The sequence below is a fragment of the Waltera intestinalis genome (assembly GCF_009695995.1).
Classification (GTDB): Bacteria; Bacillota; Clostridia; order Lachnospirales; family Lachnospiraceae; genus Acetatifactor; species Acetatifactor intestinalis.
The window spans coordinates 115344-172446 of the sequence record NZ_VUMU01000001.1 but is presented as its reverse complement, the minus strand read 5'-3'; the positions used below and the strand labels follow the sequence as shown (position 1 = coordinate 172446).

Sequence of the window (57103 nt, the reverse complement as noted above, 5' to 3'; positions counted from 1 at the left end):
TGCAGTGCTCCAAAAGTTCCAGCAGATATTCCCTGCCCAGCAACTGCCCTGTGGGATTGTTGGGATTTGCAAGAAACAGTAGATCTGTGTCTGCCGTCAGCGCCTGTAACAATTCCTTCCCCGGGCAAAATGCGGTCTCCTCCCACAGATATGCATATTTTATATGGCTGTCTGCCGCCTTCGCCGCATACTCATATCCGTAAAAGGACGGCACCGGGATCACAATATTTTTCGGCTTAAGTGCATGTACGATCGCCAGAAAAAGTTCTGATGCCCCGTTGCCAAACAGCAGATACTCCTTTGGAATTTCCCTGCCGCTTTGCACCGACAGCATATGACTTACTGTCTCTGTCAGTTCGCCTGCTGCGGCATCGGGATATTCCCCCACATGATTGATAGCCGCTAAAAGTGAAAGCCTTGCCTCCGCCGGCATTCCCAAGGGATTGCCGTTTACCGAAAAATCCAGCCGTACCGGTCTGCTGTATATGTCACCACCATGTATGTTCTGCTGCATCTGTTGTTTCCTCATTTCTTGTCTTGAATCTGTTTCCTTTTTAGAGCTTTCCTTCACAGATTGCCAGCCGCCGTGTTATAACCATCCACAGCCCGCTGCCACCCAGGTCAGGATTCCCAGGCACAACAGCTCACAGATCCATGCCGTCCGGTTCATCAGACGATTGGCTCTCCGGATATCCTCATATTCCACCTGCCGTTTTGGATCCCCGATATATGGTTTCTTCACGACTTTGCCAAAGTAACTGGCATCTCCTGCCAACTGTATTCCCAGTGCGCCGGCACATACGGATTCCGTCTGTGCGGAATTGGGACTGGCGTGCTTTCTGCTGTCTCTGCGCCAGATACGCCATGCCTGCCTGCCGTTATAGCTTTTTCCGCTGAGAAATGCCGCCCCGATCATCAAAAGTGCGCTGATCCTCGCCGGGAAAAAATTCACCACATCATCCAGCTTCGCCGCTGCCCTTCCAAAGTGCAGATATCTGTCATTTTTATAGCCGACCATAGAGTCCATGGTATTGACTGCCTTATATAAAAATCCAAGCACCGGCCCTCCCAGTGCCGTATACAGCATCGGCGCGATCACACCGTCGGAAGTGTTCTCCGCCACAGTCTCGATGGCAGCCTTCGCCACTCCTTCTTCCGTAAGATTCTGGGTATCTCTTCCCACGATCATGGATACCGACTCTCTGGCAGCTTCCGGATTCCCCGCCTTTAATTGTTTCCATACTTTTCCGCTCTCCACCTGCAGACACCTTGCCGCCAGGATCTGATAGGTCATGACCGCCTCCACCACCATGCCGATCCTCGGATAAAGTGCATATGCTCCCACCAGGATCAATGCCGTAAGCATTCCCGTAAGCAGCAAAACAATTACCACCAAAAGCTTCCCCTGTCTGCGCTCCGCTGCCTCTCTCTCCGGGGAATCTTCCTGTGGGTTGCCACTGCGCAGTGCTTTTTCTGTCTTCGCGATCAACCAGCCGATTCCCCGGATGGGATGTGGCAGAAAATAGGGATCGCTAAAGATCTGATCCAGTAAAAATCCCGCTCCAAATGCCAGGATATGATATTTCATCTGTTCGTTTCTCCTTTTGTAAGTTCCGATACTGCAGCTTCCGATACTGTAGCTTCCGACAGCGGGCGAAATTCCTTCCACTGAGGGGCTCCTCCGCCTGCCTTAAATGCCAGCCTGCCACTGTAACCCTGTCCGCATTTTACCTGATAGTCAAAGTATTCTCCACCGAGGAAATGACCAAGCAGCGCCATGATCGTTCCGCCGTGAACCACCGCGGATACATTTTGTATCTTGCGATCCCTCTGCTCCGATGCAGCACTTCTCTCCCAGATCCTTTTCATGTGATATACCATTTTTTCGTATCCGGCAACACTTCGGCGGATAAGCTCTTCCCTGCTCTCTCCTTCCGGAAACGGCAGGGTACCTCCGCTGTCGATCCATCTCTGATATGCCGGATTCCCGGAAAGTTCCTGATAATTATGTCCCTCAAACGCACCGAAATCCATCTCTGTCCACTCCGGGATACAGATAGGAGTCTGCCCCGGATACAGGATCTGTGCGGTCTCAAGACACCGCTTCATGGGACCGGAAAACAGGACGTCGGCAATTGGGTAGATCCTGTCTGCCACGGATTTTTCCAGTGCGCCGATGCCGTCCGGACTTAAAGCTTCGTCCGTTTTCCCAAGATACCGGCCCTCTTTATTAGAAAGCGTCGCTCCGTGCCGGATGAGGGTAAGATGAATCTCTATTTGATCTTCTGTCCGATTCCGCATACGACTCTCACCACCTCATCTGCCTGCGCTGCCAGCTGTTCCAGTATTCTTCCGGTGCGCTCTCTGTAAATTCTCTCCTCCGCTTCCATGGGAACGATGCCGTTGCCGATCTCATCACAGATCAGAATGCAGTCCGGATGTTCCTTGCAGAAATTCTCTATCATCACCTCCGGAGCGGTTCCCTGTCGCAGCTGCTCCCGGATATAGTGGTGCAGATGATTGACGATCACCTGCAAAGCGCCTGTCTCTGCGGGCAGTTCCAGTGTTCCATCCAAAACAGCCACTTTCCGTCCATCCTCACAGCGTACATAACTCTGCTTCACATAATGCAGTTTTCCCTGGGCAAATCCACCAATGATCAATATCATTACATCAGCCTTTCCGCGATTGCCACGACAACCACCACGCATCCTTCACAAAGCGTCACAAAATATCCCGCAGTGTCCCCGGTGATACCGCCAAACTCTTTTTTACTGCGATAGTAATAATACGCAAAGCTAAGCAGAGCTGCTGCCACGGCGATTCCTCCCGCTACAAAAGATATCCACAGCATAAATAAAGCACAAAGGATCCCCTGTCCGTATAAAGCACTTTTTACCACACTTTTGTGGGCTTTATCCGCAAACAGATACAATGTTCCCTCCTGCTTTGCCGAAGGGAAGCTCACCACTGCGATACCGCTTAATACTCTGGACAGGAAGCATCCGGCGCCCGTCACAGTAATCATGCGCAGTGTCGTGATCTCCGAGAATCCTCCCAGGAAAATCAGTCCGTACAGTGCAAGCATGATCACTGCAAATGCCCCGATATGAGAGTCCTTCAATATCTCCAGTTTCCGGTCTCTTGACTGGTAGGAATGCAGTGCATCACAGGTATCTAAAAAACCGTCCACATGAAATCCCCCGGTGACCAAAAGCGGTATTGCCGTCCCCACCGCAGCATAGCACAGGGTTCCCACCGCGAACCGCTCACAGAACCATTTCCACAGATACCACAAAGCACCGATCACCGCACCCACCCATGGAAAAAAGCAGAGGGCGTACCGCATGTCCTCGTCCTTCCACTGAAACTGTGGCATGGGGATCTTGGAATACATGGAAAACGCTATGAAAAACGATTTGATAATTCGCATGTCTGTTTCCTTTCTATCCCCGGCTGTCCTGCCGGTTCTGTGCTTTTGCTCCTGGTGAGCCGGATTTGATCTGCTGTGGGATCCCCGCTATAACTTCCACAACTTCGTCTGCCTCCGCCGCCAGCCTCTCATTGATTCTGCCCAATGCTTCGATGTATTCCATGGTGGCACTGTCGTAGACAATGCCGTCTTCGAATACATTGTTGGTCACGATGACCAGTGGATCTGCCTGCTTTCTCAAGCCTTCCATTCCTTGCAGAATCTTTGCGATCACCGTCTGACGATCCACAGGCTGTTCCCCGGAAAACATTTCGTTAGCGGTGAGATTTGACATACATTCCAACAGTACAGCTCCTGTCGGTTCCATTTGTAAGACCGCCTGCTCCAACTCCGTAGGCTGTTCGATGGTAGTGAAGCCTTTCCCCTGTCGCAGCCTGTGATGCCTGTCCACCTTTGCCTGCATCTCCGCATCCCGGATCTGCATGGTGGCGATATAATATTTGTTCTTATCACCGACAGCCCGCAGCAGATAATCTTCCGCATAAGCGGATTTTCCGCTGCCACTACCGCCCAGGATCAGTGTCATCATGTTGCTTCTCCATTCGTTTGGATGTTCAGCTCGCGCCATTCGCTCAAAAAACCATGCAAGCATGATTTTTGCGCCCGGATACGTTCATGGCTGAACTGTTAACGTCTATATTGTTCTACTTCGATTTCTGAGAAGGTAGCGCTCTGTCCATAAATGCTCATTGCCATATCCAGCAGTGTGAACATCATAACGGCTCCGGTTCCTTCTCCCAGTGCCATTCCCGCATGGATCACCGGAGACAGCTGCAAAGCATCTGCCAGCTTCACTGCCGCCGGTTCTTTCCCTAGATGGGAAGGGATCAGATATTCCCTCACACCGGGGAACAGCCGCTCCGCCACCAGGGCCGCTGCCATGCTGATCACGCCATCCAGCACGATGGGCACATGCCACAAAGCTCCGCCGATACACATACCGGTCAGTCCGGCAATATCCAGCCCTCCGACTGTCTGCAATACCGTGAAGGCATCCGCATGCCACAGATCATAGGTTTCCAAGGCGGTGCGCACCACCTGTTGCTTCCGAGCCAGTCCCTGATCTGTCAGTCCCGCGCCTCTGCCGGTGACTTCCTCTGCCCCACACTGTAATAGGGCGGCTGTCACTGCACTGCTGGTGGTGGTGTTGCCGATTCCCATTTCCCCGGTGGCAAGGATACCGTATCCTTTTTCCTTACACTCCCGTACCAGTCTGGTTCCTGTGGCAATGGCACGGACGGTCTCTTCTTCCGTCATAGCCGGTTCTTTTAAGAAATTTCTTGTTCCGGAGCACACTTTGCAGTTCCATACTCCGGGGATGGATTCCTCACTATTTATCCCGATGTCCACGGGAATGGTCTCGGCACCGATGCTCTGTGCCATCCTGCAGACGGAGGAACCCTTCCTGGCCATGGACTTTGCCACCGCCAGCGTAACCTCCTGTCCGGACTGGGTCACCCCCTCCTCTACAATGCCGTTATCGGCGCAGAAGAGCAGCACACCCTTTTTACGAATATCGATCACTTCCGTACCTAAGATGGCTCCGATCTGTGCCGTGATGGTTTCAAAGCTGCCCATGCCGTCCAGCGGCTTTGCCAGAGTGTCCCAATGCTTTTTCACAAGCTTTCTCACTGCTTCGTCCGGCGGCGTGATCCGGATCTGCGCCAATTCCCGTCCGGTATAGTTATGAAATACGGGCTTCTCTGAGCATTCCATAGATTTCCTCCATACGCAGATATCCCCGCAGGGTATCTGCCAGCTTATCGTATTGTCTTTCCTTAATAGTGCGGTAATCCTCCCAGACGCCGTCCTCCAGAGAGATGCCTTTTTCCCGGGCCAGGGTCTGTATCATACGCCCGGCGATCTCCCCCTTGTCGAACAGACCGTGAATATAGGAACCATAGATTCTGCCGGTGGAGTCACTGACTACATTTTCTGCACCATTTGCCGGTCCGGCTACCTTGTCCACTGTCCCCTTCGCACCGCTGCCGTACCCGTTGCAATACACTGTCTGTCCCATATGGATCTCATACCCCGTGAACTCGCATCCCGTAAGTCCGGAGAAAATACCCTCCACCGCATCCAGAGTTCCATCTGTCTGGCAGCGATGTTTCTCCTTCTGCAGCACTGTCCGTACCGGAAGCAGTTCCATGCCGCGGATCTGTCCGCCTTCCTCTACACTGTCCGGATCCGCGATCTCACAACCTAACATCTGATAGCCTCCGCAGATTCCGAAAATGGGAACTTTTCCCGCAGCCCGTTTTACCGCTGCCTCCAGTCCGTTCTGCCGCATCCATTTCAGATCTCCCATGGTATTTTTACTGCCGGGGAGAAATATCAGATCCGGTGTCCCCAGCTCTCTTACATTCGTCACATACCGGACACTGACCTCCGGCATCTGCTCAAACACATCAAAATCCGTAAAATTTGAAATTCTGGGATAGTGGATCACAGCCAGATCGATCTTCCCCACATGTTTTGCATCGAAACGGTCCGTCAGACTGTCCTCATCTTCCAGCGTAAGTTCCATATAAGGTACCGTTCCCAGCACCGGCACCTGCCCCCGTTCTGTTAACATCTGAATGCCGGGGTCTAAAATCGTGCTGTCTCCACGGAATTTGTTGATGATCAATCCCTTTACCCGTTCCCGTTCCTCTTCGGTCAGCAGCATCAGGGTTCCCAAAAGCTGTGCGAACACGCCGCCTCTGTCAATGTCTCCCACTAAAAGTACCGGTGCATCCACCATTGCCGCCATTCCCATATTTACGATGTCATTCTGTTTCAGATTGATCTCCGCCGGACTTCCGGCGCCCTCGATGACAATGATATCCGCATAAGTCTCCAGCTTGCGGAAGGCTGCCTTGATATCCGGGATCAGTTCTGTCTTATGGGCAAAATAGTCTCTGGCGGACAGATTTCCCCGTACCTCCCCGTTCACGATGACCTGGGAGCCGGTATGACTAGTGGGCTTTAATAAAATAGGATTCATGCACACCAGCGGTTCGATCCCTGCCGCTTCCGCCTGCATCACCTGTGCCCTGCCCATTTCCAGTCCTTCTTTCGTGATATAGGAATTGAGTGCCATATTCTGTGATTTAAAAGGGGCGACCCGATAACCGTCCTGCCGGAAGATCCGGCATAGGCCCGCCACCAGGAGACTTTTCCCGGCACCGGACATGGTGCCCTGTATCATAATAACTTTTGCCATCGTTTTCTCCATCCCACAGATGCCACCGACATCCCGGGAATTTCGTTTCTCTGTTTTCTAACACCCACGCTGTTGCTCCGGGCTTTCTGACTTTTCTATCTGCTTCCCCAGCTGTTCTGCGTACTCTAAAAGCTCTCTCTGATAAGTCTCCAGACTGCCGAAATTCTCCCGACAGCAGATAATGCGGTTACACTTTTCCAACTGTTTCTTCGCTGCCTGTATTTTTTCCTGTGCCACCGGCTCAAAAGGATGCTCTGCGATCACCTCCGCCGCCAGTGCCTTCGCCACGGGATAATCCAGATCATTTTCATGCAGGATCCCGGTGACAAATGGGATCCCCGCTCTCTGCAGACGCCGGTAAATTTTCCGTCCGCTTCCGGCTCCGGCGATCACGAAGACCTGCGGTGTTCCTTCCGGCGCCGCCAGCTCCATATCACTGCTGCCCTCATCATAGCTTCCCATCCGGATGCCATAGAGTTCGGTGATATAGCCGGCTGTCATGACTTCCTCCGGCGTTCCGATCCGGTCCACCGCCCTGCCGTTCACACACAGGATTCTATCGGAGATCTTCTCCGCCAGTTCCAGCTCATGCAAGGACAGGATCACCGTAAGTTCTCTCTCCCTGCAAAGTTTTTGCAGGATCGATAAAAATTCCAGTTTATGCCGCACATCCAGGTAGGAAGTCGGCTCGTCCAGGATCAGTATCTCCGGCTCCTGGCAGATGGCTCTGGCTAACATCACCCGCTGTCTCTGTCCGTCACTGATCCGGTCAAACAAAGAATCCCCAATCTCTGCCACCTGCACCAGTTCCATGGCGTTTTGCACCGCTGCATGATCTTCTGCCCGCAGCACGCCGAAACGCCCTGTGTAGGGGTATCTTCCGGTGGCCACCACATCCTCGCAGGTCATCAGTTCTCCCTGCAGACGTTTCGTCATTACCACTGCCATTTTTTTCGACAGTTCTGCCCCGGTGAGTGTCCGCATATCTTCTCCGTCCAGCCGCACCGTTCCCGCGATCAGGGACAGCTGCCTTGCAATACTTTTTAAGATCGTCGATTTTCCGGCACCGTTAGGTCCCAGTAACGTCAGGATCTCTCCCTTTCTGAGTGCGATCTCCACTTCTTCGATCAGAGGCTTTCCATCGTAACCCACGCTTATTTTTTCCGTTGTAATATAATAAGGCTTCTGCGTCTTCATAGGTAAGTTATCCACGCTCCCGTCTGCTTTTGGATACCATGATCCACAATACCACCGGTGCTCCGAAGATTGCCGTCACTGTGCTGATACCAAGCTCTGTGGGTGCCATCCAGGTTCTCGCCAACAGATCACAGAACAGGCAGAACACACTGCCTCCTAAGAAACATGCCGGTATCATGAGTAACGGTTTTGTGGTACCGAATAATTTCCGGATCAGCTGCGGCACGGCGATCCCCACAAAAGAGATGGGTCCGGCAAATGCCACGATGCATGCCGAAAGTACGCTGGACAACACCACCAGCAGGATCCGCAATGTCCGGATGTTCACTCCCAGATTCTGTGCATACGTCTCACCCAGCTGGTAGGCTTCCAGCGGCTTTGCTAACAGGATCACCATAAGTAAAGTCACTGCCACCACGATACTCATCACTTTCACATTGTCCCAGGTCATTCCGGAAAAGCTTCCTCGCGACCAGTTGTGGAGATTCACGATATCCGCATCCTCCGCAAAAGTCACCACCAGTTCCGTAATGGCAGAACAGATGTAACCGATCATCACGCCGCTGACCACCAACATGGACATGCTGTCTACCTTTCTTGCCATGAGAAGTACGAATCCCATGGACAACATAGCTCCTAAAAATGCCGCCAGGATCAACAGTCCGGAGCTGACACGGACTGTATTCCCCAGCAGCAATACCATCACCAGTGCCACTACCATCTTCGCCCCGGAAGAAATTCCCAGCACGAAGGGTCCGGCTATGGGGTTGTGGAAAAAGGTCTGAAGCAGATACCCGGCAAGTGCCAGCGCTCCGCCCAGGATCCCCGCCGCCAGTGTCCGGGGAAAGCGGATCTCCCACAGAATCCTCGCATTCATGCCTTCTTTGGTTCTTCCCGTAGTCAGTATTTCTGTCAACGGGATCTTCACTGTTCCGATTCCTATATTGCAAAGCAGCAGCACGAGAATGCCCGCCGTCAATAGAACAAACGCTATGAGATATCTGATTTTCCTGCGCTGCTGCATGTTTTTCTCCTTCTTTTCCTATTCGTATTCCAATCGTATTCCAATCGTATTCTAATCTCATTCCAACGCTCTTATGCTTACGCTGTGTTTCTAGGTCCTCCATCTTACTGTAAGAGAAACAGATAACGCAGCTTAGCGGTATCATCGTCCGTCAACACCGTATGCATATCCTGCAATAAATACCCGATCGCCATGGACTGCTGGTACATATCGTTGGTGGTGCAATAGACCTGCCCCTCCTGTACCGCCTTGAAGTCTTTTAGAATATTGCATTTGCCGATCAGTTCGTCCAACGTGGTCACGCCACCGTCGATCGAGCTGTTGTAGATCAGAATGTCTGCGTCCTTAGCCCCGGCATAGAAATCTTCGACCTGCATGTTCAGTGTGGAGCGTCCGCTTCCGCTGTCCTCGAGATCCTCAAAAATGTATCTTCCTCCTGCCAGTTCGATCAGCTTCGGAATATAATCCGTACTCTGCCGTACCTGGATCAGTCCGTTGGAAGTCACATAGAAAAATGCTATGGTCTTCCCTGTTTTTTCCCCGCTTTCTACCTCTTCCAGAATCTCTGTCTGCTCCGCAAAGGCTTCTTCTGCCTCCGCTTCCTTTCCGGTCAGAGCTCCGAAAAATTTGACCCATTCCACTTTTCCCAAAGGATGCTGTTCATAGCTGGAATATTCGATCATCACCGGAATATCAAAGCTTTGAAGCATTTCCACCACCTCCGGCGAGTGCGTGATCATCCGGTTCTCGATCGCCAGATCACAGCCTTCAGACACCAGTAATTCATAATCCGGTTTACTGTATTTTCCGGCATAGATCATATCCCCTGCCGCCATGGCATCCTTTGCTGTCTGAATGTACCAGTTCTCCTGCTTCTGTCCGGAGAACCGGATCTGATCCACAGCGTCCAGCGAGGCGAACATGTCCATCGCGCCGGAAGCCACCAGATATATATTTTGAAGTGGTTCCTGCAAGATACTGACGTCCTCATCCAGTCCCCGTGGCACCGGCTGTCCCTCCGGCACTAACAGATACCGTTTACTATCGGGAAGCGTTGTCAGCATCTTATAACCATCTTCGTAGTAATCCACCGCAAAATTTTCCGCATATTGCAGCTCCATGCTGCCTGTTTTTACTAATTCTGTCTGCGAAGACATCTCCACAGAAGCAGAAGAAGGACTGCCGCAGCCACTTAGCCCCAGCAGTCCCATAAGAAGCAGAACATAGATCCATTTTCTTCTATTTCTTCCTGACCTCAAAGTTTTCATGCCTTTCATAGCCTGCAATATTTGTGCCTGCGGATTGCTCCGTGCTACGCACTCCCACGTCTCCGCTCCGCTTCGGTCCGTGCTAAACATGTGCCACTGGCACATAGCACCCTGGCATCATATGTATTACTTGCCGCTCTCTGCACTCTCAAGTGTCTCAGAGTGGAAAGTTACGGTGTATTCCACCTCATGAGGTGTGCTCATTGCCACAGTATCACCGATCATGGTAAGGGGTGCATCCAGTGCTTCCACCGGCACTTCAAATACGGAATTGCCTTCCGTATTTACCGGCAGATATTTTTCACCGTTTACCAGCATATAATCATAGTTCGGGCTGCTCCATTCCAGAATCGCCGTTGCCGCTCCGTCAGCTATTGCAAGCTGTGCGGGGGACTGGATGCTTGCTCTGCCGCTTCCGCCCTCCATGGTCAGTTCGATGGTGTAGCTGCCGTCTTCTACGGCGCTCAGATCAAAAGTATCTGCGGCACCCTCTGCCACCGGATCGGATACCTTTACTTTATGATCGTACCATTTTCCCTTGGTACCGATCAGTGCCAGATTGAATTCCTCTCCGATCACGGGTACAGGAACATCGAAGCCGTAGACTTCTTCCGTCATGCCGTCACTGTAAGTCACGGTATCCGTGGTGGGCTCAAGCAGTACTGCACCATCTTTGGCTGCATCTTCCGCCAGACCCGGATAGAGATTCAGGATCTTCTTGGAACCTAAGGAAATGTGAATGGTCATAACGCCATCCTTTACCGTCAGAGTTTCCTTGCCGTCACAGGCTTCACTGACATGGAACATGGAGCTGTCCGTGGAAAATTCAGCGGTGTAGACACCATCAGGAAGCTGTGCTTCGTTCTGTGCAGTCTCTGTAGCCGCTGCTTCTGTTGTTCCCGCTATAGCTTCTGCGCTTTCTGCCTGCGCTGCGGTGCTTTCCTGTGCGACAACCGTGCTTTCTGCGGATGTCGCATCCGCTGCCTGACCTGCTCCACAGCCGCCAAGCAGCAGACAGGCACTCAGTCCGCCCACGATTATGATTTTATTCATTAATGTCTTTGCTTTCATTACTGATTTTAATCCTTATTTTAATCCTTATTTCATTTGTAATTTTGATTCTTATTTATTTCTCAGCCATTGCTGCTGCGGTATGTGCCACATACAGATCCTGGATAGCCTTGATCCCGCCGAGACCTGCGATCTGGGTATCCACGCTGTCAAACTTACCGGAAGCATTGAACTGGCTTAACCAGGAATCCTCATCCTCGCCTGCCATATCGTTGTTGGCATGGTCACCTGCTACTACCATCAGGGGACGAAGAACCACTTTGGTGTAACCTGCTTCCGCAACAGCCTTGATGACTTCTTCGCAGGCGGTCTCTTCCGGCTCACCTTCTACAGTTCCGATGAATACGTTAGCATAACCGAGGTCGTTCATCTGGGTCTGCATCTGGCTGTAAGACACCTTTGCGGTGTGAGAAGTTCCGTGACCCATGAATACGAATGCCACGCCATCTTCCTTTGCAGCATCCAGGCTGTCATACCCAGCGGTCTTCACTGCTTCTGCGGTCAGATCTTCTGCTACTGCTTTCTTATCTGCATTGACAACGGTTGCATCGTCTCCCACTTCACCTAACAGGGGCTCAGCGACTTTTACGGATGCGAACTGATCCTTGTAGGCTTCTACTGCCTGCATCAGCTCGTCATACTCTGCCCCGTGCATCAGATGGGTAGGCTGTACTACCAGGTTCTTAACACCGTTTGCCACAGCGCGGTCCAATGCCTGATCCATGTTGTCGATATGCTCATCATCTCTTGCCTGTATATGGTTGATGATGATCTGTGCGGTAAATGCTCTTCTTACAGACCAGTCGGGATTGGCTGCTGCGATCGCATCCTCGATACCCTTGATATCAGCCACACGGCTGTCGTTAAAGGAAGTGCCGAAGCTTACTACCAGAATCTCGTTCTCACCGATCTCATCCTGATTACGGGGATCATCCTTGGAAGCATCTCCGGTATCTCTGCCGAAATAATCGGGATCTGCATTTTCTCCCTCTACCAGTTCCCTCTGTGCGTCGGTCAGTGCATCCCATGCTGCCTTGGCATCTGCACACTGTTTATCGGTATTCTCAGTTCTCTCCTGCACATAGATGGCATCGATCATTGCTGCTACTTCATCGGCTGCTGCCTGATCTGCATCTTCGGTGCTTTCGGTAGCTGCTGTTTCCGCTGCCTGGGTGGTCTGAGCCTCAGTGCTTACCTGTACAGTGCTCTCTACGGTCTCCTGGGTATTGCCGCATCCGGTGATGCATACAGCGCCCAGTACGGTTGCCAGTACTACTGCTACGATTCTTCTTTTCATGTTTCCTCCTCTGACAGTTTTTCTGTCTCTTTTCATTTCGGGGGTGCCCCGGTATTCTTAAATATGTAAGTCAGAAACATGTTTTTCGCAACAAAAACAAAAACCCTTTCCTGTATCAGGTAAAGGGTTTGTACACATAAGAAACGAATGCAAAAAAGCTTCTGTCGCTTCTGCATTCCACACGTACAACCAGTTACTCGTGGCTTTGAAACAAATGTTTCTGTACAGCATTCAGGCAGGTCTCCCGGCTTGAAGATCATTGCATCCGCCATCTTCCCGGTCTCCCAGTGATCTATCGGCTTCAGCTCCCTAATTACGGTGACGAGTTCGTGCAGGACTTACACCTGCTTCCCTTTTCACCGGAGCCAGCTACTTACGTGGCTGCTCCGGCACCTGAATACTCCATATTCAATTGTGGCTACTATATCACAGATTTTCTGAAATTGCAATGTCAATCAGAGATTGGTGCCATTCTGGGCATAATTCAGGATCATTTCCTTTAAAAGCAGCAGATCACCTGTATAATCCTTGTTGTCCGTTGCTCCCCAGATAAAACCACCTGCGTAATGGGTACACGCTGCCATCATGGTATGCACCGTCACACGCATGAACTGTTCCTCCGGAATATCCGTGCGGAAGGTCTTGTCCTCTTTTGCCTTCGCATACATCATATGAAGTCTTGTGTTGACGGAATTCAGGGATGCGTGGAAATTCGCCAGTTCCTCTTCCTGCACAGTCTGATGCGTCACATAATTATTGAAATTATCATTATACTGCAGAATATCCTTATGGTTCTGGTACATTCCGATATAACTGTCCAGCGTAAAAATAAATCTTCCGATGGCCGGAATATCGTGTATCGAAGAGATTGGTCTTGCCTCATCCAGCTTGTCCAGATAAGCCTTCCATTTCGATGCGCAGACCGAAATAGCCAGCTCCGTCTTATTGTTGTAACAGCGGAACAATGTGGCACGTCCCACACCGGCTTCTTTTGCGATCTCATCCATACTGACCGCTTCTATTTTCTTTTCCACAAAAAGCCGGAACGCCGTATCGATGATCCGCTGGTTGCGCTCATGCTCTTTATCCATCTGTTTCTCAGATTTTCCCATTTTTCTCTTCCTTTTTCATACATTCTTACTGTTCATTTTATGGTAAAAGGCTGTGACTGTCAACGACTGTAAAAAGCTAATGTAAAAGTGCCTTGCAGATTCCTACGAATTTTCTTGTATTTAAAACGCCAATATCGGCGAAAAAAATACAAAAGCAGGTAATTTTGTATTATAAAAATGCTTTATTTTCGCCAAGTACGCAAATAAAAGAAATTCCGTACAAAAATTCCTGATTTCGGAACTTTTTTGTACGGAATCCAATGTTTTTATACTATTTACACCAAACTGACTTTTCAGTTACTTCTTCTGTCGTGTCAGGAGCGTAACTGCTTCGCAGTGCTCGGTGAACGGAAACATATCCACGCCCACGCCCTTCGCCACACGGTAACCCTTCTTCTTAAAGTACTTCAGGTCCCTGACCAGTGTCTCGGGATTGCAGGAGACGTAAACGATTCGCTCAGGGCCGATCCGGACTACGGAGCTCATGAATTCTTCTGTGCTGCCGCTTCTGGGAGGATCCATCAGGACGACATCTACTTTCGCGCCCTGTCCAGCCATCTCCACGAGGAATTTCCCGGCATCGTTCTGGTAGAACTGGATGTTGCGGATCTGGTTCGCCTTGGCATTGTTGCGGGCATCCCGTACAGCATCGGCATTTAACTCCACACCGATGACCTTGTCAGCCTTGTCGCTGGCGATCATGCCGATCGTTCCGGTTCCGCAGTAGGCATCCACCACAGTCTCTTTGCCGGTGAGTCCGGCATACTCCAAAGCTTTCCCATAGAGTATCTCGGTCTGTACCGGATTCACCTGATAGAAGGATTGGGGAGAAATGCGGAACCTCTTTCCGCACAGTTCATCCTCAATGTATCCCTTGCCATAGATCACATGCTCCTTGTCGCCAAGTACCATGCTGGTATTTCGATTGTTGACATTGATGACCACAGTGGTGATCTCCGGGTGCAGTTTCAACAGTGCCTTCACAAAATTATTCTTGGAGGGCAAGATGGGGGAAGCCAGCACCAGTACCACCATGATCTGTCCGGTGACATGTCCGGTGCGGATCAGGACATGGCGCAGCAGTCCGTATCCGGTATCCTCATTGTAGGGACGGATATGGAATGATTTCAACAGTCCACGGATAGATACAATGATCTCATCCGCTTTGGCATTCTCGATCAGACAGCTGTCCACAGGAACGATCCGGTGGCTCTTCTGCTCATAGATGCCGGAAATGGCATCATGATAACGGTTCTCGCCGAATACCGCATGTACCTTGTTCCGGTAATGCTCCGGATGCTCCATGGGAATGACACCTTCTATTTTGCAAAAGGGAGCCAGCAGCTCCCTTAATTGCTTTTCTTTCTTTTTTAATTGTTCCGCATACGGCTGATTGATCCAGCTGCAGCCACCGCACTTGTCGGCTACCGGGCAGATGCCGCTCCTATTTTTCACGATCGTCTTTTCCCGTCCCTGTCCTACGGGTGTCCGTTTTTCCTTGTCTACCATCACTTTGGTTTTTCTGTTATCGGTCTTCATCATCACGCCTGACTTAATCGTCCAGTCTCCTCATCTCAGTGTAGGCTAATAATAACGGTCCCACACCCTTGGCATCGTCTTCCACGATGGGCTCTGACATATAGTATTCGAAGCTGCCGTCACGGCGGCGGTTATCCTCCGGTCCCAGTCCTGCTACGAGGCAGATACCGCCGAGGCTTAAATGTCCGTCCTTCTCCTTCAGATAGCGGTCACAGATACCCTGGAATGCCTTTAATCCATAGGCTCTGTAAGACTCCGGTAAAAATCCGAGTCTCACGCCCTTCAGCAAGGAGTAAGCCATGATCGCACTTCCGCTGGTCTCTAAGTAGTTCGGCTCCCTGCCGCCCAGTGCGGGAAGCTGGTACCACATACCGCTCTCATCCTGGAATTTTAACATGGAATCGATCAGATCCACGAATACCTTCTTCAGCTTGTCATACTCTGCCTTATACTCTTCTCCCGGCTCACATTTGCTCAGGGTATCCAAAAGCGCCATGGAATACCAGCCCAGTGCTCTCAGCCAGAAATTCTGGGAAAGTCCGGTCTCCTTGTCACACCAGAAGGCTTTTTTCGAGGCATCGTATCCGTGATAGTATAACCCGGTCTTTGGATCCCTCATATATTTTACGACATTGACAAACTGATGGAAAATGTCATCGTAGTGCTTCTTGTCATCGAATTTAGTCTCATATTCCATGTAAAATGGCTGTCCCATATACATGCCGTCCAGCCATACCTGATTGGGGTAGATCTTCTTGTGCCAGAAGTTGCCCTCCTCGGTACGGGGCTGCGTCTCCACCTGACTGTAGATCAGGTCGATCGCCTTGCGATATTTTTCCTTGCCGTTTAAAGCATACAATGCGAACAGGGTCTTGCCTGCATTGACATTGTCAATATTATATTCTTCCACGGAATACTTCGTAATCGTACCGTCTTCCTGTACTCTATGGTCAATAAATGCATCTGCGAATTCGTAATACTTCTTCTCTCCGGTAGCGCTGTAGATCTCCAAAAGTGCCAGGATCATGCAACCGTCAATGTAATTCCAGCCGGCAGCTTTCCCCTCTCTCGCCTTCTCAATGTTCCATGCGGGAACATCCAGAGTGCTTTTCTCGATCAGTTCATCAATGTATTTCTCAAAAATAGGCAGTTGCATGTACTATTTTCCTCCATTTTCTGTATTCAGAACATCATTCGCAAAATTGCCCCTGCGGTGCTTTCTTTTTGCTCGAATTTACGTTGCTCCGAATAGTTATCATTGTACACATTTCTCACTTTATAGTCAATAATTATAAAATACTATGCTCTTACCCAAACATCACTTTCTCGCTCTGGAATGCCCTCGTCAGTCCGAATACCAGCACTCCCGCCACACACAGATTCACGATCACGGTCAAAAGAATTTCCACCGGCTGATAGCTAAAAGAAAAAATACCGTTCATGCACTGTACGCTGTTATATACCGGAATCAGATACCGGTACAGCGGAATCTCTTTTCCCTGACTGAGCATAGGACTCAGTCCGATAAAGGTCACCACGATGGTAAAAGGGGAGACTGTCGTAGCCGCTTCTTTCACGCTTTTTGCAAAAGCGGAGACCAGTGCAATCATGGATACCAGCACCATTACCGTAGACAGAATGATCAGAAGCAGCATTGCAAAATCCATAGGCGTATACACCGACGAATCCACTCCCGTCAGCTCTCCACCCATCATTTTCGGCAGTGCTGCAAAGGTTCCGATAAAGCTGGAACAACCTGCCAGGAGTGCAATAATGCTTAAGGAAAATACTTTGCCAAGTGCCAGAGAGCTCCTCTTCATGGGAGTTACAAGCAAGGTCGCTATGGTACCACGCTCCTTCTCCCCGGCGATGGATTCCGGTGCCACGGACATACATCCACTGTATAAAAACATCATAAGCATCAGGGGCATCATCATCGAAAACATCTGTCCCGTAGTATCTTTGCTGGTGGCACAGTCGTAATACACAGAATCCCCGGCATTGATGTCTAACTTATTGGATATAGATGTCTCATATGCCTCCAAAATGTCCGACACTTCATTGTAAAAATGAGTGGATTCCGTCTCCGCGGAATTGTAATAAATCTCCACGTTGGGCGCCGGTTTCCCACTCTGCACCTGATAGTTTTCCACTGCCTGGTCAAAATCCACCGGGAATACTACCAGTCCGTCTGCCTGTTTGTCCTGTATCTCCTGTCGCATCTGTGTCAGCTGCTCTCTGTCCGCAGGCTGCCAGTCTACCTTAAGCTCCCGCAGTTCTTCTCTTAACGACTCCGGCATATCCACCACATAAGCTTTCGCCACGTAAGCTTCTTCCGGAAGTATGGACTTCATCATGGCGCTTCCCAAAAAACTGTACACTGCATAGATCATGATTCCAGGGAGCAAAAGTGTCGTGATTACCAGCCTTCTGTCTCCGAAAAATCTTGCCAGTTCTTTTTTCATTACCGTAATCGTATTATTTGTCATGGTTCTCTTCCTCCCCGTTCACCGCTTCATAGATTTCAAAAAAGCGATCCTCCAGGCTCTTATCACCGCAAAGCGTCCGCAGGTCCTCACAGGCTGCCATACGACCGTTAATAATAATTCCCACCCGGTCGCAGATCTTCTCCACCAGACTGAAAATGTGCGTTGATATGATAATGGTCTTCCCCTGCTCCTTCAGGTCCAGCAGAAAATCTGTCACCACTTTTGCCGTCAGAATATCCAGTCCATTGGTGGGTTCATCAAAAATGATGATCTCCGGATCCTGCACCAGCGATATCACCAGGGATACCTTCTGCTTCATTCCCGTAGACAGATCCCTGACGCGCACCTGTGCAAACTCCTGAATGCCGAACCGTGCAAACAGCATGCGTTTTCTGGCGTCCCCTCTGTCTGTCGGAATACCGTACAATTCAGAGAAAAAGTCATACAGATAATCCGGGGTAAAAAAATCCTCCAGCTTCAGTTCACTGGTCAGAAAGCCGATCTTACGCCGTACCTCCTCCGGCTGTGTCACAATGCTGCTGCCGGATAACACCGCATCCCCGCTGTCCGGTCGGATCAGCGTTGCCAGCATCCGAAGCGTTGTGGTCTTACCGGCACCGTTGGGTCCCAAAAGTCCAAACACTTCCCCTCTGTTTACGCAAAAGCTCACTTGATTCACGGCAGTCTTCGTCTTCGCCGTGCTATGCTCCAGTTTCTGCTGTTTTGCCGACAGATGAAATGTCTTGCTGATTTCCTGTACCCGGATCAATTCTTCGCTGTCCCCTATCTTCCATTTTTTCTCTTCCATATACGCCATATCCTCCATGTCACTGTCTTCCCCGTCTTCCACTTTACTATCCACAGAGCATCCTGCTGTTTGTCAGATTGCAGGAATTCCCGCAATTCCCATTGCCACACATACCAGCCACAAGAGCAGAAGATGCGCAGGATAGAAAAAGTAAAAGAAATATTTATTCTGCCGCCCTCTCGTTCCGTTGTAGAACCAGATCAGAATAAAGGAAAGTGCTGCAAACATCTCAAGGCTGTCCATCAATAAAAAAATGATGACACCGGCCCACATCTGTGCTTTCTTCCGGTTACGGAACAGATAAAGTACAGTGATTGCCAAAATCCCCTTAAAATCATAATCCGTCTTAAGAACCAATGCCAGTACACATCCTGTCAGAATAATAACGGCATTCAGTCCCACGCGCAGAATCGTTTTTCCAACCGTTGTACCCGCAAAATGCTGTTCCACCAGATGAAGTCCCGCGATTACCAACAGCCCCAATAACAATGTAAAAAATACATTCTGATATGCCGGATACCATGCCTTGCCGCTGAATGCCAGATCAAAGGGTACCTCCGAAATCAGTGCAAATAAAAACATCCTGCCCAGATACTTTTTCACATTGTGAGTCTTTTGGAATCCCTCTACCAGTAAAAAACAGTAAATCGGAAATGCAAGTCTGCCGATGATACGCATTGCCATGTAGATGCCGTACATTCCACCGTTCTGCCCCATCCAGGCAGTATAGGCCTCCTGATTCACCATAGCTTCATACAGCCCGTTCCGGATCAGCAGCCTTGTCATGATCACCGCCCCGATGTGATCGATCAACATAGTCACTACCGCGATATTTTTCAGCACTGCACTGCTGATTCCTCGTTTCCCCTGTATTTTCCCTTCCTGCATTACTTCTGTCTGCATCCTTATGCTCCATCCTCGTCTTGCTTGTATTATTTAATTAGTACAATAATGCATTTGTATTGCTTTGTCAAGCATCCCGCGATCAAACTTTGACAAAAATGTCCCCTGCTGACGCAGAGGACACACTTATTAACAATCTTTTTCATCCTACCTTATATCCGGTTCCCCATACCACTTTCAGGTATCTGGGCTCCTTGGGATTGCTCTCGATCTTCTCACGGATGTGGCGGATATGCACCGCAATGGTATTGTCCGCACCGATAGCCTGCATATGCCAGATAGACTCATAGATCTGGCTGATGGATAATACCTTTCCCCGCTCTTGCACCAGCAGCCGTAAGATCTTATATTCAATGGGTGTCATCTTCACTTCACGGCCGTCTACCGTTACCGTACGGTTCCGGTCATTGATCTCCAGTCCATCCACGCGGTAAATACTATCAATACTTTCGCACAGATTGACCAGCTGTGTATATCTGCGAAGCTGGGATTTCACTCTGGCTAACAGCTCCAGCGGATTATATCCCACTGTCACATAATCATCCGCACCGGCATTCAGTGCCATGATCTTGGCGGTCTCCGCATCCTGTGCGGAAATGATAATAATGGGAATCGTAGTCATATTACGGATGTCATGGATCATCTCAATGCCTTCTCCCCAGCCTCTGCCATCCAGTTCCACATCCAGCAGCAGAAGCTGGATCTCCTGTGCACGCAGTAATTCTTGTAACTGTGCTCTCCCCGTCACTGCCACCATTTTTAAGCCTTCTCCTGCCAGAAGAGAACTCATTGTCTCTACTACACCTGTATTATTATTGTATACTGCAACCCTTTTTTCCATGGTCCACACCTTACACCTTTCGTATAGGATAAAGTCCCTCTGCCTTATCCACGTTTATCGTATCCTGTCAATGCATATTTTCTGCATGCTATTTATAAAATTTTTATAAACTATTCAGAGCCATGTAAATTTTGTCGGATATCCGTTGAATGCTTGCATGCATAAGGATATCTGACGAAATTTATAGGGCGAAGTAGCCACAATGAGCAAAAGGAAAGCTCTGTAAGAGCGATTTTGCGAATGTGGCTCTGAATAGTTTAGTTATAGGCATCAAAATACCCTACAATATACTAGACGCAATTGCAGGGCAAAAAGTTGCAGTATTTTTATTTTTCAGGTGTAAAAAACTTCTTCCAGTACCAGTCCTTTGGCAGGTACTAACGCTCCCGCCTTCGCTCTGTCTCCGGACTCCAGTACATCCGTCACACTCTCCGGCGTCCGGATGCCTTTTCCGACTTCGAGGAGGGTTCCCATGAGAATACGGATCATGTGATGCAAAAATCCATTTCCGGTAAATACAAACTCCACACGGTTCTCTATCCGTTCGATCCGGATCTCGTCGATCCGGCGGACGGTGGATTTCTTACTTTTCTTCGCAGAAGTAAATGCCTTGAAATCGTGCTCTCCAAGCAATCGCTCCGCCGCCTTTCGCATAGCATCTAAATCTAATTCTTCCGGTTCCTCTGTCGCATAGCGTCTCCAGAATACATCCGGGATCTGACTGTTGATGATGCGGTAACGGTAACGCTTCCCGGTGGCATTTAGTCTGCTGTGGAATCTGGGTGTCGCCTCCGACACCTCCACCACGGCAATATCCTCCGGCAGATATCGGTTACAATATTCCAGGATCTCCTCCACACTCATGGTAGCTTCCGTGTGGAAATTCGCCACCTGCCCCAGGGCATGCACCCCCGCATCGGTCCTGCCGCTGGCAGAGATCTCTATGGGTTCACCGCACATTTTGGTCAGCAACGTCTCCATTTTCCCCTGGATCGTATTATCCGTGGAAGTCTGTTTCTGCCATCCCTGATATCTGGTTCCTTCATATTGCAATCGCAGTCTGATATTTCTCATAATTTCTTTTCTTTCTGTTTTTTCGCAGAAGCTTCTTTTTGAGCTTCTTTTCGAGCTTCCTTTTGGGCTTCTTTTTGAGCCTCTTCCTCTGCTGCCTGTCTGGCCAGTTCCTCGCTCAGCCTCCGGTCTCTCTCCTGCATCTGCCGCACTTCGTCCATATCCTCCGGCTTCAGTCTACGGAAATGATTGATCCCGGCTGTCAGGATCTTCACGCTGTCCTTGGTCGTCTGTAAAGCGCCCTCCTGATACAGGGTCAGAGCGATCAGACCAATGGGCACTGCCACGATCATTCCTACGACACCGCCCAGTTTATATCCTATGTACAGAAGGAACAGGGTCGGCAGAGGCGGCATTCCCACGGAATCTCCCACGATCTTCGGCTGGATCAGCTGACGCGCCAGTTGTCCGATGCCCCAGATGATCAGAAGCCCTATGGCCATTTTATAATCAGAGCTTAAGATCTTGATAATTGCCCAGGGGACCATGACGGTTCCGGTTCCAAAGAAAGGCAGGAAATCCAAAAATGCAATCCCCAGTGCGATCAACAACGCATAGTCTACCTGCAGAATGGCAAATCCGATGACTAATAACAGATACATCCACACTTCGATCTTAAGCTGTGCCTTAAGATATCCGCCTACTGCTTTGACCAGTCCGCGCTTCAGCATATAATACCAGGACAGTACTTCCGCCGGTGTATGATTACGGAACCATGTTGCCAGCTGGTCTCTCTCCGCTACGAAGAAATAGGAAGAAAGCAGTGCCATGATCAGTCCGATCAGGATCGAAGGAACCTGCTTGGCGAAATTGCCCACGGCATTGATCGTAGGGGTGCCGATCTTACCCAGCAGATTTCCCACATAGCTTCCGATCTGATTGATGACATCCATGATGCTTTGCTGTACATCTGCGGGAAAGCGGTTATAGATAACGCTCAGGTTCTGTCCGATATCGGCAAAATCATTCTCCGCACTGTCCCAGATATCCGGCAGTGCACCGATCAGTCCCATGATCTCATCGGTTAACTTCGCCCCTACAAGATAGAGGATCAATATCACCAGTGCAATAACCGCCACGATGACAAATGCACTTCCCGCTTTTCGCTTGATCTTTACCTTTTCCTCAAAAAACCTCACCAGAGGACTGGCGATCAACGCAATGATCCAGCCTGCCACAAACGGTGCAAAAAATACTAACAGCTTCGGCACCAGGAAAACGATCAACAGCAATATAATAAATGCCACACCCAGATTCACTAAGGCTTTACAATATTTCTTCATATGCTCTCACTCTCTCACGCATTCTGCTTTTACACTCATTCATCCTTCCTGCTGTCTATTCCTGTGCAGGATCTTCTGCTGCCAGCACTCCGTCCAGAATCTCATAGATTTCTTCTCTTCCCTGCTTGGTCTGTGCAGAGTAAGGGATGATCTGTGTGTCCGCTCCCGCTTGTAAGGTGGTGCGGATCAATTTTATCTGCTTTTGGATCTGGCTACGGTTGATCTTGTCCAGTTTCGTGGCAATGATGATAGGATCGTAGCCGTTACGACGGATCCAGTCATACATGATCCGGTCATTCTCCGACGGTGCATGCCGGATATCGATCAACAAAAACACCAGCTTTAACTGTTTTGATTTATGTAAATAGTCTTCTATCATCTTACCCCACTGGGCTTTTACATTCTCATTCGCCTGAGCGTAACCGTAACCGGGGAGATCCACGAAGTAGATTTCATCATTGATATTATAGTAATTGATGGTCTGGGTCTTACCGGGCTGGGCACTGGTTCTTGCCAGGGATTTCCGGTTCATCAGACCATTGATCAGAGAGGATTTCCCCACATTACTTTTCCCTGCAAATGCCACCTCGGGATGGATATTTTCCGGAAGCTTACTGGTAATACCACAGACCGTTTCCAGACTCACATTCTTTATGATCATAACAATACCTTTTTCTTTCTGATTTTTTGCACAAAGCGCTGCCCTGTGTCACCACAAGGCAGCGCCCGGATTATTTTGCCTTTTTCAGAGAATCTTCGTGTATGGTGAGAGGCTCGCTCTCTCCATCCACCGCAGCCTTGGTGACTACGCATTCCTCGATGGTATCATCGGAAGGAATCTCATACATGGTATCCATCATTACGGATTCCATAATAGAACGCAATCCTCTGGCACCGGTCTTACGTTCCAGTGCTTTGTCTGCGATCGCCTCGATAGCATCCTGCTCAAAATCTAACTTTACATGATCCATCTGGAACAGCTTCTGGTACTGCTTTACCAGGGCATTCTTCGGCTCCTGAAGGATACGGATCAATGCTTCTCTGTCCAGTCCCCGTAAGGATACACAGATAGGCACACGTCCTACGAACTCGGGGATCAGACCGAACTTCACCAGATCATGAGGAGTTACCTCCTGTAACAGTTCACTGATGTCCTTGTCCTCTCTCTTCCCAAGCTCTGTGTTAAAACCGATGGACTTACGGTCCAGTCTGGACTCTACGATCTTCTCCAGTCCGTCGAAAGCACCGCCGCAGATAAACAGAATGTTGGTGGTATCGATCTGGATCAGTTCCTGATGAGGATGCTTTCTGCCACCCTGGGGAGGTACGCTTGCCACGGTACCCTCGATGATCTTCAGCAGTGCCTGCTGTACGCCCTCACCGGATACATCACGGGTAATGGAGACGTTTTCACTCTTCTTCGTGATCTTATCGATCTCATCGATATATACGATACCGTACTGGGCACGTTCCACATCGTAGTCCGCCGCCTGGATCAGCTTCAACAGAATATTCTCTACATCTTCGCCTACATAACCGGCCTCAGTCAATGTGGTGGCATCTGCGATAGCAAACGGTACATTGATGATCTTCGCCAGTGTCTGCGCCAGGTAAGTCTTACCGGAGCCGGTAGGTCCTACCATGATGATATTACTCTTCTGCAGCTCCACATCATTCAGATCCTTGGAAGCCGTTACTCTCTTGTAATGATTGTACACCGCAACGGAGAGGACCTTTTTCGCCTCCTCCTGTCCGATGACGTATTCATCCAGGAAGTTCTTGATCTCCTTCGGTTTCAGAAGGTTGATATCCGGAGTCGCGGTCTCTTCCACTTCTTCGTCTTCCAGTTCCTCCTCCAGGATGTCAGCGCAGATATCTACGCACTCATCACAGATATATACCCCGGCAGGTCCTGCGATCAGCTTGCGTACCTGGCTCTGGGTCTTGTTACAAAATGAACATCTGATGTCATTTCCGGAATTTTTTCCTGCCATTACTACTATACTCCTGTTATTTTATGCCTCGTGGAAGGTGATCACCTTATCGATCAGCCCGTATTCACAAGCTTCCTCGGCGCTCTTCCAGTTATCCCTCTCGGTGTCTGCGCAGATGGTCTCATAATCCTTGCCGGTGTTCTCAGCCAGCATACGGTTCAACTTCTCCTTGGTGCGGAGGATATGCTTGGCTGCGATCTCGATCTCGGTGGCCTGGCCCTGGGTACCACCCAGAGGCTGATGGATCATGATCTCTGCATTGGGCAGTGCAAAACGCTTGCCCTTGGCACCACCTGCTAAAAGGAATGCTCCCATGCTGGCTGCCATACCGATACATACGGTGGATACATCACACTTGATGTATTTCATAGTATCGTAGATTGCCATGCCTGCGGTAACACTGCCGCCCGGGCTGTTGATATACAGATGGATATCCTTGTCGGGATCCTCCGCTTCCAGGAACAGTAACTGTGCCACAATGATGCTGGCGGAAGTCTCATTCACTTCCTCACCCAGGAAAATGATCCTGTCCTTCAACAATCTGGAATAAATATCGTAAGACCGCTCACCTTTGCTGGTCTGTTCAATGACATAAGGTACTAAACTCATATTCTAAAACCTCCATTGCTTCTGATTAATACTACTATCGTATCCTACTTAGTAAGCTTTTTCAACGAGATTCCGAAGATTTAATAAAAATTTAGGAACTTTTAAATCTGAAAAAGAAAGCGGACCTGGCAGTCCGCTTTCTCTTCGTATCGTATCTTAAAGCACAGATTATGCTTCTTCCGGCTTCTCTTCTGCTGCCTTTTCCTTCTTGGTGGACTTCTTGGCTGCAGCCTTTGCTTCCTTAGCGTTGTCTACGATGAAGTCAGCTGCCTTTCTTACGCAGATATCTTCCTTCACCTGCTTAGCACCCTGCTCACCCAGGAGTTCTCTTACCTTATCAGCTTCCATCTGGTAAGATTCTGCGATGCTCTTGATCTCAACTTCGAAATCTTCCTCAGTAGCTTCCATCTTCTCAGCTGCTGCTACAGCTTCCAGAACCAGACGGGACTGGATTCTCTTCAGTGCTTCGGGCTTCAGCTGCTCCATCATGGTCTGAGCGGTCAGACCGGTGAACTGCATATACTGCTCCAAAGAAAGACCCTGTGCCTGAATTCTCTGTGCAAAGTTCTCTAACAGCTGTCTCTGCTGGGTCTCGAGCATTGCATCGGGAATCTCCATCTTGGCATCTGCGATCACTGCATCCAGAACTGCCTCTTCCTTGGCAATCTTAGCTTCTTCTTCCTTCTTGGAAGTCAGCTTCTTCTGTACATCCTCTCTATACTCAGCCATAGTATCGAAATCAGATACTTCACTTGCGAACTCGTCATCCAGATCAGGAAGCTGCTTCTCCTTGATCTCCTTAACGGTGCACTTGAATACTGCGGGTTTGCCAGCCAGCTCAGCTGCATGATAGTCCTCAGGGAAGGTTACATTTACTTCGGTCTCTTTATTTAATTCAGCACCGATCAGTCCCTCTTCAAATCCGGGGATGAAAGAGCCGGAACCGATGGTCAGGGAATGATTTTCACCCTTGCCGCCCTCAAATGCAACACCGTCTACAAAACCTTCGAAATCGATAACGGTCATATCGCCGTCCTTAACAGCACGGTCTTCTACATTGATGGTTCTCGCATTGCTCTCGCGCTCTCTGTTGATCTCAGCGTCAACCTCTTCATCGGTCACCTTAACTTCGATCTTGTCAACCTTCACACCCTTGTACTTGCCAAGAGTCACTTCGGGCTTCAGAGCAACCTCTGCGGTGAAGATAAAAGGCTTGCCAGCCTCTAACTGGGTCACATCGATCTTCGGAGAAGATACGATCTGCTCCTCACACTCTTCCAGAGCCTTATCGTAAGCATCGGGGATCAAAGCATTTGCTGCATCCTCATAGAATACGGACTTGCCGTACATCTGCTCGATCATCTTACGGGGAGCCTTGCCCTTACGGAAACCGGGAATGCTGATCTTGTTCTTATTCTTCTGGTAAGCACCTTCGATTGCCTTCTCCAGTTCTTCAGCAGATACTTCGATGGTCAGCTTCGCCATGTTTTTCTCTAACTTTTCAACCTGTAAACTCATTATAACATTTCCTCCTTTATACCCTTGCGGGTCTGTATCCAGTCGCAATCATTTTGAAATTATAGCATAAGTCAGAGAAATTGACAACACTTTATTTCAGGGTTTTCTGCGTATCCGGGGCATAGAGGCACTTGGAACTGGCTCCCGGGATCATTCCCAACTTCCCGGACAGAGCACTGACCTTTTCCTGTGGGGCATCCATGACCACACTGATGATACTCATCTGCTTCTCATGATAAGGTATCCCCATTCTTCCGATAATATATTCTCCGTATTCATGCAAAAGTCCGTTGATCCGGCCTGCTGCCTCCTTATCCTCCACGATAATGCCTACTAACGTCACTCTTGTGTTTCCCGTATCCTTTCCCATAATCCTTCTCCCTTCTGAACGTCCTCCGGCATATTCTCCCACGGTCTGATATGCGTGGCGATCATGATGATGCGTCCATTTGCATGTGTGCGGATGTATTCATATGCTTTCTCCCGGTTCTCTTCATCCAACCCTGTGAAAGGCTCGTCCAGCAGAACACACTGTGCTCCTGCTTCCATTGCCCGCACCAGTGACACTCTCCGCTTCATGCCGCCGGACAATTCATGACAGGGCTGACCCAGTGCTTCCTCCGGCAGTAACCACGTAAGTGCCTTCCTCGCTTCCTTCGCATCTCCCATGACCATTTCCAGATTCTTCACCGCACTGTATTCTTCGCAGAGTCTGTCCTCCTGAAACTGCACGGAAAAAGCATCGATTCCCGACACTTCTCCCTCTTCCGACCGTTCCAGGCCGCACAAGCACCTAAAAAAGGTCGTCTTGCCGCTACCCGATGGTGTATCCAAAAAGTAAGGTTCTCCTCCGTGGAATTCCTGTTCCACATGCCGGAAGATCCAATGGTCATGATAACATTTTCCAAAATCTGCCACACATAAAGTGCGACGTTCTCTGCTGACATTTTTCTGCAGCATTGCCGGTCTCTTGCAGGCAGGCTCCCACCGGAAAAAATATTCCACACAACCGAAGACTATTTTCTCAAACAATACACTAAGCACAATGATCACTGCCGTCCAGGCAAACAGATCCGCCGTATCGAGGTAAATCTTCGCCAGATACAGTGCTCCGCCGATGGAATGCAACGGCGTACCGATCACTTCCGCTGCCACTCCGGATTTCCAGCTCATTCCCAGGGATAATTGAAATGCGCTGAGCAGGAATGGCTTTAATGCCGGACGGTAAATATAGAAAAAGCGGGTGGCAAACGGCAGACGAAACACTTCTGCCATCTCTATCAGTTCTGCGTCCGCACTTTTTAAGCCTTCCAGTGTGTTCAGATAAATATTCGGAAACACCACTAAAAAGCAGACCGCCACCGCCAGCGGGGAAGCTCCCCACCAGATCAGTAAAAGCACCGCAAATACTGCAACCGGCACTGCCTTGCAGAATACCATGAACGGGCGCAGGATTTCCTCTGCCAGACGGTATCTGTAGCTTACCGTCGCTAACAACAGTCCCAAAACCGCTCCCAGCAAAAAGCCTGCGGCAATCCGCCACAGCGAGCCAAGGGCGCTACGCCAGAATTCCACCTGCCCCGCGAGAACGATAATCGCCCGCAATGCTTGCAGGGGTGTCACCACCAGCAGGAAATTATCCACACACACTGCCGTGATCTGCCATACCCCCAGCCAGAAGAGCAGGATCATAAATTTTTTAATGTATTTTTTATCCTTATTCTGCATCATAATAGAAATCAGATTCCGGAAGTCCGCCGCCGATAGACAGAGAATCCTGGTGGAACAGTACGTCAAGGTATCCGGACAGTGCCTGCTTCATGTCTGCCTTATCCATATAAGTAATGTTGCATCCTGGGATTGCCTTCTGTGCAATGGGCTCCTTTGCCACGATCTGTGCTTCCACTGCCAGCGCAGCACCGGTGGTGGGATCTGCATTGATGGCTTCGGCACTTGCCTTATGTTCTTCCATAAAAGATTTCACTGCATCCTCATGCTCTTCCAGGAATTCCTTGCGTACCACCGTGACACCTGTGACCATGCTGCTGCCGCTTACACCCTGTATCTTATTCCACTCTTCGTTTAAGTCAAAGATCACTTTCAGTGCATCATTCTGCATGCAGGCTGCAGTGACGAAGGGCTGAGGCAACAGTCCGATGGCTGTGGAATCCTCTGCCAGCACAGATGCCACCTCTGTTGCTTCAGATTTATATTCCAGTGTCACATCGTCCACAGACATGCCATTGGCAGTCAGCAGATATTGCAATACATAGTCCGGTGTGGTTCCCTTTCCCGTTAAATAGATGGTCTTACCCTTCAGATCCGTAAAATCCGCAAGGTCATTCTCTCCGGATACCATGTACAATACCCCCAGTGTATTGATGTCGATCACTTCCACACCGCCCTGTGTCTTATGATAGAGGATACTTGCCACATTGGCAGGTATCAGTGCGATATCCAGGTCACCTTTTACCATTAGCGGCAGGATCTCGTCCGCACCGGTAGCCATCTGAAACTCATAGGCATTAGAAGTCTCTCCTTTTTCTGCCTTGTCCATTAAAAATAAAAGTCCCAAAGATGTCGGGCCTTTTAAGGATGCCACACGCACTACTGTGTCATCCGCATCCGTATTTTCTGCTGTAGCTTCTGTACTTTCCATTACGGCTTCCGTACTCTCTGTCATCAGACTTTCTGCTGCGCTCCCGCTATTCTGTGTCTGTCCACATCCGGTAAGACTGCTGCCTAACATTCCAAGCGTCAGTACCAGCACCAGCGTTTTTGTGATTCCTGTTTTCTTTTTCATTGTTTTGTCGCCTTTCTCTTCTCAGCCCCGTGCTTCGGAGTCAGTCATTTCTGTGGGATTCCGGTCAGTGGATCCGATGCCGCGCTTTCCAGTCTCCGTTTGTTCTGTTGCTTTTTGATTATAACATAAAATGAAAAACTTACCAGCATGAAAAAACAGCCGGTGCTCATACTAATACCAAGATAAGTGATCACAAGCAACGCTTATCTGAAACACAAAAACAATTCCAAACGGAGGTGAACGAAATGGCAAGTAAAACCAATAGAGTAGAAGTTCCCGCGGCTAAGGCAGCAATGGACCGTTTCAAGACTGAGGTTGCATCTGAGCTGGGTGTTAATCTGAAAGAGGGTTACAACGGCGACCTTACTTCTAAGGAAGCAGGAAGCATCGGCGGCGAAATGGTTCGTCGTATGATCAAGAAGCAGGAAGAGCAGATGAAATAAGCTCTGCCGGAATCCTCGGAATCGACAGGAACAAAAAAGAAGCTGTACAGAGAATCCCTCTGTACAGCTTCTTAACTGTGTTCATCTTATTTATTATTCACCGAAGACTGCTCTGTAATCTGCCTGGAACTTGGCAATACCGGCATCAGTCAGAGGATGTTTTACCATCTGCTCTATAACCGCGTAGGGAACGGTTGCAATGTCAGCACCGGCCAGAGCGCAGTCGGTCACATGAATGGGATTACGCACGCTTGCTGCGATGATCTGGGTATCCAGGTCGGTTACCGCGAAAATATCAGCGATATCACGGATCAGGTCTACCCCTCTCGTGCTGATGTCATCCAGTCTTCCCAGGAAAGGAGATACATAAGTTGCGCCGGCGCGTGCAGCCAACAACGCCTGGTTTGCTGAAAAGATCAGTGTTACATTGGTCTTTATCCCTTCGGAGCTTAATACTTTACATGCCTTCAGACCTTCTACCGTCATAGGAATCTTGACTACCATATTGGGATGGATGGCTGCGATCTCTCTGCCTTCCTTGATCATGCCTTCCGCATCTACGGTGGTTGCTTTCACCTCACCACTGATGGGTCCATCTACGATGGATGCAATCTCTTTGATCACTTCTACAAAATCTCTGCCCTCTTTGGCGATCAGAGAGGGATTGGTCGTTACTCCGCAAATAACCCCCATGTCATTTGCTTTCTTAATGTCTTCTACTTTTGCAGTGTCAATAAAAAAACGCATAACTCTTCTCCTTTTTGCTATGTAAATTTAATTGGTCCGGTCCCGAAAGTAATCTGTGACCTCTAGTTACAGTATACTCATTTCGTCTGGAAACAGCAAGTAGTTTTTTACAAAATTTATTGATTGTGTTCGAGCACGGTACGTACAACTACGGGCAGTACAACTTACGGATATAATAAAAATCAGACTCTTTGAATACCTGTCTGCGCACCCTCCCGGATGCATTCATCACGGAGAGCAGACGACGGAAGGTTTTCATATCCGGAATACGTCTCTGTCGCTCTGTATGAGTCGCCATCCAGCTTATTCTGCGAAGCCATTTTTCCTGCCTGTTGTGTTTCCCGTTTTTCGCTCCCAACATGACCTCCAACAATTTTCCCATGGCATACACATCGCTTTCCTCCCCGGGTATCTCCCCCTGTCGGAACTGTTCCGGCGCACTGTAGGAATAATTGCCTGCTCCCGACCATTTTTCTTCTCTGTTCCACAGGCATCCCAGATCCAGGATCCCCACTCTGCCGTTGACACGGATCCGGATATTTTCCGGCTTCAGATCCCGGTAGAGAAATGGATGCTGTCGCTCATGAAGATATTGTATGCCTTCCGCGATCTGATCCGCGATCCACGCAGCATGTCCGGGAGTAAGTCTGCCTCTTCTTTTCAGCATTTTCCGCAGATCCATGCCATCCCAGAATTCCATGATAAGATAGCCCTTTCCTCCTTCCGTCCAATGTTCCACATACCCGGGGAATAACGGATGTCTGATCTCCTGCCAGTTCTCACATTCCCTCTGCCATTGTTCTGTGACATCGGACACTCTGCAGGCCCGGAATCCTCCGCTACTGTCTGTCACACGATAGACTTGGGAAAAGCTGCCTTCTCCCACCGGTACGGGACTGTGATATCCATGCCAGACCAATATCCTCTCCATTTCTATTCCATTTGTACCGTTTCTTTGCTCTGTTTCCCTTTGCTCCATATAGCTTCTCCCTTTACCGGCAGAATCCATACAGCTCCCATATGTCTTCCGCCCCGCTGCTCTGCCTTCCGACCCAGCTCTGCCAGCCGTCTCTCTGCCCGCTCCGCTCTGTCCGACAGTAGATCAGTCCCCACGCTTTCCGGTCTCAGGCAGCCTGCCAGTTCCTCTTCACAGTAATTCAGGAATCCATGATCCGTCAGCAAAATTGCTGTTCCTGCTTCTACTTCCCCCACCATGCATTGATTCTTCCAGACTTTCCACCCGGTTCTCCCAAACCTCTTGAAAAATCCGCAGAGATTCATCCTGCCGTGGTCAAACAGAAGCACTCTGCTGTCCACACACAGTACTCCCGCATAATTGCTGTTTTTGTCCACTACCGCAAGCTGTTTCGACCATTTTTCTCTTATCCTTTCTTCCGTGTACGATTTCCAGATATCCCTCCCCTGCAATTCCTCTTCTATTTTGTTCTGCAGATTCATCAGCAGTTCCCTGTTGTCGGAAATACAGGCATATACCACAGAGGCTTTCCTGCGACGGTATTTTCGTTGTTGCAATGACAGAAATATATTTGGGACCGTCTCCTTTTGCCAATAACAGGCCGTAACATGCTCCATACGCACTCCTCCCTTCTATCCTATCTATCCTAAACACAGATACATATATTCTTTTCATTCTTCAGGGTTTATTTGCCGACCGGCATAAAAATGATATCAGAATTGCGTCTTCCGCGAACGTAAAAAGAGCATACCATGCGGTATGCTCTTTGTCAACGGATAATAAGATATCCCGGATACTCTATCCGAAAATATTTACCAGATCGTTAAATAACAGTAACACCATCAGCACCATAAAAAACATGAGTCCGATGAAGTGTACCATGCCCTCTTTTTCCGGGGGCACCGGTTTGTGCGTAATGGCTTCCCAGATCAGGAATACCAGTCTGCCGCCGTCCAATGCAGGAATCGGCAGGAGATTCAGGATCCCCAGATTCACCGTAAGCATCAGGGTGATATTCAACATATTCACCAGTACATTCTGCCAGCCGTAGTCTTTTGTACTTTCGTAGGTTTTTCCCACAACGTTCACAGCAATCCCGACCGGTCCTGCCACATCCTGTCTGGATACCTGCCCCTGTACCAGCATCGCCAGGCTCTTCCAGGTCATCGTCACACAATAACGCATCTCATACCAGGCGTAACGGAAACAGTCCAGTCCGGACAGCTGTACAAAATCCGCGTTACTGATGCCGATCATATAACGTCCTGCACTCTCATCATACTTAGGAGTCAGGGTTGTAGTTCCTTTTACTCCGTCACGCTCATACTGTACCGTGACATTCCCGCCCCGGTAGGTCAGCGTAAACAGCTGTATTTCTTCATACAGATGAATCTTACTGCCATTCAGAGAGAGAATTCTGTCTCCGGGCTGCAGTCCGGCTTCCTGCGCCGCACCGCCATCCACGATCTCCGTCGCCACGGGATCACGGATCACGATCAGATTCACCATAATAAAAGCAATGATAAATCCAAGGATGAAATTAAATACCGGTCCCGCCAGGACAGTGGAGATCCGCGCCCATACATTGGCATTTAAAAACGATCCGCTGTGGTCTTCCCCGTCTTCTTTTTCATTCAGTCCATCTTCGCCTTCAAACATACAGGCTCCACCGATGGGAAGCAGCTTCAGAGAATATTTGGTGTCTCCTTTTTGAAAAGAAAACAGATTCGGACCCATGCCCACGGAAAATTCTATCACATGAATCCCATTGGCTTTCGCCAGCAGAAAATGTCCGAATTCATGTGAGATGACCACCACCCCAAAGATCAGTACAAACAAGATCAATGTAACCATTTATTGCCTCTCATATCAAGCTTTTATTTTTTAGGATCAGAATCCTTTGCCATCGATATAACGATAAACAGATGCTTCTGTCTCCAGGATCTCCTCCACGTTCGGATTCTCGATCACCTTATGCTGCTCCATGGCTTCCTGAATCAGCTCCGGGATCTGAAGATAAGCGATCTTGCGGTCTAAGAACAGTCCTACTGCTTTCTCGTTGGCTGCGTTGTACACCGTAGGCATACTGCCGCCGATGCGTTGTGCATCATAAGCAAGCTTCAATCCGTAGAACGTCTCCATATCCGGCTTCTCGAATGTCACCTGTGCCAGTTCATAGAAATCCAGCCGTCTGCCCGGCATCGGACGACGATCGGGATAGAACAGCGCATACTGGATCGGGAGTTTCATATCCGGAGTTCCCAACTGTGCAATTACCGCACCGTCCACATATTGTACAGCGGAATGAATAATACTCTGGGGATGCACAATGACCTGGATCTGATCCAGATCCACACCAAACAGCCATTTTGCTTCCATGACTTCCAGTCCTTTATTCACCAGGGTGGATGAATCTATCGTAATCTTCCGTCCCATGGACCAGTTTGGATGTTTTAAAGCATCCTCCACCTGAATATTCTGCAGCTGTTCTCTCGTCTTTCCTCGGAAGGGTCCACCGGATGCAGTCAGCAGAATTTTCTCGATCCTGCCCTTCGGTTCTCCGTTCAGTGACTGGAAAATGGCGCTGTGTTCACTGTCCACCGGCAGGATCTTCACACCCATCTTCGCCGCCAACGGCATAATGATGTGTCCGGCAGTCACCAGAGTCTCTTTATTTGCAAGAGCAATATCCTTTCCTGCCTCAATGGCCGCGATCGTAGGTCTGATACCAATCATGCCCACAATCGCCGTCACTAATACCTGTGCTTCGGGCATCACTGCGATCTCCAGCAGTCCGTCCATTCCGGTCACAACCTTCACAGGAAGATCCGCAACACGGCTGCGCAGATCCGCTGCCGCCTCCTCGCTCCACATACCTGCGATCAACGGATGGAATTCTCGGATCTGCTGCTCCATCTGTTCTACACTTTTTCCTGCTGCCAGTGCTACCACCTGCAGCTTTGGATTATTCCTCACGACTTCCAGAGTCTGGGTTCCGATCGAACCGGTAGACCCCAGAATTGCTATCTTTTTCATGTATTTTCGCTCCTCTATCTGAGTCCCATCAGCAAAATGGTAAGGAAATAGGTCATCGGTGCTGTCACCGTCATACTGTCAAAACGATCCATAATCCCACCATGTCCGGGAATCAGTTTCCCATAATCTTTAATATTATGGTTCCTCTTGATGGCAGAGGCCGCCAGATCTCCCACCATGCTCATCACTGCACCTGCGGCGCAGATAAAGGCAATGATCCATGTAATTGTCCGGTCCGGGAATGCCGTCTCCACAAAAAAATGTGCATACAGTCCACCGATCAGTGCTGCCCCGACGACACCGCCGATACAACCTTCCAAGGACTTATGAGGACTTAATTCCGGGAAAATATGCTTCTTCCCGATCAGCTTTCCGACGACATAGGCACAAGTATCGCATCCCCAGGAACTGATCAGGATCAGCCATACCAGATAGATTCCGGTCTCACACTCGCGGGTGAGATAGACAAAGGACAACAGCACCGGTGCATACAGGAAGGAAAATACGGCTGCCATGACCTGACTTGCCTCGTATTTCGGAAACAATGCCACATAACAGAACATTTCTGCCATGAACAGGCCCACGATACACATGAGCAGTAATGTATGATCCCTGGTAAAAAACAGTGTTGCGTAATATGCCGTCACGCCCACAAAGCCGATCCACTCCAGTGCATTAAATTTTTTCTCATCCGTTGCACATCTTAATGCCTTGGTAAGCTCTCTGTATGCAATCAGAGAAATAAGCCACAGCGGCACTGCTAAAAATATATTGCCGAAGCTGAACGTAGCCAGTGCAATGACAAGCAATACAATGCCACTGAGCAAACGGGTCCAAAACATAAGCTATTCCTCCTTCAGGCCGCCATATCTTCTGTCTCTATGATTATATGCTTCCACAGCCTTCATCAATTCTTCTTTTGTAAAATCCGGCCAGGGAACCGGAGTAAAGTAAAATTCCGTATAAGCCAGCTGCCACAGCAGGAAATTAGAGATTCTCTGCTCATTGCAAGTACGGATCAACAGATCCGGATCCGGTATCCCAGCGGTATCCAGATAATCTTCCAACATATCCGCCGTGATGGTTTCCGGTGATACTTCCCCGCTTTGTACCTTTGCGGACAGTTTTTTCACCGCACGGATGATCTCATCCCTGCCACCGTAGTTGATGGCAATCTGGAAATGCAGACCGTCATTGTTCTTCGTAGCTTCTTCCAATTCCGCGATGCGGGTCTGAATGTCCTGATCCAGTCTGGTCTTATCTCCCAGAACTCTGACGCACATACGATTTTTTTCGGCAGTCTTCAGACAGGTTTTCATATAATTGCGCAACAATTTCATCAGCGCATCCACTTCGTCCTGCGGCCGGTTCCAGTTCTCTGTGGAAAAAGCATATACCGTGAGATACTGAATCCCCATACGGTACGCCTCCTCACAGATCACTTCTACCGTTTTGGCCCCCTGCACATGACCGTAGTTGCGGGGCATTCCTTTTGCCCTGGCCCAACGGCCGTTACCGTCCAGAATAATCGCTACATGGTTCGGAATTTTCAAATTTTCTTCCATAATTTCAAACCTTCTTAATTCCTTAAACTGTCATGATTTCCTTGGACTTGCTGTCGATCAGGGCATCAATATCTTTTACATATTTGTCGGTAAGCTTCTGAAGCTCCTCCTCCAGACCTTTGATCTCGTCCTCAGACACTTCTGTCTTTGCCAGCTTCTTGAAAGCATCGTTACCGTCTCTTCTGATGTTACGGATGGCTACTTTGCCTTCTTCCCCCTTCTTCTTTACTTCCTTGACCAAGTCTTTTCTGCGCTCCTCGGTAAGCTCCGGGAATACGAGACGGATCACACTACCATCATTGGAAGGATTGATACCGATATCGGAGGTCATGATCGCTTTTTCGATCTCCTTGATCAGAGACTTCTCCCAGGGAGCGATCTGGATGATACGTGCCTCGGGAACAGTTACGTTACCTACCTGCTGAATAGGGGTGGGAGTTCCGTAGTAGTCTACTCTCAGCTTATCCAGTACGTGAGGGTTCGCACGTCCCGCACGAATGGCAGCGAAATCTGCCTCTAAAAATTCAAATGCCTTCTGCATTTTATCACTATATACCTGTACTCTTGCGTCCATAATTTCCTCTCTTCTGCGCTCTGCGCCTTTCTATTATTTTGATTTTATACAGTTACTTTCGTTCCGTTGAACTTACCCTTCAGGGTATTTACAATGCTGTTTTCCTCATTCAGGCCGAATACCCACATGGGCATCTTGTTATCTCTGGCCAGAATGGATGCGGTCATATCCACTACCTGAAGGTTCTTCGCAATGACTTCATCAATGGATACTTCATCGTATTTTTTCGCCGTAGGATCCTTGGCGGGATCTGCATTGTATACACCGTCGATTGCCTTTGCCAGCAGAATTACATCTGCCTCTACCTCAATGGCACGCAGGACAACTCCGGTATCGGTGGAAAAATAGGGATGTCCCGTACCACCTGCGAAGAACACTACCATGCCCTTTGCAAAATATTTGTTGGCTCTGTCCTTAGAGAACAGCTTGGTAAAGGAGCCGCACTCGAACGGAGTCAGGATATTGGTCATCATGCCTACCGAGCGGAAAATCTCCGAGACATAAATACAGTTCATGATCGTGGCCAACATACCGATCTGGTCAGCCTTTGTGCGGTCGATATTCTCACTGGAACGTCCTCTCCAGAAATTACCGCCGCCGATGACAATACCGACCTGGATGCCGTCATCTACCAGTTCCTTTACCTGCAGTGCCACCTTTCTGACGGTCTCCTCGTCGAATCCGGTCTTTTTCTCTCCTGCCAGTGCTTCACCACTGAGTTTCAGTAATATTCTCTTCATGATCGTATGCTCCTTATTTTGTTTTCTTTTTCTCAGGCTTATAATCATCGAAGAAAGAAGTCGGGCTGACTTCCGCATAGCACTGTGAGCACATACCTTCGATCACCGCACCATTGTTGATCTGTACGGACTTAGACTTAATATTGCCCATTACGATAGCGGAAGAATCCAGAATGACAGGTCCCTGTACATCGATGTCACCTTTTACTGCACCTGCGATGGCTGCGCTGGTAGCGGTAATGTTGCCGATGACAACCGTACTTGCTCCGATCTTCACAGAGCCCTCGCTCATGATCTCGCCGTTGATCTTCGCGCCTTCTGCAAAAATCTCAGCTGCCTTGGAATTACCATTGATATATCCGGTAATGTTCAGTTTGCCCAGAATATCAATGTTTCCATTAATTGTGCCTACCAGATCCATAGATCCTTCGGAACTTACATCTCCGGTGATCACCATGCCGGCAGTAATAATTGCGTTTTCATCTGATGCGGTCTTTACGTCCATTCTCTTCTCTGCTCCTTTGTTTTCCTCTCTATGTTCCTGTTCCAGAACACTTCCTACGGTCATATTGTTCTGAAGCACATGATCCAGATCCAGCGCTGCTTCTTCCGCGGACTGTTCCGGTGTCTCTTCTGCTTCCTCCACAGGCTTTTCTTCTGCATTTGCCTGAGGGATCTCAATAGAATCCAGGTTCTTCAGCATCTCTTCCAACGCTGCATTATCCATTGTTGCATCTGTGGGCTGCTCTGTCTGCACTTTTTCTGTCGTTTCCGGCATATTCTTAACCGGTTGCTCTTTAGTCTCTGCGACGTCTCCCTGATTCAGATCTTCTTCCGGCATCAGTTCATTCACCGCCTGTGACAGATCTTCCTTCAAATCTGAGAAAAATCCCATGATTATGTACCTCCGTTTATCTCTTGTTCTATTATAAGTATTTTCTATAATATAATGCAATTCTCCGGTTCCCTGAACTTTCAAAATTGCAATTATTCCACATGATGTACCGGCCTGGTATTCTCCGTGATCGGCAAGATCACCGTATCCGGTCTGGCCAGAATATTTTCTATGATATCCGGTAATGCTTCCACCGTAGTCGGTTTCTCCGCAGAGTCATGCAGCAATATGATCGATGTATCTCTGGTATCGATATCCTCTGTACAATTCTCCAACAGGGTATCGATAGACAGATTCCTGCTTCCGCCATCTCCGGAGGACACATTCCAGTCAAAATATTCCACACCCTGACTGTCCAGATAATCAATAAATTCATGCATATCAATATTGCTGACCGTATTGGAGCTGCCCCCCGGAAAACGATAATAGACGCTTTCCACACCGGTCGCCTGGTAGATATCGTCTCTGATCCGTGCGAAATCTTCTGTAAAACTATCCAGCGATTCATAGAGTTCTTTATACTTGTGGCTGTAAGAATGCATTCCCAGGGTATGACCATCCTCCACGATCCGCTGCAAAGCCGCCTCCGCTTCAGAGCCATCCTTTCCCACCACAAAAAAAGTAGCTTTCACATGATACCGGTCCAAAATATCCAGTATCTCATCGGTATAAATACTGGGACCGTCATCAAATGTCAGATAAACCTTGTGAATCATCTCCTGTCCGGGATCACTCTCCGGCGTATGCTCCGACACTTCACCGGAAGTTACTTCTTCCTGTGTTTGGACACCTTGCTGTATTGCAGTCTCTGACTGTAGCTGCTGCAACAGGGTCTGCCGTTCCCGGTCCCTGGCATCCAGTTCCTCCAGGCGCTGTTCCAGATCCCGCAAAGTCCCATTGATCGCATGCAGTCTGCAGATCAGATAGACACAGCACAGGATGGGAATCAACAGTCCTACGATCACAATGCCTATGATCATCTTCTTCAACCGCTGTACTCTTCTCCGCCGATCGTCCGGCGCTGTCTGTTGAAGTTCTCTTGCCATGAATATTTCTACGTCTCTCTTCCTATTTTGAAATCTTTCCTTCCATCAGACAAGACTTCTGTAACAGTATAGCATATTCCACTTTTTTGGGAAAGAGATTTATGTAAAACTTTAAAAGCCGCGGCGGATATTCCTATCCCCGCAGCTTTTACCTCTATATTTCGATATTCCGTAATGATATTCCCCTCTGTGAATGAGTATTTCCTGTATGCCCGGGTTTTCTACCCTATTTCCTGCATTTTTCGCTCCGGATAATGCCCCATAATGAAATGTTGGAAAAAGAGTGCCGGAAGGTGATGGCTCCGAAACCGATACCATATCTCCTCCGGTACATTATCGAACTGGCAGATCTGACCGTCACTTGCGAACTCCATCTCCAACACCTGTCGTTGTGCATCGTACCCTGCGGATCTGATTATCGGATTAGCCAATATGTACCTTCTCATTGTCTTTTGTTCTCGCTTTCTGTTTCTGCTTTTGTCATCCCTGACAGAAATGTCCTTTACTATAATGCGTTCATCTATATCTCTTTCCTGAAAGAGTTCCCCCTTATACTTTCATGTGAAGATTTTGTCCCACCCACTATGACAATCGCAGCTTATTTTATTTTTCCCTTCGTTTTACCCTTATGCAGGTGTTAGCATACTTTCTGAATACGTGTGCTGTATTCCACGCCCTCTGTGCCGGTCTGCGGATAACGTTTTTTGCTATCCGCGGCCAATACAATATTTTGTTTTGATCGAGTGTAGCAATATAAAAGTTTCGTTTATTGATAGTTAGTAGGTAAACTTAAATGCTCCCGTGTCGTTCACAACTTCTTCGTAGCCGTCCACGTCTGCATAATGCGTACAGATAACCCGGTAGGTTCTGTCCTTGATGGCGTCAGCGTATTTTAAACCTGCCGCAAAAATCGGTTCATTATGATTTTCTGCTCCATCGGAAGTTAATACCGTTTTCCATCCATACCACATCTTCTGCTGTACTTTAATGTCCTTTACGCCTATAACTGATGCGGTGCCGGCACAGGAGGTTGTAAATGTCATACACAATCCCTCATCCATTTTAAATGCCATAATGATTTCGCAATCAAACAGCGTTGTTAGTGGCTGCACATCTGAAATACTATATTCCGGACTCATGTTTGTTACAGTTACTTTCATAGTGCTATTCTCATTGAGATTCGCTTCCTCTGCATGTGCTTCCTGTACCGGCACACTAAAAGCAAAAATCAGTGCCAATGCCAAAGCAACTATTTTTCCACTCTTTTGTTTTCTTTCTCTCACTCGTGTTTTTCCTTTCCTTCATAAGATTTTTTGCTACACTTTTAGAGGCTCAAACTGTTCCTCTATATAGTACATGTGATTTATTCTTCAAATCTTACAAAAAAATTTTCTTTTTTTGAAAAAAGTTGAAAAAGTTTAAAAAAGTTTGAAAAAAGTTTTTGAAAAAAGTCCTCAAAAAAGAGATTGAGTTTTGTCACCCAACCTCTTATCACTGTTTTCAATAGTTATCCACTACTGCCTTCTGGTATTCGATTGCTATTTCTTTTAGCTTTTCATTACCAACCATTCCAATAACTGCGTATTTTTCATTTCCATAATAAAAGTATATTACATACCTTTGTTTTCCATTATCTTCATTTTTTTTAAAAACTTCTAAATTGATACCATCATTTTCAAACTCCTCACAGAATTCATACCCCGGATATGTTTCCCTCACTCTTAAAATCTCTTGTTCATATATTTTAATTTCAAAATATATAAGATCATTGCTATCATCAACAAAATATTCATATATTGTATGTGCATCATCTGTTACGACCATTTTTATGCTGTCTAAATGATATCCCTTCAACAAAGTATTTGTTACCGGTATCTGTGCATATTTTACATACTGTTCTGGTATATCCTCTATTTTTTTATAACTTAATACAGCATAGTTATCCGAATTATCTATTGTTTCCGGTGATGTTATCATCGTTGTTCCCTCTTCATTCTTATCCATCCACCAGAAGAATCCGCCATGCTTCTCTGCATTTACGGCCATCTGCCAGGAACCTCCCAGCATGATAACAATCAATACAGCCGTTACCACTACAACAGCCCTGTGCTTCTGAAAATAATGCAGTACCTTATACTCTTTCTTTTTCTCCGGCTCATCTGCCGCTGCCAGAATTCTTTCCTCTTCCTCACGCTCTGCACAATATTTCCAAAAGTTATCCACAACTTCATCCGATGACAATCTGTCCTTCTCCTCTTCCGGTGTCAGACTGTCCAGCAGTTTTAATAAATTCTGAACTTCATCCGCATCAAACTCTTCATCGGAAGCTTCCATTGTATACCAATCTAACCGTTTCTGAATCTCCTGAATCAGACTTTCCTTGTCCTGTTTCTTCATTTCTGCTCTGTTCCCTTCTGTATCTCATCGTCCGGCTTCGACGCCTGACCTTTATCCCTCTCTATTATATGTGTCTCTTTTTTGTCATTTCTTACAGACATTTTTTGTTTTTTGTCGAATACCTTACCATCGTATATGATTTTTGCCACTTCCCCACGGAGCCTGTTGATTCGTACGCTCATATTGTTCTCGGACGTATTTTCCAGCTTTGCCATTTCCGGTATTTTATACCCACGTACAAAATACCGTGAAAAACGTTTCTTTTCTTCTTTGTCCAGATCATTCTCCAATACGATATCTAATTCTACTTTACCATATTGGTCCTTCGCCTCAATATGCTCATGACCTTCTATAGGGATCTCACGTTGTAACTTCCTGGTCTTTCTATTAAATTCCTGGATTTTGTGTCTCGACGTTTCAATCAGAAAACCTGCCTGATTGGGATGTTCCTTCAGCTGATCCCACTTTTTATAAGCAATATAAAGCGTCTCCTGTAATACATCCTGTGCCAGAGACTTGTCCAGTATCCTGTATTTGATGAAGTCATATAAGATTTCCTGATTCTCATGAATCAATCTGTTAAACTCCTGATGGTCTGCTTCCATCTCTTCTGTCTTTTTCCTATGCATTTGTCATCGCTCCATTATGAGGTTTTATCTTCTCAAAATTTTTCATATATAATTTACCATTCGTTCCTATACTAAATATAGATGTTTTTACGATTCGTTTAAAATTTCTATTTTGTATCTATATATTTAGCTTTTCATAAAATTGCTGTCAATTATTTGTCGCGACAAAATCCGCTAATATTTGTGCCGATTAAGTGTTGACAAACAAGGTCGCTTTTGTTAGAATAGACCACGGTGATTGCATAACAATCACGTGATGCTGCTGTGGCTCAGTCGGTAGAGCGTCGCATTGGTAGTGCGGAGGTCACGGGTCCGATTCCCGTCAGCAGCTCTTCTTTAAAAAGTATGATCTTAAAAGTTATAGGCTTTTAAGATCATTTTTTTATTTCTCTATTTAACATCTTCCAATAACTGATGAACAGAAATATCCAGCACTTCCGATATATCCAAAATCACTTCCAGCGAAAAAGGCTGGTCACAATTAGGTGCTTCGATTTTGGTAAGATAACTAATGCTGATACAAACCATATCCGCCAATTGTTCCTGCGTAAGTCCTCTGAGCTTACGGTATTTTTTAATTGTCTGTCCTATGCTCTTATACTCTTTTGAATGTTTCTGATTCATTTTCACATCTCCTGTATCTACCCTTACAATTCTAATAGATAAAGTGAAAACGAAATTTCAGTTATAATGAAAGTTTCAATGCATAAAAATATCGACTCCTTTCTCCGGATCACCGGATGAAAAGAGTCGATATGAATACTGTTTTATATTAATTGCAACGTAATATGAATTTTCCCACCAGATCATTCAATGAGAATGCCTGTGCGGATAATTCTTCACTGGTAGCCGAAGATTCTTCCGCCGATGCCGAATTCGACTGTACTACCTCGGATATCTGATTCACTCCGACTTCTGCCTGTTCCATAGCCTGCGCCTGTGCCTCGGATTCCTCGCTGAGACGTTTCGCATCTGCAGCAATCTCCTTAACTCCTGTAACGATCTGTTCCAATGAGTCGGCTGCCGCTTCCGCTGCCATATTGCCGTTCTCAATCTCCTGCAACGATCCCTCGATCAGGCTTCTGGTATCTACCGCCGACTGTGCGCTCTGCTCGGCCAGTTTACGGATCTGTTCTGCCACTACTGCAAATCCTCTGCCTGCATCTCCGGCTCTGGCTGCCTCAATCGCTGCATTCAGAGACAACAGATTCGTCTGACTCGCAATATCTTCAATGTCAGCAATAATATTCTGTATCTTTTTAGATGTTTCATTGATCCGATCCATTTCTTCCATCAATGCCTTCATCTGTGTATGACCTTCGTCTGCCTGCTTTGCATAGTTCTCAGCCTTTTGTGTAGTCTTCTGAAGCTCACCGGCAGTACGTGTGACCGAATCTGTAATATTGGTGATTGTTGCTGTCAGTTCTTCCACGGAACCCGCCTGATCCGTAGCCCCCTCTGCAAGTGACTGTGCAGACTGTGCCAGATTCTCAGCTCCGGCAGATACCTGCTTGGCAGCCTCCTCTACCTGTTCCAGGGTACTGTTCATCTGTCGGTTCATCTTGCGCATTGCATTTTTCAACGCTCCAAACTGACCAACATATTTTTCCTCAATCTTAGTTCCTATTGCATAATTGCCATCTGCCATCTGGCCCAGCAGTTCTCCTGCATCCGTAATGATCAGATTCAGATTGTCTGCCATTTCTTTCGCCACCCGGATCATGTATGCAATTTCATCCTCTGTATTGCATTCCGGGAATTCACTTACCAGGTCTCCCTGCGCGAACGACTGAAGCCGGTCTGCCAGTGCCACCATCGGTTTCTCAATATCACCCGCCATTTTTTTGCCCAGTATGACAGAACTCCAAAAAGAGGATATTACAATCACAAGGATCACGATCAACATGATAAGTTCCATATGACGCAGATTCTTTTCTGCACGATCCCCTTTTTCAACACACACATTCATCAGATTCACAAATTGTGCGTAGACATTCTCGTACTGTGTTGTCAGGTCTCCGGTATCCAGTTCCTGTGCTTTCAAATAACCATCTGCATCATCTGATATAGCCAGCTGCAAAACCTGCTCATCCAGTTCCCAATAACCATCCAGTGCTCGGAGCACTTCGTCATATGCCGTTCTGCCTTCATCAAACAGGAGCGTTCTGTCAAGCTCCTCCATGTATGTATTGAACGCTTCCTTTTTCTCAGCGTGCAGCTCTGTCTGCTTTTTAATTACCGCTTCCTCATCATAGCCGACTACCGCGCGCAATGCACTTCTGCTTTCAGAGAAAGCCGTCATAGCTTTTCCGATGTCTCCCTGTGTAAAGCCATATCTGTTCAATGCCTTTTCATACTGTGGCGCTGCTATCAATAATGCCACAACACCAATCATTGCCGCAATCGCCCCGATTACAGCTACCTTAACAAATCCCTTCGTCAGGCGTTTTTTAATTCCCTGCTGCTTTTGTTTTTCCATTCAATCCTCCCCTTGTGCTGTAAAAACAAATGATGCCACAAGCCACTTTTATATGCGTATTATAACACTATACAATCATTTCTTCAATTGAATGATGATAGCTAAATCTGCGCTTTGTTAATTTTTACGGAAAGAAATCGAAGAAAACGGATACCCCGGGCAAACCGCCGAAGTATCCGCTATTTTAACTATGCTAAATAATTCCGAACAAAGAGATCGTGATTATGCGCTCAGACTTTTGAAGCTTTTTCTGGCTTATCAAAAATAATCCCCCGACTAGTTAAAGCCAAACAGTTTCTGACAGATCTTGTACCCCTCCACGGAAATCTTACGTCCGCCTTTTCCGGGCAGATTCATTGTTCCGCCCATGATGCCATTGCGCATCCACAGGTACAGTCTCTTATCCTTACTCTTAAGATACTCCCACAATTCTTTCTTCTTATCCAGGTGTTCCTGCATACCGGAGCGGATCAGCAGAACGGATGACACTGTCATAATAATTTCCAGATAGTTACGCATGTACTGATACAGGCGTCTGTTCTTGACCAGCTCTTGTTTTTTTGCCACAAGATAATCGATCATCAGCTTTGTCACGCGGATCTGCTGGTCGATACGGGAGATCATGACCGTCTCGTTCACGGACTGATCCTGTCTTCCTATATAATATCTGTAGAAATTCACATCCAGATAAAACATATTCTTCACATAAGGAAGCGGCTCGAATACATACAGATTATCTACATAGAAGGTATGCTCCGGAAGCTTCAGTCCGCATTCCTGAAGCAGCTTCGTACGGAAGATCACAGAATGCATCAGTATGTAATGTCCCTTGATAAAATGATGGCAGTCCTTCCAGGTGAACATCCTCTCTACCGGCAGAATATGACGGTACTGAATAACTTTCTTGCGACGCTCGCCTTCCTTCTCATAGACATAGTTGCTGATCAGCATGTCCAGTGCCTGACCGCCTCCTGCCAGCTCCCGCAGAGTGTCCAGGATCTTAAAATAGGCATCCTGCTTCACCCAGTCATCACTGTCCACCACCTTAAAATATAATCCGGTAGCATTGGCAATTCCGGTATTCACTGCAGAACCGTGTCCACCGTTCTCCTTGTGGATCGCGCGGACGATCGTAGGAAACTGTGCTTCATATTCATCTGCGATCTCCGCAGTGCGATCCTTAGTAGATCCGTCATCAACGATCAGAATCTCCACATCCTCCCCTCCGACTAACAGGGAGTCAATACATTTTCTCATATACTTTTCAGAATTATAACAGGGAATTGCTATGGAAAGTAATTTCATGATTGCTGTCCTTTCTTCATATTAAAACATAGTTCGAGGTATCCCAAGCTGCATGCTCAGTCCCTTCGCATAAGCTGCAAATGCAGAAGGAATGGGATATCTGTCTTGCGTCTCCCGGGGTTCAATATAGATCCAGTCCGCAGAATCCGGTCCCACCTTCTTCGGTGCGAGTTCATCGACCCGGATGAGGTATCCCTTCATATGCCATTCTCTGTGGGAAAAAATATGCTTTGCATCCTCCAACGGCTGGATCCTGAGTACCTGCAGTCCGTTCTCTGTCAGATATTCCTTCACCTCTTCCGCCGTGCAGAATCCCTTCATTGACGGGAATTCATACATTCCGGCGAGCAGTCCCTTAGCCGGCCGCTTGTGCAGCACCGCAAGCTCCGCATCCCGGATAATGAGGATTGTCTTCTCCTCTATGGTCCGTTCCTTTGCCTTTGCCTTATTCGGGTACTGTTGCTGTGTTCGATCTTCGTATGCCAGACAGATCTGCCGAAGCGGACACTCCTCACAATGAGGGGCACCGTTTGGAATACACACGCAGGCTCCGATCTCCATCATTGCCTGGTTAAAATCCCCCGGCCTGTCCTTCGGTATAACCTCCCACAAGTCCTTCTCCACGGCCTTTTTCACTTTATCCTCTGAGATACATCGATCATCCTTACGGATGCGGGCGATTACACGGAGCACATTTCCATCTACCGCCGGGTTCGGTTTTCCATAAGCTATGGAAGATACTGCTCCCGCCGTATAGCTTCCGATTCCTTTCAGTTTCAGCAATTCTTCATAAGAATCCGGCATTCTGCCGCCGTAGTCCTCCATGATCTGAATTGCTGCTTTCTGCAGATTACGCACCCGGTTGTAATAACCAAGTCCCTCCCAAAGCTTTAATAGAGTCTCCTCCGGTGCTTCCGCTAATGCCGCGATATCCGGCAGGGTATCCATAAATCTCTGAAAATAAGGCTTCACCGCTTCCACCCTGGTCTGCTGTAGCATGATCTCAGAGACCCATACGCGATAGGGTGTGGGCTGTTCTCTCCAGGGAAGAATCCTACGATTATTATCATACCATTTTAAAAGTGGTTTGGGAATCGCCCGAAGGTCACCTTTCCTAAAGATTTCCTTAACATCCGTTAAATTTTCATTGTATTTATCCATAGTGTCTACCGCAGGCGATTGCATTCAAACTTCTCCATGGTGAGCAGGCAGTTTTTCAGTTCTTCAAAACGCTCCTCCGTCTCACCGTCATTTACTTCGATATCACAGGCGATTGCCATGGTCGTGATCATCTCATCGGTGATCCGGTGATGTAAGCCTGCGAGAATATTTAACTTCTGCTCATAGGAATCCGCATCTAAAAATTCCAGTACCAGGGGATCCAGTGCGGGCTCCTCATCTGCAACTTCTATTTGCACAGCCGGTGCCACCGGCTGTGCTGCTACGCCCTGCGCCTCACTCACTGCGTCAGTCTCACGGGTCTGTCTGTCCGCGTCCGCACCCTGCAGCTCAAAACGGAATCTCTGCTGTACCTCAGGGTATTTGACCTTATCCACTTCACTCGTAAACATCGCAAGCGGTCTCGCATAGGTCTTGAAATCTCCGTACATTGCCTGATAGATCACCAGCTGCTCTCCGGTCTCCGAATGCTGTGCTATCGTAACGATCTGGTACAGATTTCCTTTAAAATGCTTATATATCTCATGTGGTTTGGGAATAAATGTCATCTGTCCTTCTCCTTTCCCATCGCCTCTGCCGAGGCATATGGTAACAGTATAACCCCTATTCTGAAAAATGTCATGTCTCCCTTAAAAATCTGTCAGAAGATATTCATAAGAGATGCTGTAGCTGCCGGAAGCATTGCATGCCTGCATAAGCTCTGCGCTGAAAGCTTCACGTTCCTCTTCACTCATGTCATTGATCCTCTTATGGTGGATCGTAAAGGTATAATCACATGCTCCGCTTTCATCCGTCACATAAGTCAGTGTCACACCACTGTTACAGCAGCCATTCTCATTGAGATATTGCTTCACCTTTGTAAGCAGCTGCTGTTCCTTCACCTGATTCTCAATACGCTGTGTTTCATTGCTGCTTTCGCTTTTCACCGTGCTTCCGATGCAGAATACAATGGTCAGGATCAATAATACTGTAATAACATAAAACATAATATTGGAAATGGCTTTTCTTCTCATAATCTATACCTCTCTGTTCTTTTATCCGGGTTTTTACCGGAGCTTTCATCACCCGCTCCATCCGACAGATATAGATTACCTTTTTTCAAGTACTATAAAACCACCTCAATCCTAACGCCACTGCGAAGCGGTTATAATTCAGCTGTTAAAATATTCTGCTCCGGCGGATTCCACCGCTGCTTTTAACCCCAGGGCAGACATTCTGACTGCACCGTTGCCCCAGATGATCATCTGCTCCAGGGCATCTGAGGTAGCTACCGTCACGCGGTATTTCTGCGGTTTTGCTCCCAGCTCATGTGTGGTGCGCTCAATATACTGGTCTGCAGTCTCCGCTTCCTTCGTATAGACCACTTCTATGTTATGATATTTCATCACAGATCCCGGATTTCCCTTCACCTTATAGGCATCATAGACCAAAATCAGCCGACATCCCTGATATCCCTGATAGTTGCACAATATATCCATCAATTTGTCCCTGGCGCTGTCTAAATTGATCTGTGCCAGCTCCCGCAGCTCCGGCCATGCGAAAATAATATTATAACCGTCCACCAGCAGATATTCTTCCGGTTTTTCCTGAGGGCCTGCTTTGGTCTTCGGTGTCCGCATACTGTCTGCCGGACTTTCCGTATAGTTGCTGCGACTGCCGGAGGATGTATGATATCTGCGGAATCTATGCGGATCTTCTGCCCCTTTTCCATAGGTCCTGCGGAAGATCTCTTCGATCTCCTCCTGGGATATGATACGCTCTGTGCCGCCACCCGTCTGACGTACAGCTCCCTGCCGTCTGTTCACTGCCGGCATTCCCTGTAAAGCGACATCCTCCGACTCTGCATTTTCCTCCGAATCCGGTACCCAGCCGCTCTCCACATGGGCGTATTCCGACACCTGATCCCATGGCACCTGGAAACCGGCCCCGTGGGCACAGAATACGGAACCGGTAGGATTGGCGGTATCCGCCTCCGGATCGTAATCCGTCTGTGCCATCACCTCTTCCGGATTATGGCAGGGCTCGTACCCCTGCAGGCTGCAGGACAGTCTTCCGTGTCCTTTGGTATAGGAAGCCACTTCTCTGGCGTAATCCCGCATGGTTGCCACCGGCACACTGCCCATCAGTACACTGTTGTTTCCTTCGGTCACAGGCGGATCGAATCGTCCGTTCATTCTGGTGATATCTGACATTGCCCTGCCGAGATTTTCTGTCGGCACTTCCAGTCGATAGGAAAACCACGGCTCAAGCAGAATACTTTTCCCACTGCGCAGTCCCTGCCGGATGGCGCGATAAGTCGCCTGCCGGAAATCCCCGCCTTCCGTATGCTTAGTATGTGCCTTCCCGGCGATCAACAGTATTCGAAGATCTGTGATCTCCGATCCGGTGAGCACTCCCACATGCCTTTTTTCCTCCAAATGAGTCAGGATCAGTCTCTGCCAGTTCCGATCCAGCATATCCTCACTGCACAGAGAGGCAAATTGCAAGCCGCTGCCCCGTTCACCGGGTTCTAACAACAAGTGCACTTCCGCATAATGTCGCAGGGGTTCAAAATGTCCGATGCCTTCCACCGGTTCCGCCAGCGTCTCCTTATAGACAATGCTTCCCGCATCGAATTCCGCTTCCAGTCCGAAACGCTCCCACAGGATATTTTTCAGGATCTCCATCTGCACCTGCCCCATGACCTGCATATGGATCTCCCGCTTTTCCTCCTGCCATAATACATGTAACTGCGGTTCCTCTTCTTCCAGCTGTCTGAGCTTTCCGAGCGCTGTCACCGGATCCACATCCGGGGGAAAACTCAGCCTGTAGGTCAATACCGGTTCCAACACCGGTGCCAGATTCTCGCTTTCATAGCCCAGTCCCTGTCCTGCAAATGTCTTCGTAAGTCCTGTGACCGCACAGACTTCTCCCGCCGGCACGCTGTCTGCGGTCTCATAGCTTCCTCCATTGTACAGGCGTAGCTGATCTGCCTTTTCCTCCCAGGTCTCTTCCCCGGCACCGCTTTTCTCATTACCGATCATCATTTTGACCCGAAGCGTCCCTCCGGTGACTTTCAGATACGTCAGACGGTTCCCCGACGTATCTCTGCCGATTTTATAGACTCTGGCTCCAAACTCCTGTGAATATTCCGGTTCCGGCAGATAGAAAGACAGCCCGTCCAACAGCTTTTCTATGCCTTTCTGTCTTAATGCGGATCCAAAAAAGCAGGGAAACAGCTTCCGCTGCGCCACAGTGAATGCTATGCTCTCCGGCTGCAAGTCTCCGGTCTCCAGATATTCCTCCATCAGTACTTCACTGCACATGGCGGCATGTTCCAGTTCCTGCTCACGGTCCTCTCCGGATTCATACTGCGCCATGATATTTTCAACGGTTACAATATTGCCATCCAGCTTACTTTGCAGTTCGGCCAGTAGTTTGTCCCGCTCGGTGCCCGGCTGATCCATTTTATTTACGAATAAAAATACCGGAACCTCATATCTTTTCAATAATTTCCACAGTGTGTAGACATCCCCCTGCACGCCGTCACTGCCGTCGATCACAAGGATGGCTGCGTCCAGTACCTGCAGTGTCCTCTCCATTTCAGCGGAAAAATCCACATGCCCAGGGGTATCTAACAGAGTGATATCCACATCTTTCCACCGGATTCTCGCCTGCTTGGAGAAGATGGTAATGCCTCTCTTCCTCTCCATGTCCCCATTGTCCAGAAAAGCATCTCCGTGATCCACTCTTCCTGCCTTGCGGATCGTTCCGCAGGTATATAAAAGGCCTTCCGCCAGTGTTGTCTTGCCGGCATCCACATGTGCCAGAATTCCTATGATTAATTTCTTCATTCCTATCGTTAACCCTTCTATATCCGGTTCCTGCTACTTCTCCAGGATTCTTACTGTTTCCTTAGGTTTCTACCGCTTCTTTATCTTTACCATCTACGATACTATATTTTCGCCGATTTTCCAACTGTTTTATCTTGCGGTTGTCATTGCAAATCCGCTTATAGATAGGCTATAATCATAGCATACTTTCCATCTTTCCATTAACAGGAGGAGCTATGATTAAATTAATTGCAACCGACATCGACGGTACGCTTTTAAAAGACGGTACTCTGATGATCGATCCGGAATATATGCCCGTAATTGAAAAACTGACTTCAAAAGGAATCATCTTCGTCGCCTGCTCCGGCCGGCAATTCATCAGTGAACGAAAGCTTTTCGCTCCCGTTTGCGATAAGCTTCTCTATATCACGGACGGTGGCACGGTAGTCCGTACCCCTTACAAAATTTTAAAAGTCCACACTCTGCCCGAAGATGTCTGGCATGGAATGTGTGAAACGGTTCGCAATGAATTACCGGACTGTGACTGTTTTATTGCCACTCCGGATTATTGTCTGGCAGAAGATGCCGGAAGCCGCATGTTCCGTTGGCTTACGGATTCTTACGGATATGATATCCGTGAAGTACCGGACCTGTTAAAAGCACCTGTGGACAACGTGATCAAATTCACAGTGTATCATCCTTCGGCATGTGAAGAAATGTGTGCCCCGCTTTTCACTCCCACCTGGCAGACCAAGGCTAAAATCGCTTCCTCCGGCAAAGAATGGATAGACTGTAACCCATTAGGTGTGAACAAAGGGACCGCTATTCGGTTTTTACAGGAATATCTTGGCATTGCCCCGGATGAAACCTGCACTTTCGGAGACAATCTGAATGATATAGAAATGCTTGAGAGCGCCGGAACCAGCTATGCCGTATCCAACGCAAGAGAGGAAGTAATCGCTGCCGCAAAGAGAACCTGTGCGCCTTATTGGGAAAACGGCGTGCTGCAGATATTAAAAACTTTTCTGTAAGCTTGACACTGTCACAATAAAGCACTATAGTAAGGAAGTAAATATTATATTCCGCTAGGGGAGCACATCGCTGAGACTGAAGTGTTGCAAGACTATGCCATCATTTCTAACCCTCACTACTTGAACCGGATAATACCGGCGTAAGGAAGCATAGATTTCATGCAGTTATTGTCTACATATACACTGCTGATAACAGTGTATGAGAACCGTACATTATATGAGTGCCGTTCAAGACTGTAATTTTTGCATGGATACGATGTTGTCCCTCCTCGCGCATACGAAGGAGGATTTTTTTATGTTGTACAATGTTGTTGTGAATGACTGGGGCGAGACTACTTATGTCCCCACTGCTCTGGGCAATGTCCTGTTAGTGGTTGTCCTGATCGCTCTGCTGGCCGTGGCTGTTGTATTTGCCCGTAAGCAGAGAAATAAGACCGGGGCTGACGACGTTGATCAGAAAATGGCTCACAGTAAGCTGACCGTAAAGCAGTTGGCATTCTGCGCCATGGCAATCGCTCTTGGAACCGTGCTGTCAAACATCAAGCTGTTCCATTTTCCTACCGGCGGTTCCATTACGCTTCTGTCCATGCTGGTGATCTGCCTGCCCGGTTACTGGTTCGGTCTGGGTGCAGGTATCGCCACCGGAGTAGCTTACGGTGTGTTACAGCTTCTCATTGATCCCTATGTATTGTATCCCATGCAGTTGATCGTTGATTACATTTTGGCTTTCGGTGCTTTGGGATTGTCCGGACTCTTCTCCAATGCGAAATTCGGACTGCTGAAGGGATATATCACCGCTGTGTTGGGTAGATATGTGTTCGCCGTGATCTCCGGGTGGATCTTCTTCGGCGCGTATGCCTGGGAAGGCTGGGATCCCCTGCCCTATTCCCTCGCCTACAATGCGATCTATATCTTCGCTGAAGCGGCAGTAACATTACTGATCCTGTCCGTGAAACCGGTACAGAATCTGTTCTCGAAATTAAAACAGATGGCTTTAAATGATTAGGTAGATTGAAAGTTTACGAAAGCATAGCCGCGCATAGGCAAAATAAGAACCGTGATTGGGAGCTTGCTCACAAATCACGGTTTCTATTTTTGCTGACAATCTTATTTCGTGTTCTTCATGACATCTTTATTCTTCACAAGGTAATCTATCAAAGATACCACGGTGAGGATCAGTGCGATCCACATAATGATATTGGTAAGGATCTGCAGCTGCGGGAAGTTGGCGATCATCAGGCAGATCATGACCATCTGGAAGGTGGTCTTGAACTTGCCCCAGTAACTTGCGGCAATGACTACGCCATTGTCGGAAGCGATCAGACGGAAGCCGCTGATGATAAACTCTCTGGCGATGATGATGATGACCACCCAGGAAGGGATACGGTTCATCTCGATCAGTGCGATCATGGCGGAACATACTAACAGCTTATCCGCCAGGGGATCCATGAACTTACCGAAGTCGGTGATCAGATTATATTTTCTTGCAATCTTACCGTCGATCAGATCGGTGAGGCTGGCAATGATGAAGATAGCCAGTGCGATCATATCCGTCACAAAGGTGTTCTCGCCAAACCATCCAGCCTGACCTCCCAGTAACAGGATAATAAACGGTACGATCAGGATCACACGAAAAATAGTCAGCTTGTTGGGCAGATTCATTTTACTCATGATATATTTCTCCTATCAGATCATATTCATTGGAACCGGTGACCAGAACATTGACAAAATCTCCGGTCATCAGATTCGCTGAAGTATTCACGAACAGATAGCCGTCCACATTAGGGGCATCTCTGTAGGTTCTTGCAACATAAGTCTCTTCGTCCGCAACCTTGCCCTCGATCATTACGGTCAGGATGTGTCCTACCATATCCTCCGCCTTGTCAAAGGCGATTGCCTGCTGTAATTCCATCAGTTCATCTCTCCGGAATTCCTTGACATCCTGCGGTACCTGGTCTTCCATAGTTGCAGCGGGAGTATCTTCCTCCTGAGAATAAGGAAATACACCCAGACGGTCGAATTCCATCTCGTTGACAAAACGATACAGCTCCTCGAAATCCTCCTGGGTCTCTCCGGGAAATCCGCTGATCAGTGTGGTACGTAAGCAGATATCGGGGATTTTCTCCCGAAGTTTCCCAATGATGGCACGAAGCTCTGCCTGGTCAGTACGTCTGCCCATTCGTTTCAACACATTGTCGGAAGCATGCTGGATGGGAATATCCAGATAGTTACATACCTTGGGTTCTGTTGCAATAGCATCGATCAGTTCATCCGTGATCTCCTCCGGATAACAGTATAAAATACGGATCCAGTAGATACCGGGAATCTGCGCCAGCTCATGTAAAAGTCCGGGCAACTCCTTTTTCCCATACAGATCCACACCGTACAGCGTGGTCTCCTGTGCTACCAGGATCAGCTCCCGTACGCCTTTATCCGCAAGTTCTCTGGCTTCTTTTAACAGACTCTCCTTGGGAACGCTGCGGTAATTGCCCCTGACCTTCGGAATAATACAGTAGGTGCAGTGTTTGTCACAGCCTTCTGCAATTTTCAGATACGCAAAATGTCCGCCTGTAGTGACAACACGGTTGGTCTCTGTCACAGGGGCGGCATTAATATCTTCATAATGGTTCTGTTTCTGTCCTGCCAGGATCTCCTCCAGGGCAGCTACGATCTCATCAATAGCAGTGGTTCCGATAATGGCGTCCACCTGCGGGATCTCCTTCTGGATCTCCTCGCGGTAGCGCTGGGCGAGACACCCGGCAGCGATCAGTGCCTTGACCTGTCCGCTGTCCTTCAGTTCTCCCATCTGCAATAATGTATTGATACTTTCTTCCTTGGCATCACCGATAAAGCAACAGGTGTTTACCACTACAACATCTGCCTCTGCTTCATCATCCGTGAAGGTATAACCTTTTTCCTGGAGCATGCCAAGCATCTTCTCGGAATCGACAAGATTCTTGTCACAACCCAGGGATACAAACAATATCTTCATGCGTCTTATGCTTCCTCATCATCACCAAGGATCTTGATCTTACCCTGATTCAGCTCTTCTACTGCGATAGACAGGGGCTTATCCACCTTGGCTGTTACCAGAGGCTCGTCACCTGCGATGATCTGTCTTGCTCTCTTGGCAGTTGCCATAACGATAGAATAACGGCTGTTGACTACGGGTGCTTCGCCGGGCTCTACCTCGCGGTTTACTACTTTCATTAAGTCGGTATAAGAGGGATGTAACATTTTATTTTGCTCCTTTCGCGAAACCTTTCAGTTCCTCTCTGATCTCTGTGATAAATTCTACACGACGGGACGGTACATTTTTCGCTGCTTCCACATACTTCTGTACCGCTGCAGCACACTCATCCAGATCGTCGTTCACTACTATATAATCATAGGCATCCATGCCTTCTGATTCTTCATAAGCCCGTGCCAGTCTCTGTGCGATCACATCGGCTGTCTCGGTTCCTCTGCCCACCAGTCTCTTCTGCAACTCTTCTGCACTGGGAGGGGTAACGAACAGTAACAGGCTCTCCGGGAACTGTTCCTTGATCTTCATGGCTCCCTGAATCTCGATCTCTAAGATCACATCCTTGCCTGCCTGCATCTGCTCTTCCACATATGCTTTCGGCGTTCCGTAATAATTGCCGCAATACTGAGCATACTCGATAAATCCGTTTTTTGCAATATTTTCTTCAAATTGTTCTCTGGTGCGGAAGAAATATTCTCTTCCGTCCTGTTCTCCTTCACGCGGTCCTCTGGTAGTCATGGAGATAGACAATGCATAATTGTCATATTCCGATAACAGTTTTTTCACCAGTGTTCCTTTGCCGGCTCCGGAGAATCCGGAGATCACCATCAATATTCCCTTATTCTGCATCTTCTTCACTGTCCTCTTTTTCATCTTCCGGCCACAGCGCCTGTGCTCTTCCCGCAATCGTCTCGGGTAAAAGTGCAGACAGCACGATCTGACTGTTCTCCATGACCAGGACGGATTTCGTCCTGCGTCCCTGTGTGGCATCGATTGCCAGTCCCGTCTCTTTTGCCTTCTGCACCAGGCGTTTGATAGGTGCGGATTCCGGACTTACTATAGCAATGATCTTATCTGTATTCACAATATTTCCAAATCCCACATGGATCAGTCGGTTCATTGTATCGCCTTTCGTGGCTATTCAATATTCTGTATCTGCTCTCTGACTTTTTCGATCTCAGTCTTTAATTCAATGGCACAGTTGGAGATCTCCAGGTCATTAGACTTAGACAGAATCGTATTGGCTTCGCGGTTCATCTCCTGCGCCAGAAAGTCTAATTTCCTTCCGATGCTGCCACCGGCTGTCAGTGTATTCTTCGTGGTCTCAATGTGGCTGCGCAGTCTCACCAGTTCTTCATCCACACACACCTTATCCGCGAAGATCGTCACTTCCGTGAGAAGTCTTCCTTCGTCCACTGTGGTATCACCCAGCAGTTCCTTCACCCGCTCTTCCAGTCTCTGACGGTACTCCACGATGATCTGGGGAGAACGCTCTGTAATGAAATCTACCAGCTTCAGCATGCCGTCCAGTTTCGCGATCAGATCATCCCTAAGATGTTCCCCTTCGGTGATCCGGGTCTGTACGAACATCTCGCAGGCACCCTTTAAGGCTCTCTGCAGTTCCTTCCACAGCTCTTCCTCGTCGATATCCTGCTCTTCCATCACGAAGACATCCGGATACTTCGACAGGGTGGAC

The 57103-nt window shown here is 48.2% G+C and carries 60 protein-coding genes, 1 tRNA gene and 2 riboswitches (2 of these 63 only partly in view); of the genes, 4 read left to right on the top strand and 57 right to left on the bottom strand.

Annotation, left to right across the window (positions count from 1 at the left end; all coding sequences use genetic code 11):
* The 29 genes from FYJ59_RS00830 to FYJ59_RS00690 all read right to left on the bottom strand — a co-directional run.
* A protein-coding gene (locus FYJ59_RS00830; RefSeq protein ID WP_154494877.1) for a pyridoxal phosphate-dependent aminotransferase crosses the window boundary here: on the bottom strand, positions 1 to 514 show its start. The gene continues 551 nt to the left of window position 1, outside the view; only the first 514 of its 1065 coding nucleotides appear in the window; its start codon is at positions 512 to 514; its stop codon lies beyond the left edge, outside the window.
* A gap of 75 nt (positions 515 to 589) precedes the next feature.
* Positions 590 to 1588 (bottom strand): adenosylcobinamide-phosphate synthase CbiB, encoded by a 999-nt coding sequence (cbiB, locus tag FYJ59_RS00825; RefSeq protein WP_154494876.1) that lies wholly within the window; start codon positions 1586 to 1588, stop codon positions 590 to 592.
* Complete coding sequence (locus FYJ59_RS00820) at positions 1585 to 2301, bottom strand: histidine phosphatase family protein (protein ID WP_154494875.1); 717 nt, start codon at positions 2299 to 2301, stop codon at positions 1585 to 1587. Before FYJ59_RS00820 ends, cbiB begins: the two co-directional genes overlap by 4 nt.
* Entirely contained in the window at positions 2274 to 2669 is a 396-nt protein-coding gene (locus FYJ59_RS00815) for a bifunctional adenosylcobinamide kinase/adenosylcobinamide-phosphate guanylyltransferase (RefSeq protein ID WP_154494874.1), read from the bottom strand. The genes FYJ59_RS00820 and FYJ59_RS00815 overlap by 28 nt, the downstream gene beginning before the upstream one ends.
* Positions 2669 to 3433 carry an adenosylcobinamide-GDP ribazoletransferase gene (locus tag FYJ59_RS00810; RefSeq protein ID WP_154494873.1) on the bottom strand — a complete coding sequence of 255 codons (765 nt, stop codon included), beginning with the start codon at positions 3431 to 3433 and terminating at the stop codon, positions 2669 to 2671. The genes FYJ59_RS00815 and FYJ59_RS00810 overlap by 1 nt, the downstream gene beginning before the upstream one ends.
* A 13-nt stretch (positions 3434 to 3446) precedes the next feature.
* Positions 3447 to 4022, bottom strand: a complete 576-nt coding sequence (locus tag FYJ59_RS00805) for a bifunctional adenosylcobinamide kinase/adenosylcobinamide-phosphate guanylyltransferase (RefSeq protein WP_154494872.1) — start codon at positions 4020 to 4022, stop codon at positions 3447 to 3449.
* Positions 4023 to 4120: 98 nt separating this feature from the next.
* Positions 4121 to 5209 (bottom strand): nicotinate-nucleotide--dimethylbenzimidazole phosphoribosyltransferase, encoded by a 1089-nt coding sequence (gene cobT, locus FYJ59_RS00800; RefSeq protein WP_154494871.1) that lies wholly within the window; start codon positions 5207 to 5209, stop codon positions 4121 to 4123.
* A complete protein-coding gene (locus tag FYJ59_RS00795) occupies positions 5178 to 6701 on the bottom strand; it encodes a cobyric acid synthase (protein ID WP_154494870.1) in 1524 nt (507 codons plus the stop codon). Before FYJ59_RS00795 ends, cobT begins: the two co-directional genes overlap by 32 nt.
* 57 nt (positions 6702 to 6758) lie before the next feature.
* The gene (locus FYJ59_RS00790; protein WP_154494869.1) at positions 6759 to 7898 is read right to left on the bottom strand and encodes an ABC transporter ATP-binding protein; all 1140 of its coding nucleotides are present in this window, start codon (positions 7896 to 7898) and stop codon (positions 6759 to 6761) included.
* A gap of 7 nt (positions 7899 to 7905) precedes the next feature.
* Positions 7906 to 8922, bottom strand: coding sequence for a FecCD family ABC transporter permease (locus tag FYJ59_RS00785; protein ID WP_154494868.1), 1017 nt, complete (start codon positions 8920 to 8922; stop codon positions 7906 to 7908).
* Between the two features lie 104 nt (positions 8923 to 9026).
* Positions 9027 to 10181, bottom strand: a complete 1155-nt coding sequence (locus FYJ59_RS00780; protein ID WP_235897864.1) for an ABC transporter substrate-binding protein — start codon at positions 10179 to 10181, stop codon at positions 9027 to 9029.
* Between the two features lie 135 nt (positions 10182 to 10316).
* Positions 10317 to 11243 (bottom strand): iron transporter, encoded by a 927-nt coding sequence (locus FYJ59_RS00775; protein WP_235897863.1) that lies wholly within the window; start codon positions 11241 to 11243, stop codon positions 10317 to 10319.
* A 73-nt stretch (positions 11244 to 11316) separates the two neighbouring features.
* Positions 11317 to 12558 (bottom strand): sirohydrochlorin cobaltochelatase, encoded by a 1242-nt coding sequence (locus FYJ59_RS00770; protein WP_154494865.1) that lies wholly within the window; start codon positions 12556 to 12558, stop codon positions 11317 to 11319.
* 217 nt (positions 12559 to 12775) lie between these two features.
* Positions 12776 to 12970, bottom strand: a riboswitch (cobalamin riboswitch).
* 43 nt (positions 12971 to 13013) lie between these two features.
* Positions 13014 to 13670 (bottom strand): TetR/AcrR family transcriptional regulator, encoded by a 657-nt coding sequence (locus FYJ59_RS00765; RefSeq protein ID WP_154494864.1) that lies wholly within the window; start codon positions 13668 to 13670, stop codon positions 13014 to 13016.
* Positions 13671 to 13967: 297 nt separating this feature from the next.
* Positions 13968 to 15212 (bottom strand): 23S rRNA (uracil(1939)-C(5))-methyltransferase RlmD, encoded by a 1245-nt coding sequence (gene rlmD, locus FYJ59_RS00760; RefSeq protein ID WP_154494863.1) that lies wholly within the window; start codon positions 15210 to 15212, stop codon positions 13968 to 13970.
* A 10-nt stretch (positions 15213 to 15222) separates the two neighbouring features.
* Complete coding sequence (locus tag FYJ59_RS00755) at positions 15223 to 16359, bottom strand: glycoside hydrolase family 88/105 protein (protein ID WP_154495018.1); 1137 nt, start codon at positions 16357 to 16359, stop codon at positions 15223 to 15225.
* 157 nt (positions 16360 to 16516) lie between these two features.
* Complete coding sequence (locus tag FYJ59_RS00750; protein WP_154494862.1) at positions 16517 to 17698, bottom strand: ABC transporter permease; 1182 nt, start codon at positions 17696 to 17698, stop codon at positions 16517 to 16519.
* Positions 17688 to 18506, bottom strand: a complete 819-nt coding sequence (locus tag FYJ59_RS00745; protein WP_154495017.1) for an ABC transporter ATP-binding protein — start codon at positions 18504 to 18506, stop codon at positions 17688 to 17690. The genes FYJ59_RS00750 and FYJ59_RS00745 overlap by 11 nt, the downstream gene beginning before the upstream one ends.
* A gap of 72 nt (positions 18507 to 18578) precedes the next feature.
* Positions 18579 to 19409 (bottom strand): TraX family protein, encoded by an 831-nt coding sequence (locus tag FYJ59_RS00740; RefSeq protein ID WP_235897862.1) that lies wholly within the window; start codon positions 19407 to 19409, stop codon positions 18579 to 18581.
* A gap of 142 nt (positions 19410 to 19551) precedes the next feature.
* Positions 19552 to 20250 carry a response regulator transcription factor gene (locus FYJ59_RS00735; protein WP_154494861.1) on the bottom strand — a complete coding sequence of 233 codons (699 nt, stop codon included), beginning with the start codon at positions 20248 to 20250 and terminating at the stop codon, positions 19552 to 19554.
* 333 nt (positions 20251 to 20583) lie between these two features.
* Entirely contained in the window at positions 20584 to 21324 is a 741-nt protein-coding gene (gene truA, locus FYJ59_RS00730) for a tRNA pseudouridine(38-40) synthase TruA (RefSeq protein WP_154494860.1), read from the bottom strand.
* Positions 21321 to 22604 (bottom strand): sporulation integral membrane protein YtvI, encoded by a 1284-nt coding sequence (ytvI, locus tag FYJ59_RS00725; protein WP_154494859.1) that lies wholly within the window; start codon positions 22602 to 22604, stop codon positions 21321 to 21323. Before ytvI ends, truA begins: the two co-directional genes overlap by 4 nt.
* Before the next feature lie 55 nt (positions 22605 to 22659).
* Positions 22660 to 23265 (bottom strand): ribosome biogenesis GTP-binding protein YihA/YsxC, encoded by a 606-nt coding sequence (gene yihA / locus FYJ59_RS00720; protein ID WP_154494858.1) that lies wholly within the window; start codon positions 23263 to 23265, stop codon positions 22660 to 22662.
* 70 nt (positions 23266 to 23335) lie between these two features.
* Positions 23336 to 24598 carry an ATP-dependent Clp protease ATP-binding subunit ClpX gene (gene clpX / locus FYJ59_RS00715; protein ID WP_154494857.1) on the bottom strand — a complete coding sequence of 421 codons (1263 nt, stop codon included), beginning with the start codon at positions 24596 to 24598 and terminating at the stop codon, positions 23336 to 23338.
* Between the two features lie 21 nt (positions 24599 to 24619).
* Positions 24620 to 25207 (bottom strand): ATP-dependent Clp endopeptidase proteolytic subunit ClpP, encoded by a 588-nt coding sequence (gene clpP / locus FYJ59_RS00710; protein ID WP_022154669.1) that lies wholly within the window; start codon positions 25205 to 25207, stop codon positions 24620 to 24622.
* A gap of 168 nt (positions 25208 to 25375) precedes the next feature.
* A complete protein-coding gene (gene tig / locus FYJ59_RS00705; protein WP_154494856.1) occupies positions 25376 to 26725 on the bottom strand; it encodes a trigger factor in 1350 nt (449 codons plus the stop codon).
* A 91-nt stretch (positions 26726 to 26816) separates the two neighbouring features.
* A complete protein-coding gene (locus tag FYJ59_RS00700; RefSeq protein ID WP_154494855.1) occupies positions 26817 to 27095 on the bottom strand; it encodes a TM1266 family iron-only hydrogenase system putative regulator in 279 nt (92 codons plus the stop codon).
* Positions 27065 to 28456: an ABC transporter permease subunit gene (locus tag FYJ59_RS00695; protein WP_154494854.1), complete on the bottom strand. Its 1392-nt coding sequence runs from the start codon at positions 28454 to 28456 to the stop codon at positions 27065 to 27067. The genes FYJ59_RS00700 and FYJ59_RS00695 overlap by 31 nt, the downstream gene beginning before the upstream one ends.
* On the bottom strand, positions 28443 to 29528 hold the full coding sequence (locus FYJ59_RS00690; protein WP_154494853.1) for an ABC transporter substrate-binding protein: 1086 nt from the start codon (positions 29526 to 29528) through the stop codon (positions 28443 to 28445). The genes FYJ59_RS00695 and FYJ59_RS00690 overlap by 14 nt, the downstream gene beginning before the upstream one ends.
* A gap of 245 nt (positions 29529 to 29773) precedes the next feature.
* Between FYJ59_RS00690 and FYJ59_RS00685 the strand changes: the two genes are divergently transcribed.
* Complete coding sequence (locus tag FYJ59_RS00685; RefSeq protein ID WP_022154674.1) at positions 29774 to 29971, top strand: alpha/beta-type small acid-soluble spore protein; 198 nt, start codon at positions 29774 to 29776, stop codon at positions 29969 to 29971.
* Positions 29972 to 30064: 93 nt separating this feature from the next.
* On the opposite strand, the gene fsa is transcribed toward FYJ59_RS00685, so the two are convergent.
* From fsa to FYJ59_RS00610, 15 genes are all read right to left on the bottom strand, one after another.
* Complete coding sequence (gene fsa, locus FYJ59_RS00680) at positions 30065 to 30718, bottom strand: fructose-6-phosphate aldolase (protein WP_022154675.1); 654 nt, start codon at positions 30716 to 30718, stop codon at positions 30065 to 30067.
* Positions 30719 to 30866: 148 nt separating this feature from the next.
* Positions 30867 to 31697: a serine/threonine protein kinase gene (locus FYJ59_RS00675; RefSeq protein ID WP_205839416.1), complete on the bottom strand. Its 831-nt coding sequence runs from the start codon at positions 31695 to 31697 to the stop codon at positions 30867 to 30869.
* Entirely contained in the window at positions 31652 to 32311 is a 660-nt protein-coding gene (locus FYJ59_RS00670) for a hypothetical protein (protein WP_154494851.1), read from the bottom strand. The genes FYJ59_RS00675 and FYJ59_RS00670 overlap by 46 nt, the downstream gene beginning before the upstream one ends.
* 181 nt (positions 32312 to 32492) lie before the next feature.
* Positions 32493 to 33548, bottom strand: a complete 1056-nt coding sequence (gene rseP, locus FYJ59_RS00665; RefSeq protein ID WP_154494850.1) for an RIP metalloprotease RseP — start codon at positions 33546 to 33548, stop codon at positions 32493 to 32495.
* 36 nt (positions 33549 to 33584) lie between these two features.
* Positions 33585 to 34730 (bottom strand): 1-deoxy-D-xylulose-5-phosphate reductoisomerase, encoded by a 1146-nt coding sequence (locus FYJ59_RS00660; RefSeq protein WP_154494849.1) that lies wholly within the window; start codon positions 34728 to 34730, stop codon positions 33585 to 33587.
* 14 nt (positions 34731 to 34744) lie between these two features.
* Positions 34745 to 35572: a phosphatidate cytidylyltransferase gene (locus FYJ59_RS00655; RefSeq protein ID WP_022154680.1), complete on the bottom strand. Its 828-nt coding sequence runs from the start codon at positions 35570 to 35572 to the stop codon at positions 34745 to 34747.
* Positions 35573 to 35575: 3 nt separating this feature from the next.
* Complete coding sequence (locus FYJ59_RS00650) at positions 35576 to 36295, bottom strand: isoprenyl transferase (RefSeq protein ID WP_331464252.1); 720 nt, start codon at positions 36293 to 36295, stop codon at positions 35576 to 35578.
* A 22-nt stretch (positions 36296 to 36317) separates the two neighbouring features.
* Positions 36318 to 36869: a ribosome recycling factor gene (frr, locus tag FYJ59_RS00645; protein WP_022154682.1), complete on the bottom strand. Its 552-nt coding sequence runs from the start codon at positions 36867 to 36869 to the stop codon at positions 36318 to 36320.
* 44 nt (positions 36870 to 36913) lie between these two features.
* Positions 36914 to 37609 carry a UMP kinase gene (gene pyrH / locus FYJ59_RS00640; RefSeq protein WP_117467295.1) on the bottom strand — a complete coding sequence of 232 codons (696 nt, stop codon included), beginning with the start codon at positions 37607 to 37609 and terminating at the stop codon, positions 36914 to 36916.
* A 13-nt stretch (positions 37610 to 37622) separates the two neighbouring features.
* Positions 37623 to 38504, bottom strand: coding sequence for a polymer-forming cytoskeletal protein (locus FYJ59_RS00635; protein ID WP_154494848.1), 882 nt, complete (start codon positions 38502 to 38504; stop codon positions 37623 to 37625).
* 92 nt (positions 38505 to 38596) lie between these two features.
* A complete protein-coding gene (locus FYJ59_RS00630) occupies positions 38597 to 39550 on the bottom strand; it encodes a polysaccharide deacetylase family protein (RefSeq protein WP_022154685.1) in 954 nt (317 codons plus the stop codon).
* 221 nt (positions 39551 to 39771) lie between these two features.
* Complete coding sequence (locus tag FYJ59_RS00625) at positions 39772 to 39981, bottom strand: KTSC domain-containing protein (protein ID WP_205839415.1); 210 nt, start codon at positions 39979 to 39981, stop codon at positions 39772 to 39774.
* 345 nt (positions 39982 to 40326) lie between these two features.
* The gene (locus FYJ59_RS00620; protein ID WP_154494846.1) at positions 40327 to 40833 is read right to left on the bottom strand and encodes a hypothetical protein; all 507 of its coding nucleotides are present in this window, start codon (positions 40831 to 40833) and stop codon (positions 40327 to 40329) included.
* A 217-nt stretch (positions 40834 to 41050) separates the two neighbouring features.
* Entirely contained in the window at positions 41051 to 41947 is an 897-nt protein-coding gene (locus FYJ59_RS13870) for a hypothetical protein (RefSeq protein ID WP_205839414.1), read from the bottom strand.
* Positions 41944 to 42576, bottom strand: coding sequence for an RNA polymerase sigma factor (locus tag FYJ59_RS00610; RefSeq protein ID WP_154494845.1), 633 nt, complete (start codon positions 42574 to 42576; stop codon positions 41944 to 41946). Before FYJ59_RS00610 ends, FYJ59_RS13870 begins: the two co-directional genes overlap by 4 nt.
* 258 nt (positions 42577 to 42834) lie before the next feature.
* Here FYJ59_RS00610 and FYJ59_RS00605 point away from each other — a divergent pair.
* Positions 42835 to 42907, top strand: a tRNA-Thr gene (locus FYJ59_RS00605).
* Between the two features lie 59 nt (positions 42908 to 42966).
* Here FYJ59_RS00605 and FYJ59_RS00600 read toward each other — a convergent pair.
* The 7 genes from FYJ59_RS00600 to FYJ59_RS00570 form a co-directional block, all read right to left on the bottom strand.
* Positions 42967 to 43200 carry a helix-turn-helix domain-containing protein gene (locus FYJ59_RS00600; RefSeq protein ID WP_022154692.1) on the bottom strand — a complete coding sequence of 78 codons (234 nt, stop codon included), beginning with the start codon at positions 43198 to 43200 and terminating at the stop codon, positions 42967 to 42969.
* A gap of 148 nt (positions 43201 to 43348) precedes the next feature.
* Positions 43349 to 45055 (bottom strand): methyl-accepting chemotaxis protein, encoded by a 1707-nt coding sequence (locus tag FYJ59_RS00595; protein ID WP_154494844.1) that lies wholly within the window; start codon positions 45053 to 45055, stop codon positions 43349 to 43351.
* Positions 45056 to 45331: 276 nt separating this feature from the next.
* On the bottom strand, positions 45332 to 46360 hold the full coding sequence (locus tag FYJ59_RS00590) for a glycosyltransferase family 2 protein (protein ID WP_154494843.1): 1029 nt from the start codon (positions 46358 to 46360) through the stop codon (positions 45332 to 45334).
* Between the two features lie 21 nt (positions 46361 to 46381).
* A complete protein-coding gene (mutY, locus tag FYJ59_RS00585) occupies positions 46382 to 47521 on the bottom strand; it encodes an A/G-specific adenine glycosylase (RefSeq protein ID WP_154494842.1) in 1140 nt (379 codons plus the stop codon).
* Positions 47522 to 47526: 5 nt separating this feature from the next.
* On the bottom strand, positions 47527 to 48087 hold the full coding sequence (locus tag FYJ59_RS00580; RefSeq protein ID WP_154494841.1) for a DUF1653 domain-containing protein: 561 nt from the start codon (positions 48085 to 48087) through the stop codon (positions 47527 to 47529).
* 81 nt (positions 48088 to 48168) lie between these two features.
* Positions 48169 to 48552 (bottom strand): hypothetical protein, encoded by a 384-nt coding sequence (locus FYJ59_RS00575; RefSeq protein ID WP_154494840.1) that lies wholly within the window; start codon positions 48550 to 48552, stop codon positions 48169 to 48171.
* 138 nt (positions 48553 to 48690) lie between these two features.
* Positions 48691 to 51372, bottom strand: a complete 2682-nt coding sequence (locus tag FYJ59_RS00570; protein ID WP_154494839.1) for a translation factor GTPase family protein — start codon at positions 51370 to 51372, stop codon at positions 48691 to 48693.
* A 215-nt stretch (positions 51373 to 51587) separates the two neighbouring features.
* Here FYJ59_RS00570 and FYJ59_RS00565 point away from each other — a divergent pair, with 215 nt between their 5' ends.
* Both FYJ59_RS00565 and FYJ59_RS00560 read left to right on the top strand, forming a co-directional pair.
* The gene (locus FYJ59_RS00565) at positions 51588 to 52382 is read left to right on the top strand and encodes a Cof-type HAD-IIB family hydrolase (protein ID WP_154494838.1); all 795 of its coding nucleotides are present in this window, start codon (positions 51588 to 51590) and stop codon (positions 52380 to 52382) included.
* 46 nt (positions 52383 to 52428) lie between these two features.
* A riboswitch (TPP riboswitch) is annotated at positions 52429 to 52546 on the top strand.
* A gap of 131 nt (positions 52547 to 52677) precedes the next feature.
* Complete coding sequence (locus FYJ59_RS00560; protein WP_022153329.1) at positions 52678 to 53388, top strand: energy-coupled thiamine transporter ThiT; 711 nt, start codon at positions 52678 to 52680, stop codon at positions 53386 to 53388.
* A gap of 101 nt (positions 53389 to 53489) precedes the next feature.
* Here the strand turns inward: FYJ59_RS00560 and pgsA are convergent, their stop codons facing one another.
* The 6 genes in view from pgsA to FYJ59_RS00530 are tightly spaced (at most 17 nt apart) and all read right to left on the bottom strand, a layout consistent with a single transcriptional unit that may run on beyond the window.
* Positions 53490 to 54044, bottom strand: a complete 555-nt coding sequence (pgsA, locus tag FYJ59_RS00555) for a CDP-diacylglycerol--glycerol-3-phosphate 3-phosphatidyltransferase (RefSeq protein ID WP_118545650.1) — start codon at positions 54042 to 54044, stop codon at positions 53490 to 53492.
* A gap of 1 nt (position 54045) precedes the next feature.
* Complete coding sequence (rimO, locus tag FYJ59_RS00550; protein ID WP_154494837.1) at positions 54046 to 55374, bottom strand: 30S ribosomal protein S12 methylthiotransferase RimO; 1329 nt, start codon at positions 55372 to 55374, stop codon at positions 54046 to 54048.
* A 5-nt stretch (positions 55375 to 55379) separates the two neighbouring features.
* Positions 55380 to 55619, bottom strand: a complete 240-nt coding sequence (gene rpoZ, locus FYJ59_RS00545) for a DNA-directed RNA polymerase subunit omega (RefSeq protein ID WP_154494836.1) — start codon at positions 55617 to 55619, stop codon at positions 55380 to 55382.
* A 1-nt stretch (position 55620) separates the two neighbouring features.
* The gene (gene gmk / locus FYJ59_RS00540; protein WP_118550608.1) at positions 55621 to 56256 is read right to left on the bottom strand and encodes a guanylate kinase; all 636 of its coding nucleotides are present in this window, start codon (positions 56254 to 56256) and stop codon (positions 55621 to 55623) included.
* Positions 56246 to 56527 (bottom strand): DUF370 domain-containing protein, encoded by a 282-nt coding sequence (locus tag FYJ59_RS00535; RefSeq protein ID WP_118550609.1) that lies wholly within the window; start codon positions 56525 to 56527, stop codon positions 56246 to 56248. Before FYJ59_RS00535 ends, gmk begins: the two co-directional genes overlap by 11 nt.
* A 17-nt stretch (positions 56528 to 56544) precedes the next feature.
* On the bottom strand, positions 56545 to 57103 hold the 3' portion of the coding sequence (locus FYJ59_RS00530; protein ID WP_154494835.1) for a YicC/YloC family endoribonuclease. The gene runs 320 nt beyond the window's last position; 559 of the gene's 879 nt are visible here — the last part of the coding sequence; its start codon lies off the right edge, out of view; it ends in the stop codon at positions 56545 to 56547.

Bases quoted from the DNA above. Each gene is read 5' to 3' on its own strand.
- FYJ59_RS00580 (WP_154494841.1), bottom strand. From the start codon at position 48,087: ATGACATTTATTCCCAAACCACATGAGATATATAAGCATTTTAAAGGA.
- rseP (WP_154494850.1), bottom strand. From the start codon at position 33,548: ATGGTTACATTGATCTTGTTTGTACTGATCTTTGGGGTGGTGGTCATC.
- FYJ59_RS00610 (WP_154494845.1), bottom strand. From the start codon at position 42,576: ATGCATAGGAAAAAGACAGAAGAGATGGAAGCAGACCATCAGGAGTTT.
- truA (WP_154494860.1), bottom strand. From the start codon at position 21,324: ATGAGAAATATCAGACTGCGATTGCAATATGAAGGAACCAGATATCAG.
- FYJ59_RS00675 (WP_205839416.1), bottom strand. From the start codon at position 31,697: ATGGAGCAAAGGGAAACAGAGCAAAGAAACGGTACAAATGGAATAGAA.
- FYJ59_RS00575 (WP_154494840.1), bottom strand. From the start codon at position 48,552: ATGAGAAGAAAAGCCATTTCCAATATTATGTTTTATGTTATTACAGTA.
- FYJ59_RS00695 (WP_154494854.1), bottom strand. From the start codon at position 28,456: ATGATGCAGAATAAGGATAAAAAATACATTAAAAAATTTATGATCCTG.
- FYJ59_RS00600 (WP_022154692.1), bottom strand. From the start codon at position 43,200: ATGAATCAGAAACATTCAAAAGAGTATAAGAGCATAGGACAGACAATT.
- FYJ59_RS00635 (WP_154494848.1), bottom strand. From the start codon at position 38,504: ATGGGATTTTTCTCAGATTTGAAGGAAGATCTGTCACAGGCGGTGAAT.
- FYJ59_RS00685 (WP_022154674.1), top strand. From the start codon at position 29,774: ATGGCAAGTAAAACCAATAGAGTAGAAGTTCCCGCGGCTAAGGCAGCA.
- FYJ59_RS00795 (WP_154494870.1), bottom strand. From the start codon at position 6,701: ATGGCAAAAGTTATTATGATACAGGGCACCATGTCCGGTGCCGGGAAA.
- FYJ59_RS00750 (WP_154494862.1), bottom strand. From the start codon at position 17,698: ATGACAAATAATACGATTACGGTAATGAAAAAAGAACTGGCAAGATTT.
- rlmD (WP_154494863.1), bottom strand. From the start codon at position 15,212: ATGATGAAGACCGATAACAGAAAAACCAAAGTGATGGTAGACAAGGAA.
- FYJ59_RS00735 (WP_154494861.1), bottom strand. From the start codon at position 20,250: ATGGAAAAAAGGGTTGCAGTATACAATAATAATACAGGTGTAGTAGAG.
- FYJ59_RS00690 (WP_154494853.1), bottom strand. From the start codon at position 29,528: ATGAAAAAGAAAACAGGAATCACAAAAACGCTGGTGCTGGTACTGACG.
- FYJ59_RS00535 (WP_118550609.1), bottom strand. From the start codon at position 56,527: ATGAACCGACTGATCCATGTGGGATTTGGAAATATTGTGAATACAGAT.
- FYJ59_RS00560 (WP_022153329.1), top strand. From the start codon at position 52,678: ATGTTGTACAATGTTGTTGTGAATGACTGGGGCGAGACTACTTATGTC.
- FYJ59_RS00815 (WP_154494874.1), bottom strand. From the start codon at position 2,669: ATGATATTGATCATTGGTGGATTTGCCCAGGGAAAACTGCATTATGTG.
- gmk (WP_118550608.1), bottom strand. From the start codon at position 56,256: ATGCAGAATAAGGGAATATTGATGGTGATCTCCGGATTCTCCGGAGCC.
- fsa (WP_022154675.1), bottom strand. From the start codon at position 30,718: ATGCGTTTTTTTATTGACACTGCAAAAGTAGAAGACATTAAGAAAGCA.
- ytvI (WP_154494859.1), bottom strand. From the start codon at position 22,604: ATGAAGAAATATTGTAAAGCCTTAGTGAATCTGGGTGTGGCATTTATT.
- clpP (WP_022154669.1), bottom strand. From the start codon at position 25,207: ATGAGTTTAGTACCTTATGTCATTGAACAGACCAGCAAAGGTGAGCGG.
- FYJ59_RS13870 (WP_205839414.1), bottom strand. From the start codon at position 41,947: ATGAAGAAACAGGACAAGGAAAGTCTGATTCAGGAGATTCAGAAACGG.
- FYJ59_RS00700 (WP_154494855.1), bottom strand. From the start codon at position 27,095: ATGGGAAAGGATACGGGAAACACAAGAGTGACGTTAGTAGGCATTATC.
- FYJ59_RS00770 (WP_154494865.1), bottom strand. From the start codon at position 12,558: ATGAAAAGAAGAATCGTAGCAGTAGTACTGGCAACCGTACTGGGCGCT.
- FYJ59_RS00810 (WP_154494873.1), bottom strand. From the start codon at position 3,433: ATGCGAATTATCAAATCGTTTTTCATAGCGTTTTCCATGTATTCCAAG.
- FYJ59_RS00805 (WP_154494872.1), bottom strand. From the start codon at position 4,022: ATGATGACACTGATCCTGGGCGGTAGTGGCAGCGGAAAATCCGCTTAT.
- FYJ59_RS00570 (WP_154494839.1), bottom strand. From the start codon at position 51,372: ATGAAGAAATTAATCATAGGAATTCTGGCACATGTGGATGCCGGCAAG.
- FYJ59_RS00790 (WP_154494869.1), bottom strand. From the start codon at position 7,898: ATGAAGACGCAGAAGCCTTATTATATTACAACGGAAAAAATAAGCGTG.
- rimO (WP_154494837.1), bottom strand. From the start codon at position 55,374: ATGAAGATATTGTTTGTATCCCTGGGTTGTGACAAGAATCTTGTCGAT.
- FYJ59_RS00670 (WP_154494851.1), bottom strand. From the start codon at position 32,311: ATGGAGCATGTTACGGCCTGTTATTGGCAAAAGGAGACGGTCCCAAAT.
- FYJ59_RS00765 (WP_154494864.1), bottom strand. From the start codon at position 13,670: ATGGGAAAATCTGAGAAACAGATGGATAAAGAGCATGAGCGCAACCAG.
- cbiB (WP_154494876.1), bottom strand. From the start codon at position 1,588: ATGAAATATCATATCCTGGCATTTGGAGCGGGATTTTTACTGGATCAG.
- frr (WP_022154682.1), bottom strand. From the start codon at position 36,869: ATGGACGCAAGAGTACAGGTATATAGTGATAAAATGCAGAAGGCATTT.
- mutY (WP_154494842.1), bottom strand. From the start codon at position 47,521: ATGGATAAATACAATGAAAATTTAACGGATGTTAAGGAAATCTTTAGG.
- FYJ59_RS00660 (WP_154494849.1), bottom strand. From the start codon at position 34,730: ATGAAAAAGATAGCAATTCTGGGGTCTACCGGTTCGATCGGAACCCAG.
- FYJ59_RS00630 (WP_022154685.1), bottom strand. From the start codon at position 39,550: ATGGCAAGAGAACTTCAACAGACAGCGCCGGACGATCGGCGGAGAAGA.
- tig (WP_154494856.1), bottom strand. From the start codon at position 26,725: ATGAGTTTACAGGTTGAAAAGTTAGAGAAAAACATGGCGAAGCTGACC.
- yihA (WP_154494858.1), bottom strand. From the start codon at position 23,265: ATGATCATAAAGAATGTGAGTCTGGAAACGGTCTGTGGTATTACCAGT.
- FYJ59_RS00650 (WP_331464252.1), bottom strand. From the start codon at position 36,295: ATGGAAGAAAATTTGAAAATTCCGAACCATGTAGCGATTATTCTGGAC.
- rpoZ (WP_154494836.1), bottom strand. From the start codon at position 55,619: ATGTTACATCCCTCTTATACCGACTTAATGAAAGTAGTAAACCGCGAG.
- cobT (WP_154494871.1), bottom strand. From the start codon at position 5,209: ATGGAATGCTCAGAGAAGCCCGTATTTCATAACTATACCGGACGGGAA.
- pgsA (WP_118545650.1), bottom strand. From the start codon at position 54,044: ATGAATCTGCCCAACAAGCTGACTATTTTTCGTGTGATCCTGATCGTA.
- FYJ59_RS00775 (WP_235897863.1), bottom strand. From the start codon at position 11,243: ATGAATAAAATCATAATCGTGGGCGGACTGAGTGCCTGTCTGCTGCTT.
- FYJ59_RS00745 (WP_154495017.1), bottom strand. From the start codon at position 18,506: ATGGAAGAGAAAAAATGGAAGATAGGGGACAGCGAAGAATTGATCCGG.
- FYJ59_RS00590 (WP_154494843.1), bottom strand. From the start codon at position 46,360: ATGAAATTACTTTCCATAGCAATTCCCTGTTATAATTCTGAAAAGTAT.
- FYJ59_RS00595 (WP_154494844.1), bottom strand. From the start codon at position 45,055: ATGGAAAAACAAAAGCAGCAGGGAATTAAAAAACGCCTGACGAAGGGA.
- FYJ59_RS00655 (WP_022154680.1), bottom strand. From the start codon at position 35,572: ATGTTTTGGACCCGTTTGCTCAGTGGCATTGTATTGCTTGTCATTGCA.
- FYJ59_RS00820 (WP_154494875.1), bottom strand. From the start codon at position 2,301: ATGCGGAATCGGACAGAAGATCAAATAGAGATTCATCTTACCCTCATC.
- clpX (WP_154494857.1), bottom strand. From the start codon at position 24,598: ATGGCAGGAAAAAATTCCGGAAATGACATCAGATGTTCATTTTGTAAC.
- FYJ59_RS00740 (WP_235897862.1), bottom strand. From the start codon at position 19,409: ATGCAGACAGAAGTAATGCAGGAAGGGAAAATACAGGGGAAACGAGGA.
- pyrH (WP_117467295.1), bottom strand. From the start codon at position 37,609: ATGAAGAGAATATTACTGAAACTCAGTGGTGAAGCACTGGCAGGAGAG.
- FYJ59_RS00565 (WP_154494838.1), top strand. From the start codon at position 51,588: ATGATTAAATTAATTGCAACCGACATCGACGGTACGCTTTTAAAAGAC.
- FYJ59_RS00785 (WP_154494868.1), bottom strand. From the start codon at position 8,922: ATGCAGCAGCGCAGGAAAATCAGATATCTCATAGCGTTTGTTCTATTG.